The organism is Shinella sp., from assembly GCF_052438155.1.
Classification (GTDB): domain Bacteria; phylum Pseudomonadota; class Alphaproteobacteria; order Rhizobiales; family Rhizobiaceae; genus Shinella.
The window spans coordinates 170210-225387 of the sequence record NZ_JBQVPI010000002.1; the positions used below are offsets into that span (position 1 = coordinate 170210).

At 61.9% G+C, this 55178-nt stretch carries 55 protein-coding genes, 1 tRNA gene and 1 pseudogene (2 of these 57 running past the window's edge); 35 read left to right on the forward strand and 22 right to left on the reverse strand.

The genetic code is table 11. The annotated features are described in order from the left end of the window. The 4 genes from ACT6VE_RS05435 to ACT6VE_RS05450 form a co-directional block, all read right to left on the reverse strand. Positions 1-331, reverse strand: the beginning of a protein-coding gene (locus ACT6VE_RS05435; RefSeq protein WP_444797595.1) for a valine--tRNA ligase. Its footprint begins 2513 nt before the window's first position; only the first 331 of its 2844 coding nucleotides appear in the window; it begins with the start codon at positions 329-331; the stop codon falls past the left edge of the window. 137 nt (positions 332-468) lie between these two features. Beyond that, positions 469-1251, reverse strand: a complete 783-nt coding sequence (locus ACT6VE_RS05440) for a PopZ family protein (protein WP_444797596.1) — start codon at positions 1249-1251, stop codon at positions 469-471. 152 nt (positions 1252-1403) lie between these two features. Continuing rightward, complete coding sequence (locus ACT6VE_RS05445; RefSeq protein ID WP_444797597.1) at positions 1404-2804, reverse strand: TolC family outer membrane protein; 1401 nt, start codon at positions 2802-2804, stop codon at positions 1404-1406. Positions 2805-3064: 260 nt separating this feature from the next. Continuing rightward, a complete protein-coding gene (locus ACT6VE_RS05450) occupies positions 3065-3715 on the reverse strand; it encodes a protein-L-isoaspartate O-methyltransferase family protein (protein ID WP_444797893.1) in 651 nt (216 codons plus the stop codon). Between the two features lie 308 nt (positions 3716-4023). On the opposite strand from ACT6VE_RS05450, the gene exbB reads away from it, so the two are divergent. After that, positions 4024-5091, forward strand: a complete 1068-nt coding sequence (gene exbB, locus ACT6VE_RS05455; RefSeq protein WP_444797598.1) for a tonB-system energizer ExbB — start codon at positions 4024-4026, stop codon at positions 5089-5091. 4 nt (positions 5092-5095) lie between these two features. Continuing rightward, positions 5096-5524, forward strand: a complete 429-nt coding sequence (exbD, locus tag ACT6VE_RS05460; protein ID WP_444797599.1) for a TonB system transport protein ExbD — start codon at positions 5096-5098, stop codon at positions 5522-5524. A 72-nt stretch (positions 5525-5596) separates the two neighbouring features. On the opposite strand, the gene ACT6VE_RS05465 is transcribed toward exbD, so the two are convergent. Then, on the reverse strand, positions 5597-5863 hold the full coding sequence (locus tag ACT6VE_RS05465; RefSeq protein ID WP_444797600.1) for a hypothetical protein: 267 nt from the start codon (positions 5861-5863) through the stop codon (positions 5597-5599). A gap of 206 nt (positions 5864-6069) precedes the next feature. Between ACT6VE_RS05465 and ACT6VE_RS05470 the strand changes: the two genes are divergently transcribed. Together ACT6VE_RS05470 and ACT6VE_RS05475 are read left to right on the forward strand one after the other, a co-directional pair. Beyond that, positions 6070-6143: transfer RNA gene (locus tag ACT6VE_RS05470), tRNA-Cys, on the forward strand. Positions 6144-6844: 701 nt separating this feature from the next. Next, positions 6845-7150 (forward strand): hypothetical protein, encoded by a 306-nt coding sequence (locus ACT6VE_RS05475; RefSeq protein ID WP_444797601.1) that lies wholly within the window; start codon positions 6845-6847, stop codon positions 7148-7150. A 242-nt stretch (positions 7151-7392) separates the two neighbouring features. Here the strand turns inward: ACT6VE_RS05475 and ACT6VE_RS05480 are convergent, their stop codons facing one another. Beyond that, positions 7393-7641, reverse strand: a complete 249-nt coding sequence (locus ACT6VE_RS05480) for a hypothetical protein (RefSeq protein ID WP_444797602.1) — start codon at positions 7639-7641, stop codon at positions 7393-7395. Positions 7642-7786: 145 nt separating this feature from the next. Between ACT6VE_RS05480 and ACT6VE_RS05485 the strand changes: the two genes are divergently transcribed. Next, positions 7787-7930 carry a hypothetical protein gene (locus ACT6VE_RS05485; protein WP_444797603.1) on the forward strand — a complete coding sequence of 48 codons (144 nt, stop codon included), beginning with the start codon at positions 7787-7789 and terminating at the stop codon, positions 7928-7930. Positions 7931-8080: 150 nt separating this feature from the next. Here the strand turns inward: ACT6VE_RS05485 and rhuM are convergent. From rhuM to ACT6VE_RS05500, 3 genes and pseudogenes are all read right to left on the reverse strand, one after another. After that, positions 8081-9103: pseudogene (gene rhuM / locus ACT6VE_RS05490) on the reverse strand (RhuM family protein). A gap of 13 nt (positions 9104-9116) precedes the next feature. Next, positions 9117-9905, reverse strand: a complete 789-nt coding sequence (locus ACT6VE_RS05495) for a hypothetical protein (protein ID WP_444797604.1) — start codon at positions 9903-9905, stop codon at positions 9117-9119. A gap of 169 nt (positions 9906-10074) precedes the next feature. Further along, the gene (locus ACT6VE_RS05500) at positions 10075-10221 is read right to left on the reverse strand and encodes a hypothetical protein (RefSeq protein ID WP_444797605.1); all 147 of its coding nucleotides are present in this window, start codon (positions 10219-10221) and stop codon (positions 10075-10077) included. A 364-nt stretch (positions 10222-10585) separates the two neighbouring features. Here ACT6VE_RS05500 and ACT6VE_RS05505 point away from each other — a divergent pair, with 364 nt between their 5' ends. From ACT6VE_RS05505 to ACT6VE_RS05515, 3 genes are all read left to right on the forward strand, one after another. Then, positions 10586-11962: a calcium-binding protein gene (locus ACT6VE_RS05505; RefSeq protein WP_444797606.1), complete on the forward strand. Its 1377-nt coding sequence runs from the start codon at positions 10586-10588 to the stop codon at positions 11960-11962. Between the two features lie 361 nt (positions 11963-12323). Then, a complete protein-coding gene (locus tag ACT6VE_RS05510; RefSeq protein WP_444797607.1) occupies positions 12324-13676 on the forward strand; it encodes a calcium-binding protein in 1353 nt (450 codons plus the stop codon). 631 nt (positions 13677-14307) lie between these two features. Next, on the forward strand, positions 14308-15402 hold the full coding sequence (locus ACT6VE_RS05515) for a porin (RefSeq protein ID WP_444797608.1): 1095 nt from the start codon (positions 14308-14310) through the stop codon (positions 15400-15402). 112 nt (positions 15403-15514) lie between these two features. Here the strand turns inward: ACT6VE_RS05515 and ACT6VE_RS05520 are convergent, their stop codons facing one another. Together ACT6VE_RS05520 and ACT6VE_RS05525 are read right to left on the reverse strand one after the other, a co-directional pair. Then, positions 15515-16408, reverse strand: coding sequence for an alpha/beta fold hydrolase (locus ACT6VE_RS05520; protein WP_444797609.1), 894 nt, complete (start codon positions 16406-16408; stop codon positions 15515-15517). 112 nt (positions 16409-16520) lie between these two features. Beyond that, complete coding sequence (locus ACT6VE_RS05525) at positions 16521-18581, reverse strand: lytic transglycosylase domain-containing protein (protein ID WP_444797610.1); 2061 nt, start codon at positions 18579-18581, stop codon at positions 16521-16523. A 323-nt stretch (positions 18582-18904) separates the two neighbouring features. Between ACT6VE_RS05525 and dapA the strand changes: the two genes are divergently transcribed. Continuing rightward, positions 18905-19789 (forward strand): 4-hydroxy-tetrahydrodipicolinate synthase, encoded by an 885-nt coding sequence (gene dapA / locus ACT6VE_RS05530; protein ID WP_444797611.1) that lies wholly within the window; start codon positions 18905-18907, stop codon positions 19787-19789. A gap of 1 nt (position 19790) precedes the next feature. After that, a complete protein-coding gene (gene smpB / locus ACT6VE_RS05535) occupies positions 19791-20270 on the forward strand; it encodes an SsrA-binding protein SmpB (protein ID WP_444797612.1) in 480 nt (159 codons plus the stop codon). A gap of 24 nt (positions 20271-20294) precedes the next feature. On the opposite strand, the gene ACT6VE_RS05540 is transcribed toward smpB, so the two are convergent. Both ACT6VE_RS05540 and ACT6VE_RS05545 read right to left on the reverse strand, forming a co-directional pair. Continuing rightward, a complete protein-coding gene (locus tag ACT6VE_RS05540) occupies positions 20295-20741 on the reverse strand; it encodes a hypothetical protein (RefSeq protein WP_444797613.1) in 447 nt (148 codons plus the stop codon). Between the two features lie 202 nt (positions 20742-20943). Further along, positions 20944-21519, reverse strand: coding sequence for a LabA-like NYN domain-containing protein (locus tag ACT6VE_RS05545; RefSeq protein WP_444797614.1), 576 nt, complete (start codon positions 21517-21519; stop codon positions 20944-20946). 411 nt (positions 21520-21930) lie between these two features. On the opposite strand from ACT6VE_RS05545, the gene rpoZ reads away from it, so the two are divergent. From rpoZ to era, 8 genes are all read left to right on the forward strand, one after another. Beyond that, positions 21931-22335: a DNA-directed RNA polymerase subunit omega gene (gene rpoZ, locus ACT6VE_RS05550; protein ID WP_444797615.1), complete on the forward strand. Its 405-nt coding sequence runs from the start codon at positions 21931-21933 to the stop codon at positions 22333-22335. Between the two features lie 113 nt (positions 22336-22448). Continuing rightward, complete coding sequence (locus ACT6VE_RS05555; protein ID WP_444797616.1) at positions 22449-24683, forward strand: RelA/SpoT family protein; 2235 nt, start codon at positions 22449-22451, stop codon at positions 24681-24683. A gap of 170 nt (positions 24684-24853) precedes the next feature. After that, entirely contained in the window at positions 24854-25006 is a 153-nt protein-coding gene (locus ACT6VE_RS05560; RefSeq protein ID WP_069059331.1) for a DUF3563 family protein, read from the forward strand. Between the two features lie 108 nt (positions 25007-25114). Then, positions 25115-25708: a DUF2062 domain-containing protein gene (locus tag ACT6VE_RS05565; protein ID WP_444797617.1), complete on the forward strand. Its 594-nt coding sequence runs from the start codon at positions 25115-25117 to the stop codon at positions 25706-25708. Next, positions 25705-26115 (forward strand): holo-ACP synthase, encoded by a 411-nt coding sequence (gene acpS, locus ACT6VE_RS05570; protein WP_444797618.1) that lies wholly within the window; start codon positions 25705-25707, stop codon positions 26113-26115. The genes ACT6VE_RS05565 and acpS overlap by 4 nt, the downstream gene beginning before the upstream one ends. Positions 26116-26181: 66 nt before the next feature. Further along, the gene (lepB, locus tag ACT6VE_RS05575) at positions 26182-26952 is read left to right on the forward strand and encodes a signal peptidase I (protein ID WP_444797619.1); all 771 of its coding nucleotides are present in this window, start codon (positions 26182-26184) and stop codon (positions 26950-26952) included. Beyond that, on the forward strand, positions 26949-27662 hold the full coding sequence (gene rnc, locus ACT6VE_RS05580) for a ribonuclease III (protein ID WP_444797620.1): 714 nt from the start codon (positions 26949-26951) through the stop codon (positions 27660-27662). The genes lepB and rnc overlap by 4 nt, the downstream gene beginning before the upstream one ends. Positions 27663-27763: 101 nt before the next feature. Then, positions 27764-28708 (forward strand): GTPase Era, encoded by a 945-nt coding sequence (era, locus tag ACT6VE_RS05585; RefSeq protein WP_444797621.1) that lies wholly within the window; start codon positions 27764-27766, stop codon positions 28706-28708. Positions 28709-28769: 61 nt separating this feature from the next. On the opposite strand, the gene ACT6VE_RS05590 is transcribed toward era, so the two are convergent. Then, on the reverse strand, positions 28770-31133 hold the full coding sequence (locus ACT6VE_RS05590) for a putative bifunctional diguanylate cyclase/phosphodiesterase (RefSeq protein ID WP_444797622.1): 2364 nt from the start codon (positions 31131-31133) through the stop codon (positions 28770-28772). Beyond that, positions 31120-32169 carry a polyamine ABC transporter substrate-binding protein gene (locus tag ACT6VE_RS05595; protein ID WP_444797623.1) on the reverse strand — a complete coding sequence of 350 codons (1050 nt, stop codon included), beginning with the start codon at positions 32167-32169 and terminating at the stop codon, positions 31120-31122. Before ACT6VE_RS05595 ends, ACT6VE_RS05590 begins: the two co-directional genes overlap by 14 nt. A gap of 236 nt (positions 32170-32405) precedes the next feature. On the opposite strand from ACT6VE_RS05595, the gene ACT6VE_RS05600 reads away from it, so the two are divergent. Together ACT6VE_RS05600 and bla are read left to right on the forward strand one after the other, a co-directional pair. Beyond that, positions 32406-34715: a Tex family protein gene (locus ACT6VE_RS05600; protein ID WP_444797624.1), complete on the forward strand. Its 2310-nt coding sequence runs from the start codon at positions 32406-32408 to the stop codon at positions 34713-34715. Positions 34716-34855: 140 nt separating this feature from the next. Then, positions 34856-35749, forward strand: a complete 894-nt coding sequence (bla, locus tag ACT6VE_RS05605) for a BKC/GPC family carbapenem-hydrolyzing class A beta-lactamase (RefSeq protein ID WP_444797625.1) — start codon at positions 34856-34858, stop codon at positions 35747-35749. A gap of 31 nt (positions 35750-35780) precedes the next feature. Here bla and ACT6VE_RS05610 read toward each other — a convergent pair whose 3' ends face one another. After that, on the reverse strand, positions 35781-36104 hold the full coding sequence (locus tag ACT6VE_RS05610; protein WP_444797626.1) for an ArsR/SmtB family transcription factor: 324 nt from the start codon (positions 36102-36104) through the stop codon (positions 35781-35783). Between the two features lie 72 nt (positions 36105-36176). On the opposite strand from ACT6VE_RS05610, the gene ACT6VE_RS05615 reads away from it, so the two are divergent. Next, entirely contained in the window at positions 36177-36665 is a 489-nt protein-coding gene (locus ACT6VE_RS05615) for an SRPBCC domain-containing protein (protein WP_444797627.1), read from the forward strand. Between the two features lie 65 nt (positions 36666-36730). Further along, a complete protein-coding gene (locus ACT6VE_RS05620; RefSeq protein ID WP_444797628.1) occupies positions 36731-37093 on the forward strand; it encodes a hypothetical protein in 363 nt (120 codons plus the stop codon). A 54-nt stretch (positions 37094-37147) separates the two neighbouring features. Here the strand turns inward: ACT6VE_RS05620 and ACT6VE_RS05625 are convergent, their stop codons facing one another. Further along, positions 37148-37882 (reverse strand): L,D-transpeptidase, encoded by a 735-nt coding sequence (locus tag ACT6VE_RS05625; RefSeq protein WP_444797629.1) that lies wholly within the window; start codon positions 37880-37882, stop codon positions 37148-37150. Between the two features lie 351 nt (positions 37883-38233). Between ACT6VE_RS05625 and recO the strand changes: the two genes are divergently transcribed. From recO to vapC, 7 genes are all read left to right on the forward strand, one after another. After that, positions 38234-38998, forward strand: a complete 765-nt coding sequence (gene recO / locus ACT6VE_RS05630; protein WP_444797630.1) for a DNA repair protein RecO — start codon at positions 38234-38236, stop codon at positions 38996-38998. Beyond that, a complete protein-coding gene (locus tag ACT6VE_RS05635; RefSeq protein WP_444797631.1) occupies positions 38995-39504 on the forward strand; it encodes a PaaI family thioesterase in 510 nt (169 codons plus the stop codon). The genes recO and ACT6VE_RS05635 overlap by 4 nt, the downstream gene beginning before the upstream one ends. 97 nt (positions 39505-39601) lie before the next feature. Beyond that, positions 39602-42481: a DUF2339 domain-containing protein gene (locus tag ACT6VE_RS05640; RefSeq protein WP_444797632.1), complete on the forward strand. Its 2880-nt coding sequence runs from the start codon at positions 39602-39604 to the stop codon at positions 42479-42481. A gap of 36 nt (positions 42482-42517) precedes the next feature. Next, complete coding sequence (locus ACT6VE_RS05645; protein WP_444797633.1) at positions 42518-43171, forward strand: HD domain-containing protein; 654 nt, start codon at positions 42518-42520, stop codon at positions 43169-43171. A gap of 79 nt (positions 43172-43250) precedes the next feature. Beyond that, a complete protein-coding gene (locus ACT6VE_RS05650; RefSeq protein WP_444797634.1) occupies positions 43251-44096 on the forward strand; it encodes an MOSC domain-containing protein in 846 nt (281 codons plus the stop codon). Between the two features lie 81 nt (positions 44097-44177). Beyond that, the gene (gene vapB, locus ACT6VE_RS05655) at positions 44178-44411 is read left to right on the forward strand and encodes a type II toxin-antitoxin system VapB family antitoxin (protein WP_444797635.1); all 234 of its coding nucleotides are present in this window, start codon (positions 44178-44180) and stop codon (positions 44409-44411) included. Then, the gene (gene vapC / locus ACT6VE_RS05660) at positions 44411-44809 is read left to right on the forward strand and encodes a type II toxin-antitoxin system tRNA(fMet)-specific endonuclease VapC (RefSeq protein ID WP_444797636.1); all 399 of its coding nucleotides are present in this window, start codon (positions 44411-44413) and stop codon (positions 44807-44809) included. The genes vapB and vapC overlap by 1 nt, the downstream gene beginning before the upstream one ends. Positions 44810-44844: 35 nt before the next feature. On the opposite strand, the gene ACT6VE_RS05665 is transcribed toward vapC, so the two are convergent. After that, positions 44845-45837 (reverse strand): magnesium transporter CorA family protein, encoded by a 993-nt coding sequence (locus tag ACT6VE_RS05665; protein WP_444797637.1) that lies wholly within the window; start codon positions 45835-45837, stop codon positions 44845-44847. Positions 45838-46135: 298 nt separating this feature from the next. Here ACT6VE_RS05665 and ACT6VE_RS05670 point away from each other — a divergent pair, with 298 nt between their 5' ends. From ACT6VE_RS05670 to ACT6VE_RS05690, 5 genes are all read left to right on the forward strand, one after another. Continuing rightward, a complete protein-coding gene (locus tag ACT6VE_RS05670; RefSeq protein ID WP_444797638.1) occupies positions 46136-47371 on the forward strand; it encodes an MFS transporter in 1236 nt (411 codons plus the stop codon). A 168-nt stretch (positions 47372-47539) separates the two neighbouring features. Next, a complete protein-coding gene (gene nadA / locus ACT6VE_RS05675; protein ID WP_444797639.1) occupies positions 47540-48619 on the forward strand; it encodes a quinolinate synthase NadA in 1080 nt (359 codons plus the stop codon). 87 nt (positions 48620-48706) lie between these two features. Further along, positions 48707-50305 (forward strand): L-aspartate oxidase, encoded by a 1599-nt coding sequence (locus tag ACT6VE_RS05680; RefSeq protein WP_444797640.1) that lies wholly within the window; start codon positions 48707-48709, stop codon positions 50303-50305. A gap of 39 nt (positions 50306-50344) precedes the next feature. Continuing rightward, positions 50345-51250: a carboxylating nicotinate-nucleotide diphosphorylase gene (nadC, locus tag ACT6VE_RS05685; protein ID WP_444797641.1), complete on the forward strand. Its 906-nt coding sequence runs from the start codon at positions 50345-50347 to the stop codon at positions 51248-51250. 66 nt (positions 51251-51316) lie between these two features. Beyond that, the gene (locus ACT6VE_RS05690) at positions 51317-51838 is read left to right on the forward strand and encodes a superoxide dismutase family protein (RefSeq protein ID WP_444797642.1); all 522 of its coding nucleotides are present in this window, start codon (positions 51317-51319) and stop codon (positions 51836-51838) included. A 15-nt stretch (positions 51839-51853) separates the two neighbouring features. On the opposite strand, the gene ACT6VE_RS05695 is transcribed toward ACT6VE_RS05690, so the two are convergent. The 4 genes from ACT6VE_RS05695 to ygfZ are packed head-to-tail and all read right to left on the reverse strand — an operon-like array spanning position 51854 to position 54835. Beyond that, complete coding sequence (locus ACT6VE_RS05695) at positions 51854-52831, reverse strand: NUDIX hydrolase (protein ID WP_444797643.1); 978 nt, start codon at positions 52829-52831, stop codon at positions 51854-51856. Next, positions 52828-53361 carry a tyrosine phosphatase family protein gene (locus ACT6VE_RS05700; RefSeq protein ID WP_444797644.1) on the reverse strand — a complete coding sequence of 178 codons (534 nt, stop codon included), beginning with the start codon at positions 53359-53361 and terminating at the stop codon, positions 52828-52830. Before ACT6VE_RS05700 ends, ACT6VE_RS05695 begins: the two co-directional genes overlap by 4 nt. 2 nt (positions 53362-53363) lie before the next feature. Continuing rightward, complete coding sequence (locus tag ACT6VE_RS05705; protein ID WP_444797645.1) at positions 53364-53993, reverse strand: YfbR-like 5'-deoxynucleotidase; 630 nt, start codon at positions 53991-53993, stop codon at positions 53364-53366. Then, entirely contained in the window at positions 53990-54835 is an 846-nt protein-coding gene (ygfZ, locus tag ACT6VE_RS05710; protein ID WP_444797646.1) for a CAF17-like 4Fe-4S cluster assembly/insertion protein YgfZ, read from the reverse strand. Before ygfZ ends, ACT6VE_RS05705 begins: the two co-directional genes overlap by 4 nt. A gap of 217 nt (positions 54836-55052) precedes the next feature. On the opposite strand from ygfZ, the gene ACT6VE_RS05715 reads away from it, so the two are divergent. After that, on the forward strand, positions 55053-55178 hold the beginning of the coding sequence (locus tag ACT6VE_RS05715; protein ID WP_444797647.1) for a nucleotidyltransferase domain-containing protein. It continues 477 nt past the right edge of the window; 126 of the gene's 603 nt are visible here — the first part of the coding sequence; the start codon lies at positions 55053-55055; its stop codon lies off the right edge, out of view.

Below are 55178 nucleotides of genomic sequence, written 5' to 3' on the forward strand. Positions count from 1 at the left end.
CGCGGCCCATCTCACGCCGGCCGGGCAGCTTTTCGGCGGCCAGCTTGCGCTCGACGACCATCTGGGTCGCGATGCCGGCATGGTCCATGCCCGGCTGCCATAGAACGTCCTTGCCGCGCATGCGCTCGAAGCGGACCATGATGTCCTGCAGCGTGTTGTTGAGCGCATGCCCCATGTGCAGCGAGCCCGTGACGTTCGGCGGCGGGATCACGATGGAGAAGGTCTCGGCGCCGGGCTTTGCGCCCTCGCCCGCGCGGAATGCGTCCGCATCTTCCCACGCTTTGGCAATTCGCGGCTCGACCGCTGCGGAATCATAATTTTTTTCAAGCATTTTCGTCCGAAGCCTGCTGTTTGTCGTGGATTCTCTAAACCGGATGGCCGGCGTGAAGTCAACAATATCAGAGAAAAGCCGCACCGGGGGGCCGGCGCGGCTCAAACCATAATTTGATTAAGGAATGGCGACGTCGGTCAGCGGCGCGGGCCGCGCGCCACGCGCTCGATCTCTTCGCGCACCAGCCGCTCGACGAGCGTCGGCAGGTTGTCTTCGAGCCAGTCCTGCAGCATCGGGCGCAACATTTCCTCGGCGATCTCGTCGAAGGAGCGGCGCGGACCGGCATCGATTGCCTCAGCCAGCGCACCGAACGACTGCGCGACCCGCTCGCCGACGGCCGGCGAAACGAGAGTCGCGATGTCGCGGACCACGGCGGTCGGCTCGGCGACGCGAACCTCTTCCTGCCGGACCGGCTCCACGAACGGACGGGCTGCCTCGAACGTTTCCACAACAGGCTCGATTTTTTCAACCAGTTCGGCCATGGGCAGAAACCGATTGGCTGCCGGCGTCATAGGCACGACCGCCAACGGGCTTTCCCTCTCCGCGGCAACCTCCTGCGGATCCACCAAGACAGGCTCGCGCTCCATTGGCTCGCGGTTCGCAGCAATGTGGCGTTCCGAAGCAGCCCGAACGCGCGCGGCAACATCGGCCAGCGACAGCGCCGGCTGGCTGCTCGACAGGGGTTCCGTTCGCTGGATTGGCTGAACTCCCGCGGAGCGATGTTCTTCCGCGTGGAACCGCTCGACGACAGACGGGTGATCCAGCAAGTTGGAATGGCTCTCGGTCGTAATGTCGAAACCCTCGTCGTCCTGCGCATCGGCAGCAAAATCTGTCAGGGCTTCGTTGTTTTCGATGATCTTGCGAATGGACGCCAGGATTTCATCCATGGACGGTTCACGCGCTACATTTGGCTGAGCCATTTCTATCCCCGATCGCTGCGGCGTCCACGGCCTGCCGCATAAGGGCGTGCCGGACATCCGAAAACCCTAGGCGAGTTCCATAGCGAACTAAATCGCCGCGAATCATGTGTTACGAGTGATGCACAGATTTGTTTGTGCTGCCAAGGGCGAGGCTAGCGACCGTCGACGGTTCTCAGGCCGAACCACTTGTCCTTGACGGCCTCGTAGTGCACCTCGGAGCGATATTCCGCCACGTCCAGATCCTGGCTGCGAACCGTCAGGTTACCGGTGGCGGCGAGCACCGAATAGCTGGCGACAACCGCATTGCGCTGGGAAATCGCAAGGTCTTCCCGTGCATCGAGCACGTTTTGCTGCACGTTCAGCACGTCGAGCGTCGTGCGCTGGCCGACATTGCGCTCTTCGATCACGCCTTCAAGCGCCATGTTGGCCGCCTCGATCTGTGCCCCGATGGCCGAGATCGAGGCTACCGACGCTTCAAACTGCGCATAGGCCGAAACGACCGTGCGCTGCACGTCCATTCGGGCGGAATCGACAAGGATCTGCCGCTGGCCGAGTTGCTCCTTGGCCTGACGGATCTGGCCGTATTCCGCGCCCCCCTGGTACAGAGGTACGGTAAGACGGGCGGAAAGGGAGCTGCTGATATTGTCGGCAGGACCTTCCTCGCTGTTGACGGATTTGTAGACGTCGCCTTGCAGCGAGACACCCGGCAGCATGGTGCCTTCGGCAACCTTCACATTGTACCCGGCCGCATCGACGCTGCGCATGGCAGCCAGAATATTCGGGTTCTCCCGCATGCCGGTGGCGACCGCCTGGTCGAGCGAAGCCGGCATCGCCTTCTTCGCCGAGGCCGGTTGCTTGATGCCCTTCGGCATTTCCCCGACGATCTGCACATAGGCAGCTTCGCTCTGCTTGAGCTGCGAAACCGCTGCCGTCAGCAAAGCCTTGGCAGCAGCAAGATCCGCTTCCGCCAGGCTGACATCGGTGCGCGTCCCCTCGCCGACATCGAGGCGTGCGCCGGAAGCCTTGAGCTGTTCCTGCAAAAAGGCGATGTTCTGCTTGCGGATCACGAGGATCTGCTGATCGCGCGCAATGTTGGCGTAGGATTCGACGGCCGCCAGCAGGATCGAGATTTCGTTGGCGCGCAGCGACTCGCGGTTGGCCAGCACGTTCGCTTCAGCGACCTTGACGCGATAGAGTGTCTGGAAACCATCAAAAATCTGCTGTGTGATGGTGAGGCCGTAGCTCGACGTGAAGACTTCCTCGCGCCTCGCACCACGCCGTAGCGAAAAAGGAATTCTTTGCCCTACATCAAGGTTCGTGCGGTTCAGCTCCGACTGTGTCACCAGGTTGACCCGTGGCCGCATGCCCGCTTTGGCAATCGTGACATTCTCGTCGATGGCGCGCAGCGATGCCCGGGCGGCATTGAGATCGGGATTGTTCTGGTAGGCCTTGGCCATCGCACCCGCCAGCGTCTCAGCGGAGACGTTGCAAGGCATCACCAGCGCGGCGGAGGCTAAAGCGAGCGCAAGAGCGGTTCGACGAAGATTGGACACAGTACGAAACTCCGATCCTGGATCGGCCCGCCGCAGAGCCTCTCCCTACACAGTACGCACCGGCACACCCGCCGGCTAGACTTTTGGGTCGCGGGATACCGTTTTGGGACAGTGCCCGCGCCGCTCGCGATATTGCCTCTAAGTTCATCGGGGAATAGCCGACAGACAGGCAGCAAGCCGTTTGAACGCGACAATACGGCAGGCCCGTTGCCAAAGCGCAACAAATCAGGCCCGCCAATTCTCATTTCAACAGAGCGATCTCAGAAAACGAATTCTTTTGCCTTGCGGAAGCCGGGCAATGGCTTGACCGCCGTGTTGAAAACGTTGCGCTCGGAAACGTGGCCGCCCTCCTTGATATAGAGACGGGCCTGCGAGGCATTGCCGTAGCCCTCGACGACGACGAAACGGCCGCCGTCGCGCAGCTGCGCCAGGAGTGCATCCGGAACGAATTCCACGGCGCCATGCACGAAGACGACATCATAAGGCGCTTCAGGCGCGTAACCGGTCTCGAGATCACAGACGACCACGGCGACATTGTCATAGCCGAGACGGGACAGGGTTTCCGTAGCGGTCGCCGCGAGCGTTGCATCGCTCTCGATCGCCACGACCGAACTTCCAAGCTTCGAAAGTATCGCCGAGGCGTAGCCGGTGCCACAGCCGACTTCGAGCACCACATCCGTGGGCGCGACTTCCGCAAGCTGGATCAGTTTGGCAAGCGGCGACGGCTCCATGAGGTAGCGGCCGGGTGCAATCTGGATATCATCGTCGATATAGGCGAGCGGCTTTACGGCCGCGGGCACGAACTCTTCGCGCGCAACGGTGAGGAACGCGTCGAGCACCTCGTGCGACGTCACATCCGTCGTACGGATCTGGTTGTCCACCATCTTCGTGCGCGCTGCTTTGTAGTCAATCATCTCTAGCCCTGTGAGTAACGGCAGACCGCGGCACAAAGGCCCGGTTGCTATGCCGGATGCGTCGCGATTGTCTTAGTGCGGTTTCAGGCCGGGTGTCCATAGGCGGCGACGGCTTGCGCGCAAAAACCGCGCTGCCGTGAGGACGCAAACCAGGTATCTGGGCGCCCCAGGCATTATCATGAATAAATTACTCAACATATCATTGCCTGTCTTACGTATAATGTCGTATCAAGAACTCAGGTTTTAGGAGCGCCTCGCGCCCGTACCCTGCCCGCTCCAGCGAGCGGGCTTCGTTTAACTGAGACATGCAAGAGGAATACACCGTGCTGAAACGGTCTCGACTGCTACTCGCGATCCTCCTGATGGCGCTTACCACCCCGCATACCGTGTCGGCGCAGACCCAGGAGACCCCGTCGGTCCAGACGGACAACCAACCTGTAACATCGGGACAGGCGGCAGGCGCTGCAACGGACGGTGCCTCTACGACCGACACGACATCCCGCCCCGCGGCCGGTGAAAACACGGCCGAAAATCCGGTGAACCCGGCAGATACGGGCACGGCACCCGCCGGAGAGACGGCAACCGAGCTTGAAGCGCTCGCTGACGCAGAGCCGGCGGCCGGCGAACGCCAGTCCGGCCTGCCGCACGACCTCTCCCCCTGGGGCATGTTCATGGCCGCCGACATCGTCGTCAAAGGCGTGATGCTCGGCCTGACCTTTGCCTCCATCGTCACCTGGACCGTGCTTCTGGTAAAGATCGCCGAACTCGGCAGCGCCCAGCGCTCCGCCAGCCATGCGGTCCGCCGGCTCTCCGCCGCGCGCGGCCTGGAGGACGGCGAACAGGCACTCGGCCGCAATCGCGGCGTGGCTGCCCGCATGACCCGCGCCGCCCGGGAAGAGATGGAATTGTCCGAAGGTGTTCTCGACCACGTGTCGGATGGCGGCGTGAAGGAACGCATCGCCTCGCGCCTTTCGCGCATGGAAGCCCATGCCGGCCGCCGCATCGCCAAGGGCACGGGCCTGCTGGCCACGATCGGCTCGACCGGCCCGTTCGTCGGCCTTTTCGGTACCGTCTGGGGCATCATGAACTCGTTCATCGGCATCTCGAAAGCGCAGACCACCAACCTCGCCATCGTCGCGCCAGGCATTGCCGAAGCGCTTCTGGCGACCGCAATCGGCCTCGTCGCAGCCATCCCCGCCGTGGTGTTCTACAACTTCCTCGCCCGCGCCATCACGGGCTACCGCCAGAACCTCGCCGATGCGTCGGCTGCGATCGAACGGCTCGCCAGCCGCGACCTCGACGTGCGTCGCGCCATGCGCCACCCCGCGCAGCGCAGCGAACGTGCCGCCGGCTCCGTCGTGAAGATCGGGTGACGCCATGGTCAGCAAGATCAAGGATAGCGGCGACGACCTCGAGGAAAACAGCGAAATCAACGTGACGCCGTTCATCGACGTCATGCTGGTTCTGCTCATCATCTTCATGGTGGCAGCACCGCTCGCCACCGTCGACATCAATGTCGACCTGCCCTCCTCCGTCGCCCAGCCGACCCCGCGCGAGGACAGGCCGGTCTTCATGACGCTGAAGAAGGATCTGGCAGTGTCGATCGGCAACGGCGAGATCGCGCGCGACAATTTCGGGCCGGAACTCGATGCCGTGACGGAAGGCAACAAGCAGACGCGGATCCTGCTGCGCGCCGACAAGGCCGTCGACTATGGCAGCGTCATGGATGTGATGAACCTGCTACGCGCAGCAGGCTACGCCAAGATCGCCCTCGTCGGGCTGGAAGGCGCCGCACCGGCGCAATAGCAGCGAAATGTGAGGCGCGTTTGCGAACGCGCCTCCTCTCGAACCGCCCCGAAACGGCATCATTTGATCAGGCTACCGGGAATCGACGATTTCCAACTTGTAGCGGGACAGAAGCTCCAGCGAGCGATCCGGGGCTATGCGGTACGTTTCGATATATTGGTCGCCGGACTGGCCAATGAATTTGTGGTCAAACGTACTGCCGATCGGCGATTTCGTCAGCTTCGTCCGCGGCTGCCCATTGTAGATAATGCTGCCGCGTATGGGTTCCAGCGTGGAAGGCGCACAGCCCGATAGAGCGAATGCAATCGCCATCGCCGCAAGGGCTTTCGGATTGGGCATAAGATTCTCTCCCGTGTGTTGAGGCCCAGCGTGTTTCGTCACGAGCCACCACATACGATAAGTAGGGTTTTAAATGCCGTATCAAGCTCCGGGCGAGCAAAATGCATATGGCAGCGGAAAAAATCCACAATGCGCGGGAAGCCTCTTGCGCCCTTTCTAAATTCGTTCTAAACGCCCGGCACCACTCGCTTTATAGCAAGACGGACGGCCTCGTGGCGGAGTGGTTACGCAGAGGACTGCAAATCCTTGCACCCCGGTTCGATTCCGGGCGAGGCCTCCAAAATTTTCCTAAATGAAGCCAATAACATAATCCCCAGCAGGGTCCTTACCCTTTCGGTTTTCATGTTGCACTGTGTTGCAACTGGTTTCCTTTGATTTCCAGCGGTTTCCCGCCACCCTCGGCAAATCCATGCGACATGGATGCAACATGCAACACGGTCTGGCAGCCTTGGAATATGGGACGATCCAGCTTTCGGCAGAAAGACCTTGAACGCCTGATGAAAGCGGCGTCCGCCGCTAATTGCTTCCTGCGCATAGATCTGAGGACACTCGTTACAACGATGGTGACCTGCCCCTGAACTTTCATCCGGCAGCGATTAGAGCCTCGGCGGTTTTTGATACGCCAAATGGCGCGGTGTGAGCAACCGGCGGAGCCGCGATGCGGACCCAGCCATTGGAAAGTTCGGCCCGCCGACGATACTGTTTCAGGCTGGCGGGCTGCCGGAGATGGAATAAAACGGGGCAAGGGGAATAAGTGGCTGCGATCACGAATATGGACAAGCGGTCGCCCGGTATCCACTGAGCATTTTGGTTCCCCAATCAAATGCCTGCACGGAGCCGCTTCACGTCCCTAGAAGCGGCTGCTTACTTTTCAGTTCAAACGGACGCCCCGGCGTTGGCGCTGAACTCTTGCCCAAAGTATGAGTTGACCGTTCTACCTCGCGAGGTAACACTCCGACATCTTGTAAGAAGGAGCCAGCAATGGAAGAGCCAAACCGCTGGCGACCGATGCGAACCGCGCCGAGGGACGGCAGCCGCATCCTCGTTACGATACGCCCATCCGAACAAGGACCGGGAGCAGTTGATCTCGTTTACTGGTCGAATGGTGATCGATTCGGCGGAGATGCCTGGCGATCTTCTGACTCTGCGCCGGGCCGGATTATCGAGTATACGGAGCCAGAACTAAAATGCTGGATGTCCTTGCCCCCCGTCAGTGTCGATCAAATATCCCTGCCGCCCGCTTGGGAGGGTAAGGACGACAAGGAACTCGACGGGTCGGGGATTTGAGAATCCATAACGGATAGTCGCGTGAGCAAAGCGCGGGGAAAGTGCCACGCAGTAATCGAAGAGAAGGAAGAGCCCGCCGCGGCGCGGAAGGCTTTTCTGAAGACGGCGAAAGAGGCCGGGGGCTTATTCGGATATAGAAATCGAACCGCAGATCAGAGTGCCGGATATAAGCGGGTCGGCTTGGAGATCGCAGCGCCTATTGAACGTGATGGGGAATTAAGCGCTACCGCAGGCGCGCCCTCTTAGACCGGTTGCATATTGCTGACTTCCTCCGGCATTTCGTCACCATGGAAATAGATCAGCTTCGGCTCGCCAAAGTCGCCACTCTCTGGATCTCCTTCCATCACAGTCGCAAAGACCATGGGCTTGCTCAGCGCCAGGCGCTCCGCCACCCGCCTTGCATGCACGAGGCTATTGGCCTGGACTGCTATGTCTGGCTTCATGCCGCGCTTACCCGGGCTGAAGGACTGAACCACGAAATACGATGCCATGCTCATTCTCCTGTACGCTAAACTGCTTCTACCACGGTTCGGTTGATGGAATCGTGGTATCGTGCGAAAGGCGTTTTGGAAGGATCGATACCCAACAACCGAAACCTCAAAACCGCTTCGACATGCGCGAGGACGGAACCGGCATGTGGCGGTCTACGACATATTCACCGGATTGACGGCCGAGGTGAATGGCGTGCCGCAAGACGGGCTGGACATCGAGGTTGCCGACGACCTGGTCGAACTGTTGAACGCCGAAGACATAGCCAGACGCAAAGGGACGACGCATTGAGCCAATGAATTGGGCAGCTCACAAGCCGCCCATTGGGGCTATCACGCTTCTTCCATCAGGATGTCGTCGTACTCACCATAGGCCAACGCGCCCTCATCATAAACGATCCCCATCGCCTCGATCTTCACGCGCTTACGAAACAGTCCGAGCTCAGCGCGCGTGCTTTTCGGCTTCTATCTTTATGAAATCGTTGTATCCATCAAGAACAGGATATTCATTTAGCGTCAAAAGGCGATCGAGCTGGGAGTGAAGAGACTTCATTGTCATCTTCCGCTGAGCCAGCGCCGTCGATTCCGCATAGAGCAGGAATTGCTCGGAGAGCAAATGCAACCCGTATAGCTCCTCCGGCTTCAAGAAGTTCTTTCCCGTGGTCGCGTCATCGACTGTCGGCCTCTCGGCCTTCTTAGCCCTATCCATCAACAGCTTCGAGCTCGTCATGCCGGTCACCGCATGGTGAAACTTATCTTGAAGCAGAGCGTAGAACTTCCTAACCTCGCCTGAATCCTTATCATAATCGGAAGACGAGATTTTGAAGCATTCACGCACTTTGGCGTAAACATGCTTTTCCGAGAAACGAAGGGCGCGGACTTCTGCCGCCAGCTTGTTCAGCTTGTTCAGCTTATCCGGGGATTCCCAGAGAACTTTCTCGTTGATGACGTAGCCTTGCTCAAGGTACGCCCTCAATATTTTACTCTACCACTGCCTGAATCTGGTCGCTTCTTTCGAACTGACTCGATACCCGACCGCGATGATAGCATCAAGGTTGTAGACAGCAGTAAGGTAATTCTTGCCGTCAACGGCAGTAATAAAGGTTTTCTTTACGACTGAATTTTCATCGAGTTCGTCGGTGGCGAAAATGTTTTTTAGGTACTGACCGACATTCTGTTTGGTGACCTTGAAAAGGCTCGCAATCTGATCCCGCGTTGCCATTATCTCCTGCGAACCAGGGTCAAATGCAATATCGACGGCCACGGCGTCGTCGCGCTCATAGGTGATATTTGCCAGTGGCTGAGGCTTGTCCTCTCTCGGCACTTGAGGTCGGCTCCAACGAGCCTCGGCCGCCTTTTTGGCAATGCCCGTTCGCTGATCAGCAGAGAGCTTCCGAGCCCTCGCCCGCGCCCCGATTGCACGACCAACAGTTTCCTCGTCATCCGTCGCCATAACCGGGATCATGGTTTGCCGCCTTTCAGAAGGGTTGCGAGCTTGGAGATGAGAGCGGCGAGCCAGCCGCCGGACGGGACCGGGCCCTGCGTGAGGATCGCGGGCTTTTCGGGTTGCTTGGTATCGATGACACGCAAAGGCGCTTGAGTGTCGCGAACAGGCATTTCGTGAGAGACAACGGGCTTTGACTTGTACTCGGCCGCGACAAGCCCGTCTCGAACGCCTTGGCATAGGTAGCAATCATCGCGCCATTGCCCGCCGTGTCGCCGTTCACGATGGCGCGGGAGGCGTAGTACTTGAAGCCCGGCACATCGGGATTGCGGGTGACCAGATAGTCGTAATCGGAGAGTTTCCGGTCGGTGAACAGCCCCTGCTCCATTCCGTCGAAAGTGGCGCGGACGGAGGATGAAAGCACCAGCGCCGTATCCTTCGACAGCCCCAGCTTTCGATAGTTTGCCTCGTGTGTGATCTGAATCAGTCCCCTGCCAAACCAACCTTCCCGCCAATAGGGTTTCTTCACCCACGTCAGCTGCCCCTTTGCAAACGCGGTATCGAGCCGCTTGATCACGGCCGCGTCGGTCGGGTTCCGGTCCTTGCTGTTGGCGTAGACCGTCTCCTTTACCGGCTGCATCTGTCCGCCGGTCTCGTGGTAGACCTCGGACAGGATAGCGGCGAGGTGGAAGACAGACGTCCCTCGCCTCTCCGCCTCGTCGAGGATAGCCTTGCAGCCCTCTACCTGAGCCTGAGATAAAGACGTGCCGAAAACGCCGGACGCGCGTTGGCGCACCGACGCATAGAATGCGGAGCGGTTCATGATGCTTTCCTTATTTATGTTGAACCCAGTAGATTCTATGGGATAATTTCGGACGGCGAATCATTGGAGGAAGGGCGATGCTGGAACGGTTGCGAGTGCCGAACGACCTCGACGCAGCCATTCAGCAGCTACAGTTGGCGGAGCGAGCCCTAGCAGCTCAGCAGCTCGTTCAAATCGCCGGGCAGCTCGCAGAATTGGCGAAATCTGCCCAAAGCCTTGTTGGCCCCATTGAGCCGTCGAACCCAAACCACACGGGTGAACGGCCGTAATAGCCGAGCACAATCCAGCACTCCTGGATGGCCAGGGTCGGTATCATGGTGTTTTCCTTTTGGGTGAAGGCAGTGGCCGGGAACAAACTGGCCGGATGGGAATTCGAGCTTCCGATCACGCTGGCTGGGAGGCCGCTATGAAAGGCAGATCGCAAGCGCAGAAGGAGCAGGACAAAACGCTGTGGGCGGCAGGCGCGCTGGTCGTTGCCGGGCTGATGATGCTCGGCATTCCGCCGTGGATCCTGTTTGGCGTTTAGGCAGCTACTTTCGCCACATCCGCCGCCGCCGGCTCTTCGCCCGGCACTTCCGCCACATAGCCAGGCTCGTAGCCGTGCAGCCAGCCGGAATTGATTTGACGATCCTGTAAACGTTATGCGAGCATCCCGGGTTAAACGCGGAGGATGTAAGGCTATGGCCACTTTTTTTGGTTCAGGTGATACGAGAAGCACCGCGCTCAATTTTCTCACAATGTGGAAGGCCGCCGCCGAATGGGAGGCTGGCAAGACGGCCACGACTGAGATCCATTATGAAAAGCTAGGTTTTTACAGGATTGACCAATACAGGTTGACCGGATCCTTTGAGTATAGTGTGGACCCGGATACGCTGGAACTCACGTCCTTAACCGGAACGGTTACGCAGTTCGATTATCATATGGAAGACACTGCCAACGTCTTCGAGGAGGCGTCGTTCAGAATCTCCGACTTCAGCCTCGACGTGAGTAAATTCGACGGCTCACTAACCCCAGAGCAGCTCGCCGCACTTATTTTTGCCGGAAACGACAGAATCGAAGGCGTGAAACGCCCTGATTCAGACTTCGACGCTCCCTATACAAACACACTTTACGGTTACGGCGGTAACGATACGATTATTGGCGGCACTGGTCGCGATATTCTCAACGGAGGATCCGGCCGTGACATCATGACGGGCGAGGCGGGAGACGACACCTATTATGTCGACAACTACCGGGATGTTGTCTGGGAGTTTTACGACGAAGGGACGGATGCGGTCTTCAGTACGATTTCCTACAGACTACCGGAAAACGTTGAAACGCTGTACTTGACAGGAACCGGGGACGACACCGGCATCGGCAACGCCGTCAACAATGTTTTGGGTGGCAACGCGGGAGCGAACACTCTGGATGGCCGTAAAGGTCGAGACTCCATGTATGGCGGTGCAGGTGATGATACCTACTTCGTCGACAACGCATTTGATGTCGTACGGGAATTGAAAAATGAGGGCACAGACCTCGTATATGCCGCGAGAAGCTATACGCTGGGTTCCGATGTCGAAAATCTTACGCTTCAAGGCTCCGGTAACCTGAGCGGCACCGGCAACGCCCTCGACAACATCATTCGCGGCCATTTAGGCGCGAACACGCTTTCCGGGGAGTTGGGCAACGATACGCTCGACGGGTTTTTGGGCAATGACAGGTTGATCGGCGGTCTCGGCGCGGACAAGCTCTATGGCGGTCGCGGGGCTGACACCTTCATCCTGAAATCCTTCAGGGACAGCGTGCTGGCGTCGCGCGACACGATCTATGACTTCTCTCAATCGCAGAAGGACAAGATCGATCTGTCCATTCTTGACGCGCGCATAACGGCGGCAGGCAACCAAGCCTTCACCTTTATCGGCACCAAGCAGTTCAGCGACAAGGGCGGCGAGCTGCGTTATTTCAAGAAGGACGGCGAGACCTTCATCTATGGCGACCTCGACGGTGATACCGGTATCGATTTCTCGATCCGCCTCAACGGCGTATTCGATCTGAAAAGTTCCGATTTCATCCTCTGATGAACGGCGCCATTGTTTTTGGTTCAATCAAGGCCCCGCTATGCGCGGGGCTTTTTTGTGCGGGCCGGGCATAGCGGTCTGACGGCCGAACGGCCCCCCTCCCGCAATATCCGCCAGGTTTGCGCCGCTTCGGTGCTGCGCGATGGTCTTGTAGTCGCAAGCGCGCCGCTACCTCGGTGCAATGCGTTGCTGTTGATGTGCATCATCTGGCCCCGGAAAAGAAAAAAGAAATAGCGACGACGATTAGACTCCAGTTGGGGGGCGAGGTTTCGCTCGGTCTACGTTACTTCCCTCTTGGTTCGAATTGATTTTCGTGTAGCGGCATGCAGCATGAAGATCGGAATATGTGAGGGTTAGGGATATGGCTGTTTTTTACGGTTCCGGTGGTACGAAGGGCGTTGGTCTCAATTTTCTTGAAATGTGGAAAGCAGAGGCTCAATGGGAGCCGGGAACGACGACGACAGACGAACTGTATTATGGGGAAATCTGGAACGTCTATGAGAAATATTACTATACGCTCACCGGTGAATTCGAATATATTGTTGATCCAGATACGTTTGAACTGACATCTTTGACTGGAACAGTCACGCAGTTCGATTACCAATGGGAAACGTTTTACGACGATGAGGAGTTGGGTTCCTACAGAATATCGGGATTTAGTCTCGATTTAATCAATTTCGATGGGTCCTTGACTGCCGAGCAGATCGCCGCGCTTATTTTCGACGGCGACGACAGGATCAAGGGGGAGGGGCTTGGCGATTCCCTGTTCGGTTACAACGGCGACGACACAATCATCGGCGGACGTGGCAATGACGATCTCGATGGCGGCGCCGGGCGGGATATCCTGCTGGGCGAGGAAGGGAACGACATCTATCATGTCGATAATGCGCGCGATGTCGTCTGGGAATATGCCGGCGAAGGGCGCGACACGGTCTTTAGTTCCGTTTCCTACACGCTTTCGGAGAATGTCGAGGCCCTGACCCTCACGGGGTCGGAGGCGCTCAATGGCACAGGCAACGCCCTTAACAACACGTTGGTGGGGACAGATGCCGCAAACATTCTCAACGGGCGGGCGGGTGCCGACAGCATGTTCGGGGGGCTTGGCAACGACACGTTCTTTGTCGAGGACGCGCGGGATGTCGTTACGGAAAAGACAAACGAAGGCACAGACCTCGTCAACGCTCTGATAAGTTACGCCCTGGCTGCAAATGTCGAAAATCTCGTGCTGAAGACGGCGAGTGATTTGAATGGCACGGGCAATGCGCTCAACAACGTTATCGCCGGTAATTCCGGTCGCAATACGCTTTCAGGCGCTGCCGGCAACGACACGCTCAAAGGCGGCGGGGGCAATGACAAGCTGGTCGGCGGCCTGGGAGCCGATAAGCTCTATGGCGGTAGCGGCGCGGATACGTTCATCCTGAAGTCCTATAAGGACAGCCTGGTGATCTCGCGTGACACGATCTTCGATTTCTCGCGAACTGAGAAAGACAAGGTCGACCTGTCCGCAATCGATGCGCGTTCGACGGTTTCAGGCAATCAGGCCTTCACGTTTGTCGGAACGAAGGACTTCAGTGAGAAGGCGGGGGAGCTTCGCTATTTCAAGAAGGGCGGCGATACCTTTATATATGGCGACTTGAACGGTGACGCGGGTATCGACTTTTCAATCCGGCTTGACGGTGTGATCGATCTAAAGGGCACTGATTTTATTTTGTAGTGCCGGATGGCGCCATCGAGGCGCCTGCTCCTCATTCAGACGGCCCCGCTTCGTGCGGGGCCGTTGCCGTTTCGGCGCGCTGTGTCGGAAGCGGCGGCGTGACCGACGGCCATGGGCCCCTTGGAGCTATCCTTTCGAGTCGGTTGTCAGGTTCTTCGTGGCCCTCCGCCTAACGACTCGGCTCGAATCGCTTCGCCGAGTCGCGCCTTCCGATTCTCGGTTCCCGCTGGCTTTCGGGCGACGATAGGAAGGGGCGAGCGCGCCAAAACCGCCTGGCCGCCACCTTATAGCGCGGGGTTTGCCCACTTCCTGCCTTGGTTATGGCATTTCCCTCGGCGAGGGTAAGGTCGCTAAGTGCCCGCTTCATAAGGCATTTTGTTAATAATCCATAAACTTTTAGCGATCCGGTTCGCCATTTTGTGTCCTTTCCGCAACAGCGTTGGGCGAAGGCTGACACAAACCCCGCCTCCTTTCAGTTTGGAGATTGCTTACGGAACCGCGTCTTGTATTTTCAACCTCGGAAGAAGGGGCGGTTGATCGTCCGCTTCCTGAACTTGGGTATGGGGCAGGGAACGCTGTCCTTCAGCAAAAAACCCAGACCCGTTTGAAACTTTTTGACTGGAGGTCAGAAATGAACATTAAGAGCCTTCTTATCGGCTCCGCTGCAGCTCTCGCAGCAGTATCCGGCGCCCAGGCTGCCGACGCTATCGTCGCTGCCGAGCCGGAGCCCATGGAATACGTTCGCGTTTGCGACGCATTCGGCACGGGTTACTTCTACATCCCGGGCACGGAAACCTGCCTGCAGATCAGCGGTTACGTTCGTTTCCAGATGAACCTGGCGCAGGATTCTGTTCGGGGCGTTCGTCCGGATGGTAGCATCGTACTGGAAGACGGTTACAACTATAACAGCCGTGGTTACATCTCGCTCGACGCCAAGAGCGACACCGAACTCGGCACGCTGACCGGCCATATCGACCTTCAGGCTGACTCCAACGATGGCGTCACGAAGCTCGACGGCGCCTGGATCCAGCTCGGCGGTTTCAAGGCCGGTTACTTCTACGGCTACTGGGATAAGGGCATCAACGGCGAAACCGACTACAACGACTCCGGTTTCTCGGCGATCTACAATGCCGTTTCCTACACGTATGAAGCTGGTTCGTTCTCGGCTTCGGCTGCGATCGAAAGCTTCAACGACCACGAAGCAAAGAACAACGCCATCGGCATCTTCCCTGCTGTAGACGGTGACTCCAAGTTCTCCGACGACTGGGGCGTTTCGGCTCAGGTCTCGGGTGCCTTCGGTGCCGTTTCCGCTGACCTCCTCGCTTCCTACGACTTCGACGCTGAAGAAGGCGCTATCCGCGGCCTGATCTCGGCCGATCTCGGCCCGGGCCAGCTGCAGGCATTCGCTGTCTGGGCTTCTGGTGCGAACCGTTACTGGAACGCGTCCGAGTGGTCGGTTGCTGCCTCCTACAAGGCACAGATCAACGAGAAGTTCTCGATCACCCCCGGCGTTCAGTACTTCGGTAGCCTGAACCCGACTGGCTTCGGCGGCGCTGGCACGGTTAGCGGTGACTTCTCCGACGAAGACGGCTGGAGAACTGGCGTGACGCTCGATTACGAAATCGTCAAGGACCTGACCACCAAGGTCAGCGTTCAGTATGAAGATTTCGACACGCGCGCAGACTCCAACTTCAGCGGCTTCGTCCGTCTTCAGCGCTCGTTCTAATCTGATCTGACTTCTGTCAGTGATGGGAGACCCGGCTTTCGAGCCGGGTCTTTTTCGTTTGGGCGAGGGGAATGTCAAACCACGCTGTGTGAGCATCGCGTTTCGTCTGCGTTCAGTTGCCGAGCCCTGCCAGAAAGTCCCGGACAGACGAAAAGACGTCCGGATGATGCAGGAGCGGTGCATGACCCTGTCCCGGCGCGGTCACAGTTTTGACGCGCGAGGAGTGTGCGGCCATGCGGGCGAGAGCTTCCTGCGAAAGCAGGCGCGAATGGTCACCGCGCACGACGAGTAGCGGCGCCTTTGCCAGCAGCTCGAATTGCGGCCATAGGGTCGGCAGCGGTTTTGAGAAATCGATCGTCTGCAATTGGTCCGTCAGTTTCGGATCGTAGTCCGTGACAAGATGCCCTTCCTTTTCGGTGTAAAGCGCTTCGGCCATATCGAGCCAGTCCGTACGGGAGAGGGCGGGGAAGGCCGCGCCATGGATGCGCGCCAGCCCGTCAGCCGCTTCCTCGAAATTGGCAGGCGATGACCGTTTGGAGAGATAGTCCCGGATATCCCGCAAGCCCTCGGCCTCGATTTCCGGTCCGATATCGTTGAGGATCGCTCCGGCGATCAGCTCCGGCTTCAGCGCGGCCATGATGTGCAGGATGAACCCGCCTCGCGAGGTCCCCACGAAAATGGCGCGGGAGATGCCGAGTGCGGTGCAGACGGTGATGACGTCGAGGCACTCAATCTTGATATTATAGTTTACCGGGTTTGGATCGTAATCCGAAAGCCCCCGGCCGCGGTAGTCGAGCGCGATGACGCGACGCGGTGCACGGGGGTCTTGCGCGGCGCGCAGCGCAAATTGGTGAAAGTCGCGCACATTGCGGCTGAGACCGGGCAGGCAGATGACGGGAAGGCGGTCCTCGGGCGTGCCCGACCGGTTGCCGGCAGGGTCGTAGACCCGGGCGTGAAGCCTCAGACCGTCTTCAGCGGTGAAGAAGCGGCTTTCAAATAAATCCATGTTTCGATTCCTGTCATGCGCTGCCTATGATGTCGGGGTAGCGTAGAGAGGCCATCTCTTCAGGACAAGGTGTGTGTGGTCATCGCATGGCGAGGAAAGGCTTCCGGCCGAATCAGCGCCCGACGCTGAGATCGTGCACGATATCGGCCGTCTGGCCGAGCCGTGTCTTGTAGACCTGATAGTTCTCCATGACACGCTGCACATAGCCGCGGGTCTCCGAGAAGGGGATGCGCTCGATCCAGTCGACGACCTCATCGATCGGCTTGCCGCGCGGATCGCCGTAGCGGGCGATCCATTGCGGCACGCGGCGCGGGCCGGCATTGTAGGCAATGAAGGTCAGGACGTAAGAGCCGCCGAAATCGCTGATCTGCTCGCCGAGATAGTGCGCGCCGAGCGTTGCGTTATAGGCGGCGTCAGTGGTCAGCCGTTCCTTGGAATAGGCGAGGCCGTAGCGTTTCGCCACACCCTGCGCGGTGCCCGGCATCAGTTGCAGGAGGCCCTGCGCGTTGGCGGGTGAGACGGCGGCGGGGTTGAAGGCGCTTTCCTGGCGGGCGATGGCATAGGCAAGCGCCTTGCCGGAGCCGGCAATATCGGCGCCATCGGGAATGACGCCGATGGGGAAGGCGAGGGCGGCTACGTCGATTCCGCGCCCGAAGGCGATCTTGCCGACCTGCAGCGAGAGCTGGTGATTGGCCCCCTTTTCCGCCTGCGCGGCAAGGAGGGCAAGTTCACCGGGGTTCATCAACTCACCGGCGAGTGCGCGATAAAGGCTTTCGGCACGCCAGCCGTGGCCGGCGGCTTGCAGGCGGGCGATCGCCTTTACGGCCTCGCGCTGGTTAAAGCGTGCGCGCTCTTCCGCCGACGGGGTGGGATAGGAAACGTTGAGTGCCTTGTGACCAAGCCGGGCTCCGGCGAGCTGCCCGTAGAACGTGCCCGGATAGTTGGCAGCCTTGGTGAAATACTCCTTCGCATCACCCGGTCCGCCCTTTTCCGCCGCGCGCCCGAGCCAGTACCAGGCGCGGGATACGGAGAGCGGGCGGTCGGAGGTCTGCAGGATGCGCTGGAAATGGCCAGCCGCGGCCTTTGCATCGCCGAGGTCGCGCAGGGCATACCAGCCGGCGTGGAATTCTGCCTCGACGATGTCCGTCGGGTCATTCGCACCGTGGCGGGCCGCCACCCGGTAGGCATCGCGGTAGTCGCCGAGATCGGCAAGGCCGCGGCTAACGATGCGCTGTTCGTTCCACCATGCACCCGGATTGACGAGGCGCGCCGGATCCTCCGGCATCGCGGCAAAGAGCTTGCCGGCAGCGCGGTATTCTTCCTTGTTGCGAAGGTAGCGTATGCGCAGGAACGTATAGGCCGGATCCTTCTGCCAGTCCGCAGCAACGGCCTTGATCAGTTCGCCGGCGGTCTTGTTTTTGCGGATGACGGCCGCCCAGGCGCGATAGAGCGACTGTGCCTTGCCGAGATCGCCAAAGCGCTGTGCCCGGTCGGCCTGGTCGCGATAGAGCAGCATTTCCATGCGGGCCTTGTGATCCGCGACGGTCAACAGGGGCCCGAATTCATCGAGAACCTTGCTTTCGAGGTCCTTGGAAAGCGTCTCCTTCTGCCAGAAGGACCGCAGGAGTTCGCCGGCGCGCGCCGTATTGCCTGTCGCCACCAGGGCTCGGCAGAGAACGAGAGTGCCTTCTGCCGTTTCGGGGCGTGTTGTGCCAAAGGCCGCGAGAGTGTCGTTGGCCGATGCATTTTCGCGGGCGAGCGCCCGTTCCGAGTTGGCGCGCAGCGCCTTCAGGCCGGGCCAGCCTTTTAGCTCGCGCTGGGCAGCGGCGATTTCCCAGGAGGGCACGCCGCGCTGGCCGGACACGGCAATCGCCCAGGTCAGGATATGGCGGTCGAGGCTGCCGGAGGGCAGGCGGTCTCGTGCGGCCATGGCCGCGGCCGCATCCCGGTTGGAAAGGGCATCGAGGCCTTCGCGCAGTTCAGCGCTCGCCAGCTCCGGAGTATCCAGCCGCGGAATGGCATTGGTGATGACGTCCTTCGACGGCATGTCGGCCGCAAAACCGAGCGGCTTTATCGCGGTGTTTTCCGCCTCCACGGGCGAAGAGCGCAGGGCGAGACCGGCAATTCCGGCAAGCAGCAGGGCGCAGAGGGCAAAACTGTTCGTCGAGATCATATCATATCCCGGATGCCTGGCAGGCGGCGCGTCTGACGGTCACTTTCCACCTGATCTTTGACAATCATTAACCCTTTGTTGCCTTAACGAAACCTTAATGGCAGCCCTCACTAAGCCGTGAAGGTCGCTGCTTTTCAGACGACGGATCACACGAAGCGAATATTCGCGCGTCCAACGTCATTTCCGCCTTGATTGTGCATGAAAAACGCCCGTCGCGGCGCTTGCCGCATGCCTGTCACCCGACTATTGTGCCAGCGTTTTTAACCACGGAATACGGCCAAAGCATGTAAGCCTAACGGCGGCTCTGGCCCCAGGAGTTCTCGATGTTCAAGGGATCCTTTCCCGCTCTCGTCACCCCGTTTACCGATACCGGCGCCATCGACGAAGACGCATTTGCCGCGCATGTCGAATGGCAAATCGGCGAAGGCAGCCACGGCCTCGTACCGGTCGGCACCACCGGCGAATCGCCGACGCTGTCGCATGACGAGCACAAACGGGTGGTGGAGCTCTGCATCAAGATCGCTGCCGGCCGCGTTCCGGTGATCGCGGGTGCCGGTTCGAACAACACGAAGGAAGCGATCGACCTCGCCCAGCACGCCGAAAAGGCCGGTGCTGACGCGATCCTCGTCGTGACGCCCTATTATAACAAGCCGACGCAGAAGGGGCTTTTTGCCCACTTTGCGGCGATTGCCGGGAGCGTGAAGCTGCCGATCATCATCTACAACATCCCCGGCCGCTCGGTCGTCGACATGACGCCGGAGACGATGGGCGCGCTCCACAAGGCACATCCGTCGATCCTGGGCGTCAAGGATGCGACGGGCAAGATCGAACGTGTCTCGGAACAGCGCATCACCTGCGGCAAGGATTTCGTCCAGCTCTCCGGCGAGGACGCAACCGCGCTCGGCTTCAACGCCCATGGCGGCGTCGGCTGCATTTCAGTCACGGCCAATGTCGCGCCGCGTCTTTGCGCGGAATTCCAGAACGCGACGCTTGCCGGGGACTATGCCGGGGCCTTGGAATACCAGGACAAGCTGATGCCGTTGCACAAGGCGATCTTCCTGGAGCCGGGGGTTTGCGGTGCGAAATACGCGCTGAACCGCAGCCGCGGCATGAGCCGCTCCGTGCGCTCGCCGCTGCTGCCGACATTGGAACCGGGCACGGAGGCAGCCATCGACGCCGCCCTTCGCCATGCCGGCCTGCTCAACTGATATGATAACGAAAGCACGCCCGACGACGATCAAGAAGATTGTAGCGGAGAACCGCAAGGCCCGCTTCAACTACGAGATCATGGATACCTACGAGGCCGGTCTGGTTCTGACCGGCACGGAGGTCAAGTCTCTGCGCGAGGGCAAGGCGAACATCGCGGAATCCTACGCCTCGGACGAGGGCGGTGAGATCTGGCTGATCAACTCCTACGTGCCGGAATATCTCCAGGCGAATCGCTTCAACCACGAGACCCGCCGCCGGCGCAAGCTTCTGCTCTCCAAGCGCGAGATCCATCGCCTGCGTATCGCCATCAACCGGGAAGGCATGACGCTCGTGCCGCTGAAGGTCTACTTCAACGATGTCGGGCGAGCCAAGATCGAGCTCGCGCTCGCCAAGGGCAAGAAGCTGCACGACAAGCGCGAGACGGAGAAGGAACGCGACTGGAATCGCCAGAAGGGGCGTCTGCTGCGCGACCGCGGCTAATCCCCCTTCTTCGGCTTTTTTCTTTTAGAACTGGCTGTAGAGCTGTGCGATCACCGACTGCTGGGCGGCGCGCGCTGCCTGCGCGCCGTTGGTCTCGGCAGGCACGTCCGGCGACGGAGCGGGGTTGGCGCTCGGGGTCCGCGTGAGGAACGACGACATCAGGCTGTTGAATTCGGTGCTCTCGATGGCGAGGCGTGCGGTCGGGTTGCGCTCGGCAGTAACACGCGCGTCCGTCGTCGCCTGCGAGGGCGGGACTGCGTAGGCGGGCAGAGTGGAGATGCCAGGCAGGCCATTCGGCGCATAGAGGAAGCTCAAATCGCCAGCGTCTTCCGCCGTTTCCGAAGGAGTCGAAACCTGGGTGACCGGCTGCGGCAGGGCAAGCGCGGCAAGGGCCGCGACGGCCGGCCGGGTTTCGAGCGCGCTCGATGCGGCCCGGTAGCTGTTTGCCGAGAAGGATACTGCGTCCACCATAGTTCTGATGTTCCAATGCGAAATGACTGTCCGGTATTGGGAATATCAGGGGAGTCTTGAGGAACCTTAATGCAGGGCGGTGGCAATTGATTCGATGTTTAACGAAGCCTTGAAGTGGCTGGTTTTCAGGCCGTTGGAATGAAAAAAGAAAACCCCGGCTGTTTCCAGCCGAGGTTGCATGTTCTTTTCTGGAGCTCCCGGCTCACTCAGTGGCGGTTTCCACCGGCTCGACAACCCGTTGCGGGCGTTCGGACGGGTCGCGGCCGATTTCCGCCTTGAGCGTGCCGAGATCGATGAAGTAGTCGGCCTGGCGACGAAGGTCGTCGGCAATCATCGGCGGCTGGGTCTGCATGGTCGAGACGACGGAGACCTTGCGGCCCCTGCGCTGCAACGCTTCAACGAGCGAGGTGAAATCGCCGTCGCCGGAGAAGATGACGAAGTGGTCGACCGTCTCCGACTGCTCCATCGCATCGATGGCAAGCTCGATATCCATATTGCCCTTGATCTTGCGGCGGCCGAGCGAGTCGGTGAATTCCTTGGCGGGCTTGGTGACGACCTTGTAGCCGTTATAGTCCAGCCAATCGATCAGCGGGCGGATCGACGAGTACTCCTGGTCCTCGATGAGCGCGGTATAATAGTAGGCGCGCAGGAGATAGCCGCGTTTCTGGAAAGCCTTCAGGAGTTTCCTGTAGTCGATATCGAAACCGAGTGTTCTGGATGCCGCATAGAGATTTGCGCCATCGATGAAGAGGGCGATTTTCTCGCGAGGATCGAACATGTCAGGCAATCCTTGAAATGGATGTTGAGGTAAATGGGCGGGTTTCGACAAAGTGTTATCCGCTCCGGATGCAATATCCAGTTGAATTAACTCTTTTTCATATAATCTTCATTTAGGGCAGTGCAGCGCGCTTTCCAAGCAAACTTAAGTTGCGCCAGTGATTTTTCCCACCGATTTCGTGTCGGCAAAACCGGGGCGTGCCAAAATGAAGAATAGTTCCCGCGTCTTAACGTATTTATCGTATATTTCCGTTTTCGACCTCCCGTAACGTCAGTGTTCAACCGGAAATTACATGGGCAACCTTACGACACCCATTGCCGGACGTGCGGGCAAGGAAAAACTTGAATTTTGCGCCCGATGCCTGTATCGGGCATGCAAACTCCTGAAATTCTCGATCACAAAGGACAGGCAATGGCCCGTGTCACCGTTGAAGATTGCATTGACAAGGTAGACAACCGCTTCGAGCTGGTTCTTCTTGCAAGCCATCGCGCCCGCCTCATCTCGCAGGGCGCTGCCATCACCATCGATCGCGATAACGACAAGAATCCCGTCGTGGCGCTGCGTGAGATCGCTGACGAAACCCTTTCGCCCGACGACCTCAAGGAAGACCTGATCCACTCCCTGCAGAAGCATGTTGAAGTGGATGAGCCCGAGCCCGATCCGGCAAGCCTGGTTGCTGACGCCGATTCCGCGACGGCCACGTCCAGCGAGGACGAGGACCAGCCGGAAACGATCACCTTCGACCGCATGTCGGAAGAAGAGCTGCTCGCCGGTATCGAAGGTCTTGTTCCGCCGGAAAAGAGTGACGATTACTGATTTCGGTCTCTTTACCGAAACCTTTGATATTGCGAATGTCGGTGCGCCCCTCATAGGATCGGGGCGCACTTTTTGTTTGCCCCCGCGAGTGCGGGGAAGGGAGCCGACCGAGGATGATGCGTCAATATGAACTCGTCGAACGGGTTCAGAAGTACAAGCCGGACGCCAATGACGCCTTGCTGAACAAGGCCTATGTCTATGCGATGCAGAAGCATGGTCAGCAGAAGCGGGCGAGCGGCGACCCCTATATTTCGCATCCTCTCGAAGTCGCCGCCATTCTCACCGACATGCGTCTCGACGAATCGACCATCGCGGTGGCGTTGCTGCACGATACGATCGAAGACACCAGCGCGACCCGCGCCGAGATCGACGAGCTGTTTGGCGAGGATATCGGCGCGCTCGTCGAAGGCCTCACCAAGATCAAGAAGCTCGATCTTGTTTCCAAGAAGGCCAAGCAGGCTGAAAACCTGCGCAAGCTGCTGCTCGCCATTTCCGACGATGTGCGCGTGCTGCTGGTCAAGCTCGCCGACCGGCTGCACAACATGCGCACGCTGGACCATATGTCGCCGGAAAAGCGTGCCCGCATCTCGGAAGAGACGATGGACATCTATGCGCCGCTCGCCGGCCGCATGGGCATGCAGGATATGCGCGAGGAACTGGAAGACCTCTCCTTCCGCCATATCAATCCCGAAGCGTTCGAGACCGTCACGCGCAAGCTGCAAGAGCTCTCCCAGCGCAACGAAGGCCTGATCCGCAAGATCGAGGACGAGTTGCGCGAGCTGCTCGTCACCAACGGTCTCGAGGATGCGCTGGTCAGGGGCCGCCAGAAGACGGCCTACTCGGTCTTCCGCAAGATGCAGTCGAAGTCGCTCTCCTTCGAGCAGCTCTCCGACGTCTACGCTTTCCGCATCCTGGTCGATGACATTCCCGGCTGCTACGCGGCACTCGGTATCGTGCACACGCGCTGGCGCGTCGTGCCGGGCCGGTTCAAGGATTACATCTCGACGCCGAAGCAGAACGACTACCAGTCGATCCACACGACCATTGTCGGTCCTTCGCGCCAGCGTATCGAGCTGCAGATCCGCACCAAGCGCATGCACGAGATCGCCGAATACGGTATCGCCGCGCATTCGCTCTATAAAGACAAAGACAAGGACGCGGCGAACGGCGAGGTCGTCCGGTCGCCCCGCTCCAACGCCTATACGATGCTGCGCCGGACGATCGAGGCACTGGCGGAAGGCGATAACCCGGAGGAGTTTCTGGAGCATACAAAGCTCGAACTTTTTCAGGATCAGGTTTTCACCTTCACCCCGAAGGGCCAGCTCATCACCTTGCCGCGCGGCGCAACGCCCATCGACTTTGCCTATGCCGTCCACACCAATATCGGCGACACCTGCGTCGGCGCGAAGATCAACGGCCGAATCATGCCGCTCGTCACGCGCCTCAGCAATGGCGACGAGGTGGAAATCATTCGCTCCGGCATCCAGGTGCCGCCGCCGGCCTGGGAAGAAATCGTTGTCACGGGCAAGGCGCGCGCCGCCATCCGCCGTGCCACCCGCGCTGCCGTGCGCAAGCAATATTCCGGCCTCGGCTACCGCATTCTTGAACGCACCTTCGAGCGGGCGGGAAAATCCTTCTCCCGCGATGGCCTAAAACCCGTGCTGCACCGCCTTGGCCAGAAGGAGGTCGAAGATGCGATCGCCTCGGTCGGCCGTGGTGAACTCTCCTCGCTCGACGTGCTGCGCGCCGTTTTCCCGGACTATCAGGACGAGCGCGTAACGGTGAAGCCCAGCTCGGACGACGGCTGGTTCAACATGCGCAGCGCCGCCGGCATGGTGTTCAAGCTGCCGGGCAAGACAAAGGCGGCCCTCGACGCGGCTGCGTCGGAAACCGGTCCCGAGGCGCTGCCGATTCGCGGCCTTTCCGGCAATGCCGAAGTGCATTTCTCCGCGGGCGGCGCCGTGCCGGGGGACCGTATCGTCGGCATCATGGAGAAGGACAAGGGTATCACCATCTACCCGATCCAGTCGCCGGCGCTGCAAAAGTTCGATGATGAGCCTGAGCGCTGGATCGACATACGGTGGGATCTCGACGAGGCGAACAACACCCGCTTCATGGCGCGCATCGTGATCAACGCGCTGAACGAGCCGGGCACGCTCGCCGAAGTCACCCAGACGATCGCCACCAGCGACGTCAACATCCGCTCCATGTCGATGACGCGCGTGGCGACGGACTTCACCGAGGTGCATATCGATCTCGAGGTCTGGGATCTCCGCCAGCTGAACCAGTTGATGGGCCAGCTCAAGGAGCTTCAGTGCGTCTCGACGATCAGCCGCGTCTTCACATGACAGTTTCTATGCAAAATTGTGGCAGCCTGCCTTGAATAAGGCAGGTTTGCCCAAGATTTGACCAGTCGATATGCGCGAGTTGCATGGCTGTGTTGGCATAGTGGCGCTGGTGCCTTTGGGGTGTTGATCCTATCTTCTGTCTCGGGAGGTCAACCTTAAGAGGTTTACCAATGTTGAAGCAGATCAAGAACTTTGCCCGCGCCCTGCGCGTACCGAATGCCGACGACCGCGAAATGGCCTATCTCAACGGCGCCATCGACCGGATCGACCTGGAATACCGCCAGCGTCAGATCGACCGCGGCCTCTTCCGCAAGTCCTACTAAAATCCACGGACCCGTGTGGCGCACCGCAAATGCGCCACGGCGACCGCCGCTGCTGGCGCCATGAAGGCGCCATTGAAATGCCACTAACGGATCGGCTATGTCTGCATCATGTTGTTCAGACGCCGAAAAAAGGCCACATGGGCCGCCCGGTTGCGGGAATTCTTCTGGCCGCGCAAGGGGTTGACGCGTCCGGCGCGCTACCTCTCCAAGCGAATCCTGCGCCTTTCAGCCTCGCCGCATGCGGTGGCTGCGGGTGTCGCGGCCGGCATCTTTTCAGCCTTCACGCCGCTTCTCGGTTTCCACGTCTTGCTGGCGCTTGCGCTCGCCTACCTGATGGCGGGCAACCTGCTCGCGGCTGCACTTGCGACGACCATCGCCAATCCACTGACCATCCCGCTCATCGCACTGGCGACTTTCCGGCTGGGTGAGGTGCTGCTCGGCATCTCGACCGCCGAGGCCGTCACGGCTGGCGAGCTTTTCCATCGGTTGGAACATCTCGAACTTTCCGAACTCTGGCAGCCGGTGCTGAAGCCGATGCTCATGGGCGCCGGCATTCTCGGTACCCTGGCGGCTGTGCTTGCCTATGGCGCCACGCGTTTCGTCGTGCGCTCCTTCAGGGCGCGCCGTCATGCCCGCCTTCTGGAGCGCGCCGGCATTGCAGCGGCCACGCCCGTCCTTTCCCGTGGAGACAACACCCTATGATCATCGGCATCGGCAGCGACCTCATCGACATCCGCCGGGTGGAGAAGTCGCTGGAGCGTTTCGGCACGCGCTTCACGGAGCGCTGCTTCACCGACATAGAACGGGCGAAGTCCGACGGGCGCAAGAACCGAGCGGCCTCCTATGCCAAGCGGTTCGCCGCCAAGGAGGCCTGTTCCAAGGCGCTTGGCACCGGGTTGGCGCAAGGCGTGTTCTGGAAGGACATGGGCGTCGTCAACCTGCCGGGCGGCAAGCCGACCATGCGGTTGACCGGGGGCGCTCTGGAGAGACTGGCGCAAATGCTTCCCGCGGGCCATGAGGCGCGCATCCATATCACCATCACGGACGACTTTCCGCTGGCGCAAGCTTTCGTGATCATCGAGGCTCTGCCGGCCGCAACGCCCGGATAACCGGCTTTCGCGTCTTTTTGACCGATGCGATTTCCAACCGACAACCTTTCCTCTATAGAGGGCCTCATGTTTGCAGATAAGGACAGATCCGGCGTGGCAGAGAAGACTGAAAAGGCCCAGAGTGGCCTGTGGGAAAACGTCAAGGTCATCATTCAGGCGCTGCTGCTTGCCGTGGTGATCCGCACCGTGCTTTTCCAGCCCTTCACCATTCCGTCGGGCTCGATGATGCCGACGCTGCTCGTCGGCGACTATCTCTTCGTCAACAAGTTCTCCTACGGCTATTCGAAGTACTCGCTGCCGTTCTCGCCGAACCTGTTTTCCGGCCGCATTTTCGCAAGCGAACCGACGCGCGGCGACATCGTCGTCTTCCGCTTCCCGCCGAACCCCGACATCGACTACATCAAGCGTCTCGTCGGCCTGCCGGGCGACCGCATCCAGGTGCGCGACAGCGAGCTCTTTGTGAACGGCGTGGCGGTCAAGCGCGAGCACAATGGCTTCTTCCGCGCCGACGACCAGTACGACACGGGCGAAGACGTGCCGGTGTTCCGCGAAACCATGGACAACGGCGTGACCTATGACACGCTGGACACCCGTCCGGGCACTGTCGGCGACAACACGCGCGAATTCATCGTGCCCGAAGGCCATTACTTCATGATGGGCGACAACCGCGACAACTCGGCCGACAGCCGCTTCGACGTCGGTTTCGTTCCGGCGGAAAACCTGATCGGCCGCGCAAGCCTGATCTTCTTCTCGCTCGGCAACGACACGTCCTTCAGCGAAATCTGGAAGTGGCCGACGAACCTGCGGTGGGACCGCCTCTTCAAGGCTGTTGAATGAAAGGCGCTATCCCGCTGAACGCAATGAACCGCAACGTCCTCGAAGACCTGATCGGCTACGTCTTCACCGACAAGGATCGGCTTGATCGCGCGATCACGCATGCGAGCGCGCGTCCGGGCAAGGGCAGCAATTATGAGCGGCTGGAATTCCTGGGCGACCGTGTGCTCGGGCTCTGCATCGCCGAGATGCTGTTTCGGACGTTTCGCGATGCAAAGGAGGGTGAGCTTTCGGTTCGCCTGAACCAGCTCGTCAGCGCCGAAAGCTGTGCTGCCGTCGCGGATGACCTCGAGTTGCATCGCTTCATTCGCACCGGCGCGGACGTCAAGAAACTCACCGGAAAAGCCATGCTGAATGTGCGGGCCGATGTGGTAGAGTCGCTGATCGCCGCGATCTATCTCGACGGCGGGCTGGAAGCGGCGCGGGGCTTCATCCTGCGCAACTGGCAGGGCAGGGCGGCGCGCGCGGAAGGTGCGCGGCGCGATGCCAAGACCGAATTGCAGGAATGGGCGCATGCCCGCTTCGGCCTGACGCCGAACTACCGCGTGGACGAGCGGGCAGGGCCGGATCACGACCCGCGCTTCACCGTGACGGTGGATATCAAGGGCGTCGCGCCGGAAACCGGCATCGACCGCTCGAAACGGGCCGCCGAGCAGGCGGCCGCGACGAAGATTTTGGAACGCGAAGGCGTCTGGCCGAAGGGCAGCGCCTAGAGCAATTCCAGCAAAAGTGCTGTGCGGTTTTGCTTGTCGAGAATTGCTAGAAAACAAGGGATGGAGCATTTCGCGGAAATGCCCCAGGATTGACGGATATCATGACCGAAGAAAACACAAACCCCGCTGAAAGCAGCACGACCGACGCTGGCCCGACCCATTCCGGCTTCGTGGCGCTCATCGGCGCCACGAATGCCGGCAAGTCGACGCTCGTCAACCGCCTCGTCGGCGCGAAAGTGTCGATCGTCAGCCACAAGGTGCAGACGACGCGCGCCATCGTGCGCGGCATCGCCATCCACAACAACGCGCAGATCGTGTTCATGGACACGCCCGGCATCTTCAAGCCGCGCCGCCGGCTCGATCGCGCGATGGTGACGACCGCCTGGGGCGGTGCCAAGGATGCGGACTTCATCATGTTCCTGATCGACAGCGAGCGTGGCCTCAAGGGTGACGCCACGGCGATCCTGGAGGGCCTCAAGGAGGTCCACCAGCCGAAGATTCTTGCCCTGAACAAGGTCGATCGGGTGAAGCCGGAAGACTTGCTGAAGTTGGCCGCCGCCGCAAACGAGGTGGTCAAGTTCGAGCGCACCTTCATGATTTCGGCGACCACCGGCTCAGGCTGCGAGGACGTCATGGATTACCTCGCCGCCGAGCTGCCGGAAGGGCCGTGGTACTATCCGGAAGACCAGATTTCCGACCTGCCGATGCGCCAGCTCGCCGCCGAAATCACCCGCGAAAAGCTGTTCCTGCGCCTGCATCAGGAGCTTCCCTATTCCTCGCATGTCGAGACGGAGAAGTGGGAAGAGCGCAAGGACGGCTCGGTGCGTATCGAGCAGGTGATCTATGTCGAGCGCGACAGCCAGAAGAAGATCGCGCTTGGCAAGAATGGCGACGCCATCAAGGCGATCTCCACGGCCTCGCGCAAGGAACTGTCGGAAATCCTCGAACAGACCGTGCACCTCTTCCTCTTCGTGAAGGTGCGCGAGAACTGGGGCGACGACCCGGCCCGCTTCCGCGAGATGGGCCTCGAATTCCCCAGGTCCTGACGGACCTTCTATAGCGGTAAAGGGACAGAGATTCGCGGGAAGCCGCGAGTCGTGAAAATGGTCAGGCGCGGAAGCGCCTGTCCGGGCTGTGGGCGGCCTCGCGGGCCTTTTCCACGAGCCGCTGCATCGCCCAGATCCCGATCTCCTCGAGGGAGAGGGGGCGGCTGATCAGGTAGCCCTGGTAGAGATCGCAGCCCGCAGCGGCAAGCAGCGCCATCTTCTCCGTCGTATCGACGCCTTCCGCGATCACCGACATGTCCTGCGCGTGGCAGAGCGCGATGAGCGCGCGTAGTGTTGGCAGGGCGGCAGAGCGGGAGAGGCTTTCGACGAGCTCCCGGTCGAGCTTGATGGTCTCCGCCGGATATTCGATGATCTGCTGCACGGAGGTGTAGCCCGCGCCGAAATCATCGATCGAGATGCGGAAGCCACGGGCGCGCAGGATTTCGATATTGCGGCGCGACTGTTCGCCGAGTTTCACGGCAAAGGTTTCCGTCAACTCGATCTCGATCAGGCGGGTATCGATGCCGTGCCGGTCTGCGCATTCGCAAAAATGGGTGCTGATCGACTTGGTATAGAGCTCTGCCGACGAGATGTTGATGCAGAGGATCGTCTCAGCGCCGAAGAGCTTCTTGAGCTGGGCATGCTGGCTCATCGCCTGGTTGATCACCCACCAGTCGATCTTGCTGAACAGGCCGGTGGTTTCGGCGATCGGGATGAATTCGTCCGGCGTCACGCTGCCGAGCACAGGAGAATTCCAGCGCAGCAGCGCCTCGCAGCCCGTCACCTTGCCGTGGCCATCGACGATCGGCATGTAGACGAGATGGAACTCGTTGTCCGGCTCGAGGAGGCGCAGCTCTTCCTCGATACGGGTTTGGCGGTTGCGTTTCTCGTGCAGCGAGCGGGAGTAGCGCGCCGACCCGTTCTTGCCCTGGGATTTGGCCTGGTACATGGCCGCGTCTGCATTGGCGACGAGTTCGGGCAGCGTCAAGGCATCTTCCGGATAGACGGCGATACCGATGCTGGCGGTGACCGGATAGGCCTTTTCCAGCACCTCGAAACCCTCGGCGAAGAGCGCAAGAATGGCGCTCGATATTTCCGTGATCGTACCGCCGCCCGGCTGGCAGCGCAGCATGATGGCAAACTCGTCGCCGGATAGCCGGGCGAAGAGGCCGTTCGGCAGGCCGCGTTCGAAAACGATGCGGTCAACGATGGTCGAGACGCGGTCGGCCAGCGTCTTCAGCAGTTCGTCGCCGATCTTGTGGCCGTGTTTGTCGTTGACGAACTTGAAATTGTCCACGTCGATGAACAGCAGCGTGCAGCCGATATCTTCGGCTTCCGCCTCTTCGAGGATCTGCGTGGAGCGGATGTTGAAATATTCGCGGTTGGAAATGCCGGTCAACGTGTCCGTCCAGGAGGCGTTCTGCACGAGGTCGAAGGACTGTATGGATTGGTCGTGCAGCCGCTTGACGTTTGCCGAGAGGCGGCCGATTTCTCCAATTTCGTTCATCTCCGGCAGCGCGCTGCGGTTGCCGGTCATGACATCTGTCAGCTGCCGGTCGAGCCGGGCGATCGGATTGGTGATGTAGCGGCGCACCAGGCCGAGCACGAGAGCGATCGTGCAGAGGCTCAGTGCCACGGCGCCGAGGGCGAGCAGGGATTTCAATGTCGAGAGGCGGCTTTCCAGGAAGGCTGCGTCGGGCGTCAGGCGGGCGAAGAGCGAGGGGCTCAACGACGCCGTTGCCGAGAGCGCGCCCTGCGCCAGGAATTGATGCTGGCCGATTTCGATCGTCGCGCCATATTCCTTTTCAAGCGCCCGCTTCATGTCGAGAAAGGCCTTCGGCCGCACGGCAGTCTGCACGAGGATCGCGCCACGCTTGGCGCTCGCCACGGGCCGATTGAAGGTCAGCGGGTCGATGAATTCCGAATGCACGATCAGCGGCTCGATTTCGGGCACATTGACATAGGCCCAGGCGGAGAGCCGCGGGCTATCGATCATCTGGCGGGCATGATCGAGCTGCTGCTGTGTGATTTCGGCAAACGGATCGTCGCTGTCTTCGAAATAGTAGTCGACGGTCAGCGGCGGGCGGATGATCGCGACCGAGATGAAGCGCTTGCGGTCGTCGGAGAGCGAGGTGATGCTTTGCTGTAGTCGTACGCCGAGCGCGGTGTTGCGATAGGCGGCATCCGGCTCGTTGACGAAGAGGCGCACCGCGCCGCCTTCGACGAGCGAGTAGATGAAGCTGCGGTTCTGCGTCACGTCGTTCTGGAAGACGGCGGTGAGCAAACCCATCTGCTGCCAGAGGCGAGCCCGCTCGAGCCCGAGGATCGATGAACTCTGGAAATAGTAGATAAGCGAGGCCGCGAGCACATAGCCCGCCAGGACGACCGGAAAAATGAGGGAGAGGGCGCGTTTACCGAGCGTCACTGAATTGAGCCAGACTGCTGATGATGCGGCGGCGGGCCTGAACCGACTGAACGGTCAGCTCCTCCTGAAACTGGCTCTTCGCCAGGATTTCCGGTGCGGCATAGATTTCGGGATTGGATCGCATGTCTTCCGGCAGCAGAGCGAGGGCCGTCGTACTTGCGGTCGGCATGTTGAGTTTGACGGCGTTGCGCGCGCCGTTTTTGGCGTTGCTGATGTAATCGACGAGCTTCAGCGCCAGGTCCTTGTTCTTCGAGCGCTCGCTGACGGAAATGCAGTCGAGCCAGGAAAGCGTACCTTCCTTCGGCACGACATAACGCCAGAGGCCGGGCGTGTTGACCTTCTCGTTCAGCGTATACTGGTCGCCGCTGTAGCCGAGCGCCATATGGATGTTCGGCCCCTTGTCGGCACTCTGAATCGAGGTGACGACGTAGTCGTAGGTCAGCACATAGGGCGCCTGCGCCTTCATCAGTTCGTAGGCGGCCTTCAGCGTTTCGTTGTCGTTGGCGTTCACCGACTTTCCAAGCAGAACGAGCGGTGCGACGAACGCCTCGGCATGGTCGTCATACATAGCGATGTGGCCGCGCAGGCTTTCGTCTGGCGCCATCATCTCGCCCCAGGAGGCCGGCGGCGTGGTGATCTTGTCGGAACGATAGAGGATGCCCATCGTGCCCCAGAGGTAGGGCACGCCGTAACCGCCGCAGCGTTTCGTCCAGTCTTCGGTATAGTCTTTCAGGGATGGAACATTCTGGGTGTTCAGCGTCGCGATGATACCGCGGTTGCCGTAAAGCTTCGCGCCGTTCTCGTTGGTCACGACAACATCGACATTGCTGTTCGGATCGGCGAGGATTTCATCGCGCACATCGCCGCTGTCGTAGAAGGTCTGGCGGACCTCGACGCCAGTCTCGGCCGCAAAGTCGGCGAGGATCTTCTCGTCGATATATGTTTCCCAGATCAACAGGTTAAGCGTTGCCGCGCCTGCGGGACCTGCTGCCGCAAGGGTCGTCATTGAGACTGCTGCAAGACATATTCCGCGCATGTCGAAGGCCCCTTTGCCGCTACGTCGGGCAGGATAGTCGGCAAGACTTTATGAAGGGTTACAACCCAAGAGCCGGTCGTGCCCTATGTTCAACCATGGCATGGTTCTAGCGAGGGCCACCGGACGTGATATATTGTGGACGTGCCCGCCTGTGAGCAGCCTTTCGGTTGGCCTGTCGGAAGCCGCGCACTATGTTCGCCCCCCGCCGTCCGCGCGTCACCCCAGAGGAGTTCCCCATGGCCCCGACCCCGCTCAAGATCGCGAACCTGATCGCCGCCGAGATCAAGGCGACCTCCGCGCAAGTGATCGCCGCTGTCGGCCTCATCGACGAGGGCGCGACCGTGCCTTTCATTGCGCGTTACCGCAAGGAAGTGACGGGCGGGCTTGACGATACGCAGCTGCGCAACCTTGCCGAACGGCTGACCTATCTGCGCGAGCTGGAAGCCCGGCGCGCCTCGATCCTCGACTCGATTTCGGGGCAGGGCAAGCTGACGGACGAACTCACCGCCAAGATCGCCGCCGTCACGACGAAGGCCGAGCTCGAAGATATCTACCTGCCCTACAAGACGAAGCGCCGCACCAAGGCGGAAATCGCCCGTGAACGCGGTCTTGGTCCACTCGCCGAGCAGATTCTGGCCGACCGCGGGCTGGTGCCGTCGGAACTTGCCGGAAAATTCCTCTCCGCCGAGGTGCCGGACGTGAAGACGGCACTTGAAGGCGCGCGTGACATCGTTGCCGAACAGTTGACCGAAAACGCCGACCTGCTGAAGCGCCTGCGCGAATACATGAAGGGCAGCGCGTTCCTGCGCTCCCGCGTGGTCGAGGGCAAGAAAGAGGCCGGCGCAAAGTTCTCCGACTATTTCGACCAAACCGAGCGCTGGGCGACGGTGCCGGGCCATCGCGCACTCGCCATGCTACGCGGCTGGAACGAGGAGTTCCTGTCCGTCGATATCATCGTCGACCAGGACAATGTCGATCCGGTCAAGCCCGTCGAGCGCATCATCGCCTCGTTCTATGCGGTCGGCACGAAGCCGGGCGACAAGTGGCTCGCCGAAGTCATCGGCTGGACGTGGCGCGTGAAACTCTCCATGTCGCTCTCGCTCGACCTGATGCGGGAGATGCGCGAGCGTTCGGAAGAGGAGGCGATTCGTGTCTTCGCCCGCAATCTCAAGGACCTGCTGCTTGCAGCACCCGCCGGCACGCGCGCCACGATGGGCCTCGACCCGGGCATCCGCACCGGCGTCAAGGTCGCGGTGGTCGACAACACCGGCAAGGTGATCGAGACGACGACGGTCTATCCCTTCCCGCCGAAGAACGACGTGCGCGGCACGCAGGCCGAGCTGGCCAGCCTCATCCGCAAGCACAAGGTGGAGCTGATCTCGATCGGCAATGGCACCGGCAGCCGCGAGACCGAAAAATTGGTGGCGGACATGCTGGCTCAGCTTCCAGCGCCGAAGCCGACAAAAGTCATCGTTTCGGAAGCCGGCGCTTCGGTCTACTCCGCCTCGGAAACGGCGGCGGCCGAATTCCCGAACCTTGACGTGTCGCTGCGCGGCGCCGTCTCCATCGCGCGCCGCCTTCAGGACCCACTGGCCGAACTCGTCAAGATCGAGCCGAAGTCGATCGGCGTCGGCCAGTACCAGCACGATGTGGATCAGGGCAAACTCTCCCGTTCGCTCGATGCCGTGGTGGAAGACGCGGTGAATGCGGTCGGCGTCGATCTCAACACGGCGTCCGCACCGCTGCTCGCCCGCGTTTCCGGTCTCGGTAAATCCTCGGCGGAGGCGATCGTTTCGCATCGCGACGCCAATGGGCCGTTTGGAAGCCGCAAGGAACTGATGAAGGTCGCCCGCCTCGGCGCCCGCACCTTCGAACAGTGCGCCGGCTTCCTGCGGATCCCGAACGGCAAGGAGCCGCTCGACGCCTCGTCAGTGCACCCGGAAGCCTATGGCGTCGCCAAGAAGATCGTTGCCGCCTGCGGCCGCGACGTGCGCACCCTGATGGGCGACAGCGCCGCCCTCAAGCAACTGGATCCGAAAGTCTTCGTCGACGAGCGATTCGGCCTGCCGACGGTGAAGGACATTCTGGCGGAACTCGAAAAACCAGGCCGCGATCCGCGCCCGGAATTCAAGACCGCGACCTTTGCCGATGGCGTCGATGACATCAAGGACCTGAAGGTCGGCATGCTGCTCGAAGGCACGGTGACGAATGTCGCCGCCTTCGGCGCTTTCGTCGATATCGGCGTGCATCAGGATGGTCTCGTGCATGTCTCACAACTCGCCGACCGGTTCATCAAGGACCCGCACGAGGTGGTGAAGGCCGGCGACGTGGTGAAGGTGCGCGTCACCGAAATCGATGTGCCTCGCAAGCGCATCGCGCTGACCATGCGCAAGGAGGGTGGTGCGCCCGTTGTCCGCGACAACGCCCCGCGCAACGACAAGAACGCGCAGATGAATCCAAAATTCAGCCAGGCGGCGCCAAAGCAGCCGGCACCGTCACAAGGAGCATTCGGCGCGGCGCTGGCTGAGGCGATGAAGCGGAAGTAAGCCCAAATTTTCCTAATGGCTGCCGGCAGAAATCGTCGTTTGTTTTGGGCCGCTGGCTTTTGCATAGTCGTGACATGGGCGGGCTCGAACGGGCCGGAACGGCGCGACGCGCATCCGGTGTTGACAGACAGGAAAATGACATGACGATCACGATTTCACGCCGGCAGGCGATTGCCGGCGCCTTGCTTGCCGTTCCGGCGGTTTCCGCATTGACCGGCGCCGCCGCCGTTGCAGCGGATGGCGCCCTGGAAAAGCGGCTTGCGGCGCTGGATGCGCCTCACAAGGGCCGCATCGGCGTTGCCATACTAAATCTCGCGACGGGCGCGCGGCTCGGCCACCGCACCGACGAGCGCTTCTTGATGTGCAGCACCTTCAAGGCGCTGCTTGCCGGGCACATTCTGGCCCGTGTGGACCGAGGAGAAGAAACCCTCGACCGGCGCATCGTCGTCAAGACGTCCGACCTCGTTGAGTGGGCGCCGGTGGTGGAAAAGCGCGTCGGTGGCGATGGCATTTCGATTGCCGAACTCTGCGAGGCGACGATCACGCTGAGCGACAATGCCGCCGCCAACCTGTTGCTGGAAGCCTCCGGCGGGCCGAAGGCCGTCACTGCGTTCCTGCGCGGCTTCGGAGACGACATTACGCGCCTCGACCGCACGGAGCCGACGCTCAACTACCACGAAACGCCGGACGACGAACGCGACACGACGACCCCGGTCGCCATGGTCGACACACTGCACAAGCTGGTCTTCGGCAATGTGCTGTCGCCGCGCTCGAAGGCGCAGCTCGCCGCCTGGCTCGTCATGAACAAGACGGGCGACACGCGGCTTCGCGCCGGCTTCCCCGCCGACTGGATGACCGGCGACAAGACCGGCACCAACGGCGACAAGGCCGGCAATGCCAATGACGTCGCCATCGGCTGGTCGCCGAACCGTGGCGCGATCATCGTCAGTGCCTTCGTCGAAATACCGGGCATTTCCGGCGACGAGCGCAACACCATCATCGCCGAGATCGGCCGCATCGCCGCCGAAGTCTGATATTGCTGAGGCGCTGCCGATGGGCGGCGCCTCAGCCCTCCAGTTCGCCCTTCAGCGCCGACAGCACATTCATCGCATGGCCGGCATATTGGCTGATCCAGCGATCGTGGATCGCCTGGATCGGCATGGCGTTGAGGTGGTTCCAGCGCTCGCGACCCTCGCGGCGCGGAATGACCAATTCGGCGTCTTCCAGCACCTTCAGGTGCAGCATGACCGTGCAGCGGTCCATCTCCGGAAACTTTTCGCACAGTGCGCCCGTCGTCAGCGGCGCGTGCTTGATCGCGTCCAGCATTTGCCGCCGCTTCCCATTGGCGAGCGCCTTGAAGATGGCGTCTTCTTTCGATTCGCTTGACATGTTATGTTTTTATAACATATTTTGTCCGGGTACAAGATGGAGGAGGGCGCAATCGCCCCGAAGGAGGACGGCATGACGCTGGAATTTCGTGTGAACGGGCGGATCGGCAAGCCGGTCGCCGAGGTTTTCGACGCGGTGGTCAATCCGCAAAAGCTGAGCGGCTACTTCACCACGATCGGCGGCGCGAGCGGTCCGCTCGTCGAAGGCACCACGGTCACCTGGTGGAACATGGCGCCGGTCATCGTCGACAAGGTCGAGGAGAACGCGCTCATCGCCTTTCGATGGGACGCCATGATCGAGGAGAGCGAGGAGCCCTACAAGACGCGCGTCGAGATGCGCTTCAAGGAGCTCGATGACGGCGGCACGATAGTGACCATCGCCGAAGCGGGCTGGCGCGAAAACGAACGCGGCCAGAAATCCTCGTACATGAACTGCGAGGGCTGGTCGCAGATGCTCGCCTGTATGAAGGCCTATGTCGAATACGGCATCAACCTGCGCGACGGCTACTACCCGAGCGAGCTCAAGGGCGTAGTCGCCGCAGAACAGCAGGATTTCACCTAGGGCAATTCCAGCGAAAGTGTGCAGCGGTTTCGCGTCCGGAATTGCGCAAGAACAAGGAGAACGTCATGACAACTGAAATCAAAGGCGGCATCAACATCGCCATGAAGGTGCCGTCACACCAGTACGAGGCGACCATCGCTTTCTACCGCGACGTCGTGGGCCTGAAGCCATTCGACGAGAAAACGCCGGCCACGGGTTTCGAACTGGGACCGAACCGGCTGTGGATCGACGAGGCGCCGAACTACAGCCAGGCGGAAGTCTGGCTCGAACTCTTCACACCGGATCACGCGGTGGCGCTCGGCCACCTCGAGCAAAACGGCGCCGTGCGCTGCGACGCCGTCGAAGATCTCGGCGAGGGCTTTCGCGGCGGCTGGATCATGAACCCGGCCAACATCGTGCACATGGTGCGCGAGCCAGACGCCTGGTGACGAAGCAATTCCAGGAGAGGTGTGAAGCAGCTTTCCTGGAATTGCGCCAAAAGACTAAATCGCCGCCGGTGGCACCAGGCCGTCGGCGGCAGCCATCGGCACGGGCTCATGGGCCGGCGTCTGATGCTGGAGCACCACGACGCGGCTGCCGGTCGGCACGCGGCCATAGAGGTCGATGATATCCTGATTGAACAGCCGGATGCAGCCGCTCGATACCGCCTTGCCGATCGACCACGGCTCGGATGTGCCGTGGATGCGGAAGAGTGTGTCCTTGCCGTCCTTGTGCAGATAGAGCGCACGCGGCCCGAGCGGGTTGGTGAGACCCGGCTCCACGCCGCCCGCAAATTTCAGGTTCCGCTCGGGCTCGCGCTCGATCATGTTCTGCGTCGGCGTCCAGCGCGGCCATTCCGCCTTGCGGCCGATGCGCGCGCCACCCTCGAATTCCAGCCCCGATTTTCCGACGCCGATGCCGTAGCGCATCGCCATGCCGCCATCCTGCACGAGATAGAGGAAACGGTCCTGCGTATCGATGACGATCGTGCCGACCGGTTCCACCGTCTGGTAGGCCACCAGCTGGCGGAAATATTGCGGGTCCACCCGGCTGATGTCCATTGCCGGCAGCGGGAAGCGCTCCTCCGGATGCGGCCCGTACATCGCGACATGCATCGGATCCGGCCCCTTCTTCTTCACCGGTTTGGCGGTGGTGACGCAGCTTGCCAGCGTGGCGGCAAGCGCGAGGAGGGCGACGGAACGGAGAGCCGCGCAAGCGCGGATGCGGGACACACACATGAGTTGGGCACCTGTCATTTCGATTTCAGTTTCGGCCTTGGCAGCCTTTGGGCGGTTCTTCGAAGGCAAAGCGGGCATCGGCAGGGCGAGAAGAAAGCGAAACTGTGGCAAGGGCTTAGGTGTGGCGATCGGGCCACGCGTCGTTCCGCCGCATGAGGCGCCTGTTAGTTCGTCCCCCCCCACATCCGCCTGCCGGCACCTTCTCTTCGCGAGGAGAAGGGGAAAATGGGAGGTCGGACCCCTCCCTTCTCCCCTCGGGGAAAAGACGGCCCGAAGGGGCGGTTGAGGGTGTGTGCTCGGACAAGAGGGCTCCCGCTTGCGGCCAACCAGCCGAGGGCGTAAGGCTTGGCCATGCAGTGGAGTGATGAAGCCATCGTTCTGGGCGTTCGGCGCCATGGCGAGACGTCGGTGATCGTCGAGGTGATGACGCGCGACCGCGGCCGGCATCTTGGCATGGTGCGCGGCGGGCGCTCGCGGACCATGCAGCCGGTGCTCCAGCCGGGCAATTCCGTGGACGTCACCTGGCGGGCGCGGCTCGACGAACATCTAGGCGAATTCCGCATCGAACCCCTGGAACTGCGCGCCGGCCGGCTGATGGAAACGGCAACCGCCGTCTACGGCGTGCAGGCCATGGCGGCACTGCTACGCTTCCTGCCCGAGCGTGATCCGCATCCCCATCTCTACAATACGCTGGCCGTCATCCTCGACCACCTGCACGAGCCCGTGGATGCCGGCGAACTCTTCGTGCGCTTTGAGCTTGCCGTGCTGAACGACCTCGGCTTCGGCCTCGGCCTGCTCGAATGCGCCGCCACCGGCACGCGGGAAAACCTCTGTTACGTCTCGCCGAAATCCGGCCGTGCCGTCTCGCGCGAGGCCGGTGCGCCCTGGGCCGACAAGATGCTGGCACTGCCCGCCTTCCTCGGTGACGAGAGCCGGCACGCCGCCGATGCCGCAGCCCTTGCCGAAGGGTTCCGTCTGACGGCCTTCTTCCTCAACCGGCATGTCTGCGAACCGCGCGGGCTGGAGCTTGCCAGCGCCCGCGACGGCTTCGTGCAGGCGGCACTGAAGGCGCTCAGCATGCCAAGACACGACCAACCGAAAGAGGCGAGTGCATGACGGTCGAAATCTATCCCGGCCTGACGGTCGGCGGCATCGGCACGCTGCCGTTTGACGTGGTGAAGCGTGACGGTGGGCTCAAGGTGTTGCAGGCGATGCTTGCCGGCGATCTGCCGGCGCCGCCGATGGCCAAGACGCTCGCCTTCAGCATGACCGAGGTGGAAGATGGCCGCGTCGTTTTTGCCGGCATGCCATCGGTCGATCACCTCAATCCGCTCGGCACGGTGCATGGCGGCTGGACGGCGACGGTGATGGATTCGGCACTTGGCTGCGCGGTCTTTTCCGTCATCAAGCCGGGCGAGGCCTACACGACCATCGAATTCAAGCTGAACCTCGTGCGGCCCGTTCTGCCCGGCATGGGCGAGGTGTTCTGCGAAGGCAAGATTATCCATCGCGGCCGCACCATCGCGACCTCCGAAGCGTGGCTGCGTGACGGCAATGGCAAACTGCTCGCGCACGGCACGGAAACCTGCGCCATCTTCCCGATCGAGAATCTCACACGCTGACAAGCGAAGAGAATGCCGGCCTGAAACGTAACCCCATTTGGCGTTTGGAAAAAACCGGGTAGTCTCGCCGCCCGGATACTGCCGTGCTGGAGTCGCAATGCTGGAAATCCTCTCCCTGGTCGCCATCGGCCTGGCCCTCTACACCCTCAATGCATCGCGCAACAGCGCGCAGAAGATCGGCGAAGAGGTGATGCGCCTGAAGCGCGAGGTCGAGGCGTTGAAGGCGGGTGGCGTTGCTGTTCCGGCCGAGGCAGCCGCAGCGGCGGCGACGGTGGCAATCGAGGCCGCGCCTGACGAGACGTCGGAGGCAGCGCGAGAAGAGGTGACCGAAGCGCCGGCACAAACCGAGTTTACGAGCCCCTGGAGCGGCGCGCGGGACGAGGTGGAAAAAGGCCGGTCGATCTTCGGCGGCACGACGCCGGCGGATGCCGTTGTGGCAAACGAAACGGCCGAAGACGTCGTTGTTCCTGCTGCTGCCGCTGTCGCAGCTAAGCCGAAGGAAAGCTTCGAAAGCCGCATCGGTGCGCGCTGGGCTGTCTGGGTGGGCGGCATCGCGCTGGCGCTCGGCGGCATCTTCATGGTCAAGTATTCCATCGAAGCCGGCCTGCTCAGCCCGGCCGTGCGGCTGTCGCTTGCGGCGATCTTCGGCCTCGTGTTGATGGCGATCGGCGAGTTCGTGCGCCGCCGCACCCAGCCGCTCATCGCCAACGCCTTCCAGAACGCCATGATCCCCGGCGTGCTGACGGCGGCCGGTGCCATCACGCTCTTTGCCGTCACCTATGTCTCCTACGAATTCTATGGCTATGTCGGCCCGGTGGCGGCGTTCGTCCTTCTCGCCGCCGTTTCTTTCGCGACCATCGGCCTGTCACTGCTGCACGGGCAGGCGCTTGCCGGCCTCGGCCTGCTCGCCTCCATGCTGACGCCCGCGCTGGTCTCCACCGAGGAGCCGAGCGCCTGGAGCCTGTTCGGTTTCCTGAGCGTCGCCTGGCTCGCGACCTTTGCCGCCTCCCGCATTCGCCATTGGCAGGTCGTGCCGGCGCTCGCCAATGCCGGCATGGCGCTCTGGGCCGTGCTCTACCTGTCCGCAGCGGACAAGGTCGAGGTCCTGCCGGTGCTGGTCGCGCTGCTGGTGCTGGCCGTTGGCCATGGCCTGCTCTGGCCGGGCAATATTGCGGAGGAAGACGTGCCGGTGCCGACTGATGCCGCCTCTGCCGGTCCGCTGGACCGCCTGTTCACCCCACCCGCCGTCGCCGTGTCGCTGACCGGTGCGCTCGCCCTGGTCTTCCCGGCACTGCTGCTGGCAAGTGCCGTGCCGGCACTGTCGCGCGCGGATTACGGTTTCGCCATCGTCGTGATGGCGTTGGCTGTGCTCGGCGCCCTGCGCTTCTGGGCGATCTATCCGGCGCTCCTTTCCGCGGTCGGTGCCGTCGCCGGCGTGGTGGCGATGGCAAACCCGCCGGGTGGCATGCTGATCGACGGTTTCGGCAGCCTCGCGCTGCCGGCGCTGGACGGCGTCATTCCCGCGCCGCCGATGGCGGAAGGCACCATCCCCATGGCGGCTCTCGGTTCGGTGCCGGTCAACCTGCTGCTGGTTCTCGCGGTCGCCTATGCCGCCGTCGCTCTTGCGGCGGTACGGCTGCGCATGGCCGGCTCAAGCCCTTTCGCGGCGCTCTGGAGCCTGCTGGCACCCGCCGTGCCCTTTGCGATCCTCGCCATCAGCTTCCTCAATTTCGGAAATCTCTCCTTCGACCTGAAGCATGGCCTGCTGGCCACTGTGCTCGGCCTCGTCTTCTTCGCCGCAGCGGAGGTTTTTTCGCGCGAACGAAGGGAGGAGGGCGGTCTCTTCATTCCGCAATGGGCGCTGGCCGCCGGCGGATTCGCCTTCCTCGTCCTGGCGCTGCATGCGCTGACGGATGGTCTTGCCACGACACTCGGCCTCATGGTGCTTGGCACGGCAGCCGTCTTCGCAACGCGTGTGCGTGCCTGGCCGGTGCTGCCCTGGCTGTTGGCTGGTGCAGCGGCCGTCGTCGCCGGTCGTATCGCTTGGGAACCAACCATCGTCGGTGCGGCGAACCTGTCGAAGACGCCGGTCTTCAACCAGCTTCTCGCCGGCTACGGCATTCCCGCAGTGCTTCTCGCAATCTCTGCCTTCGAGCTTCGTCGCTGGCCGGGAGAGCGCATCCGCAACCTCATCCAGGCACTCGCCAGCCTCTTCGTGCTGCTGACCGCAGCGATCCTCGTGCGCCATGGCATGAACGGCGGTGTGCTCGACAGTTCCGTGCCGACGCTCGGCGAACAGGCGACCTATACGTTGCTCGTCATCGGCGCCTCGGCGATCATGATGTCGCTCGATCTGAAGTCGCCGAGCCCCGTCTTCCGCTACGGCTCGATGGTCGTCGGCGGGCTGTCGGTCCTGTCGGTGCTGAGCGCCCATTTCATCGGCCTCAATCCGTATTTCACCGGCGAACTGCTCGGCAAATGGCCGGTCCTCGATCTCCTGCTGATCGGCTACCTGCTGCCCGGCGTGGCCTATGGCGGCCTTGCCTGGTATGCGCGCAATCGCCGCCCGATGCCCTATGTCATCATGCTGGCGCTGACCGGCGTTGCGCTCGTCTTCGCCTGGGTCACGCTCTGCGTCCGCCGCTACTGGCACGGCGAGGGTATTGCCGACTGGAAGGGGTTCCTCCAGCCGGAGACCTACACCTATTCCGTCATCTGGCTGCTGCTCGGCGTGCTGCTGCTGGTGGTCGGGTCTAAGGTCGATTCCAAGAGCATCCGCCTGGCCTCCGCCGGCCTCGTGCTGATCGCCGTGATCAAGGTCTTCCTCATCGACATGGCGAACCTCGAAGGCATCCTGCGGGCTTTGTCGTTCATCGGCCTCGGCGCGGTGCTGATCGGCATCGGCCTGTTCTATCAAAAGATCCTCTCCGGAAAGTCCGGGACGGACGAAAAGGCGGAATTGAACGCAGAGACGTGACGGGTTAGGTCATGGGCAACCACATCTGGATTGCCCATGTCCTTCACCTGCCTCGCCGCCGCCTTCCAGCCTCTCGGGGGCCTTGCCGAACGCCTTCTGCCACAGGCCTTTGCCCCCGATGACGGCTCGCACGATGCCGCCCATCTCATCCGCGTGTGGAAGAACGCCCGCCGCATCCAGGCCGAGGAGGGCGGCGACCTGCGTCTGCTCGCGGCCGCCGTGCTGCTGCATGATTGCGTGGCGGTCGAAAAGAACTCGCCGCACCGGGCCGAGGCCTCGCGCCTCGCCGCCGAAAAGGCCTCCGGCCTGCTGGCCGCCGAAGGCTGGAGCGAGGCGGACGTGGCAGCCGTCGCCCACGCCATCCTCACGCACAGTTTTTCCGCCAACATCGCGCCGGAAACGCTGGAAGCGAAGATCGTGCAGGATGCCGACCGGCTCGATGCCATCGGCATGGTGGGCGCTGCACGCTGCTTCTACATTGCCGGACGCATGGGCAGCGGTCTGTACGATCCCATGGATCCGCTTGCCGAAAACCGCCCGCTCGACGACAAGGCCTTCGCCATCGATCATTTCGAAGTGAAGCTGTTCAAGCTGGCGGATGGCTTCCAGACGGCGACAGGCGCGCGCATGGCCGGGGAGCGCACGCAGCGCCTGCGGGCGATCCGCGATATGCTGCTGGATGAAATCTGAAGAAAAACATGCTTTTGTTCCGCCGGATTGAATCGGTTCGGCAGCGTGTTGAATCGAAATTTCAGGAAAGGTCGCTGCAATGAAGGTCGAAGGCCTCAACATCCATCCGCTGAAGAGCGGCCGCGCAATACCGGTCGAAAGCGCGAGCGTCCGCCTCGACGGTCTTGCCGGCGACCGGCGCTACATGATCGTCGAGCCCGACGGCCGCTTCATCACCCAGCGCGAACTCCAGGCGCTTGCCCGCGTCGAGGCGACGGCGGTGGGGGAGAGCCTGCATCTCGAAATGGAGGGCCGCCAGCTCTTTGCCAGCTTCGAGCCGGACGACCGCCTCGACGTGACCATCTGGGACAGCCCGGTGAGTGCTGCCGTCGCCGACGAGGCCATTAACGAGACGCTCTCTGAATGGTTCGTTCGTCCCGTCAAACTCGTGCACATGGATGCGGCGGCCAAGCGTGCCGAGGGCGAGGACTGGGCAGGCGAGCCGGCGCCGGTCGGTTTTGCCGATGGTTTTCCCGTCCTCGTCACCACGACCGGCTCGCTCGCCGATCTCAACAGGACGCTCGCCGCCAAGGGCCAGGAGCCCGTCGGCATGGACCGCTTCCGCACCAACATTCTCGTCACCTGCGATGAGCCCTGGGCGGAAGATCTTTGGGAGGCGATCGAGATCAACGGCATCGTCTTCGACTTCGTCAAACCCTGCGCCCGCTGCGTCATGACCACGCAGGACCAGCTGACCGGCGAACGCATCGGCGGCAACCCCATCCAGGGCCTCGCCGAAAAGCGCATGTCCGGCGACCGCCGCGTGCCCGGCGTGCTCTTCGGCTGGAACGCCGTGCCGCGCGGTGAAGGCGAAATCCGGCTCGGCGATGCGGTGCGCGTGACGAAGACGCGCACCGAGCGTTGGCCGATGAAGATCAGGGCTTAACTTCCAGAGGGCGTCTATTCTTGCGTTTTTCGCCTCCGGCTCCTATGTATATCCCAATGGGATATCACAGGGAGAGGGCGCATGGCCAATTCGACCGTTTTCACCAGCAATCGCAGCCAGGCCGTGCGGCTTCCCAAGGCCGTGGCCTTTCCGGAAGATGTGCATCTGGTTGACGTCCTCAAGATCGGCCGCAGCCGCGTTATCGTTCCGCAGGGCCAGAGGTGGGACGACCTCTTCCTGAATGGGCCGCGCGTCAGCGACGATTTCATGAGCGAACGGGAGCAGCCAGCAGCGGAAGAGCGCGACGCCTTCTGATGCTGACCTATATGCTCGACACCAACATCTGCATCTACGTGATGAAGACCTACCCGCCGGCGGTGCGCGAAAAATTCAACGCGCTCGCCGAGCAGCTCTGCATATCGAGCATTACGCTTGGAGAACTGCACTACGGCGCAGAGAAGTCCGCCCGCCGCGCTGAAAACCTTGTGGCGATCGAGCACTTCGTGGCGCGGCTGGAGATCCTGCCGTTTGCCGACAAGGCTGCGGCACATTACGGCCAGGTTCGTGCCGAACTGGAACGAGCGGGCACGCCCTGCGGTCCCCACGACATGCAGATCTGTGGCCACGCCCGCAGCGAGGGGTTGATCGTCGTCACCAACAATCTGCGGGAATTTGTCCGTATGCCGGGTGTCAGAGTCGAAAACTGGCTGTAATCGACCCTGACACGCAGGACATGCTCTTTAAGGCGCTAAACCCAGCCGCGCCGTTTGAAATAGAGGAACGGGATCAGCGCGGAGACGATCATCAGGCCGACCGCGTAGGGGTAGCCGAAGTGCCATTGCAGTTCCGGCATCAGCTCGAAATTCATGCCGTAGGCTGACGCGACCAGCGTTGGCGGCAGGAAGATCACCGAGGCGACGGTGAAGATCTTGATGATCTGGTTCTGCTCGAGATTGATCAGGCCGAGCGTCGCGTCGAGCAGGAAGTTGATCTTGCCTGACAGGAACGCGGCGTGGTCGCCGAGCGAGACGGCATCACGCTGCACGAGCTTGACGACCTGCCGGATTTCCTTGGAAGGCCGGCGTGTCGGGGTTTCCAGCGCAGCGTGATAGGCGACGAGGCGCGAGATGCTGACGAGGCTTTCGCGCACGCCGCTCAAAAAATCGCCCTTGCGGCCGAGCTGTTCGATCAGCGCTTCGAGGTCCCGCGTCTTCTTGCGGGACGGCCCCTTCTTGCTGCGGAAAACCTCGCGCGAAATGCCGTCGATCTCGTTGCCGAGCCGTTCCAGCACGTCCGCCATGCGATCGATCACAGCTTCGATGACGCCGAGCATGACGTCTTCGCCGGTCTCGTAGGAATGGCCGTTGCCGCGCAGCGCGCGGTTGCAGAAGGTGACGAAGGGTTTTGCCTCCGCATGGCGCACCGTCACCAGCGTCGGTCCGCGCAGGATGAAGGTCACCGGCGTCTTGGCCGGCTCGTCGCCGTCGAGATTGGTGAGTGCGGTCATCGTCATGAAGGCCGCGCCGTCCTCCTGATAGAGGCGGGCGGACAATTCGATGTCCTCCATCTCCTCGCGCGTCGGCATGGAAATGTGCAGGGCCGCCTCAACGGCCTTCACTTCCTCGACGGTCGGGGTGAGCAGATCATACCAGAGGGCAGGGGCGATCGCCTGCTCGATGGCGGGGTTGGAAATTTCGCGCAGGCAAAAGCGGTCAGCCTTGCGGGCATAGATTTGCAGCATGTTTCGCTCCTCTGAGGGCATTCTCGCCATCCGGAGCAGGCCGTAGCCTTTTACCGGAAAGGTCGCTCGATCGCTCTCGATAGTCGACTGTCGGGGTCCATTGATCTTATCCGGGTTCCATTGGCGTCCTGTGACACCTGCGGTGCACATGCGCCCAAAATGCATTCGCGTCAAGCACATCGGGCCATCGGCGGAATCGGATTGTTTCATCAATCCGGCTGATCGCTCGGTCAATTAAATTCGCTTTTGTTAATTCATGGCTGGACATAGGTTTCGGATCCATATTTCGGAGAAGCCTATGCCCGCCCCATCCATCGCTGCGGCCCCCGCCGCAAGCCGGCCCATGCCCTGGCCCATCATCATTGCCGGCTCGCTGATCGCCGTGCTGACCTTCGGCCCACGCTCGGCGATGGGTTTTTTCCAGTTGCCCATGTTGCAGGATACCGGCTGGGACCGCACCACGTTCGGCCTCGCCATGGCGTTCCAGAACCTCGCCTGGGGTGTCAGCCAGCCGTTCTTCGGCGCCATCGCCGACAAGTTCGGCACCTGGCGCGTGCTGCTGGTCTCCGGCCTCGTCTATGCGCTCGGGCTCTTCCTGATGTCGCTCGGCACCTCGACGCTCTGGCTGCATATCGGCGGCGGCGTGCTGGTCGGCCTCGGCGTCGGTTCCGGTTCCTTCGGCATCCTGCTGTCCGCCTTCGCGCGTAACGTCACGCCCGAGCAGCGCTCCATGGCCTTTGGCATCTGCACGGCGGCGGGTTCCGCCGGCATGTTCCTGTTTGCCCCCCTGTCGCAGGGCCTGATCAGCGCCTATGGCTGGTCGGACAGCCTCGTCTATCTCGGCATCCTGATGCTGCTCGTGCCGCTGATCGCCATTCCGCTGCGCGGCAATTCCTCCTCCGGCATTACGTCTGCCACGGAATACAAGCAGACGATCGGCGAGGCGCTGAAGGAAGCGCTCGGCCATCGCAGCTACTTGCTCCTCGTCGCCGGCTTCTTCGTCTGCGGCTACCAGGTCGCCTTCATCACCGCGCATTTCCCCGCCTATCTCGGCGATCTCGGCATCGATGCGCGTTATGCGGTGATTGCGCTGGCGCTCATCGGCTTCTTCAACATCATCGGCTCGCTTGCCGCCGGCGTCATCGGCCAGCGCTATTCGAAACCGTATTTCCTGGCCTATATTTACATCGCCCGCTCGGTGGCGGTGTCGGCCTTCATCCTCCTGCCGAAGTCGCCGGCTTCGGTCATCATCTTCGCCATCGTCATGGGCTTGCTCTGGCTCTCCACCGTGCCGCCGACCAATGCGCTGGTCGCCATCATGTTTGGCACCAAGCATCTCGGCCTGCTCGGCGGCATCGTCTTCCTGTCGCACCAGGTCGGCTCGTTCCTCGGCGTCTGGATGGGCGGCTACCTCTACGACCATTTCGGCACCTATGATCCGGTGTGGTGGCTCGGCGTGGCGCTCGGCATCTTTGCCGCGATCGTGCATTGGCCGATCGAGGAAAAAAGCGTCCTGCGCCCGGCAACGGCCTGAAAAAATGATGCCGCCGCCCGAAAGGAATTCGGGCGGCGCTTCTTGCAAACCGTCATAAAAGTTTCTAAATCTGAACCATCGGCCCATGCCGGTTTTGTTTTACAGCCGTTATGCTCAGATTGAGCAAAATGGCGAGGCCGCGGGAAGGCGGCGGAAAGGGAGGGTTTCATGACCACTCTGGCCCGGAATGCGGCAGGAGCCGAAGTCGTTCGTCCGCTGACCGCTGCGGAGCGCTTCGGTGTGCTTGAAAAGCCGGACCTCACCTTCACGCCGGAAATCGCCCGCGAGACCGAGCACCTTTACGAGAAGGTGAAGCAGTTCATCCCCGCCTTCGAATGGCCGGTCTATGCGCCCTATATCGCCGCCATCAACCGGCTGAAGCGCGAGCGCGGCGCGGTCATTCTCGCGCACAATTACCAGACACCGGAAATCTTCCACTGCGTCGCCGATATCGTCGGCGATTCGCTGCAGCTTGCCCGCGACGCGGGCAAGGTCGACGCCGAGATCATCATCCAATGCGGCGTGCACTTCATGGCCGAGACCTCGAAGCTGCTGAACCCGGAGAAGACCGTGCTCATCCCGGATTCGCGCGCCGGCTGCTCGCTGTCGGAATCGATTACCGGTGAGGACGTTCGCCTGCTGAAACAGCGTTACCCGGGCGTGCCTGTGGTGACCTACGTCAACACGTCGGCAGACGTGAAGGCGGAGACGGACATCTGCTGCACCTCGTCCAACGTGCTCGCCGTCATCGAGAGCCTGGAGAGCGACACCGTGCTCTGCATTCCCGACGAATATCTGGCGATGAACGTCGCCAAGCAGACCAACAAGAAGATCCTGACCTGGAAGGGCCATTGCGAGGTGCATGAGCGCTTCACGGCGGCCGAACTGCTGTCCTACAAGGAAGCTCATCCCGGCATCGAGATCATCGGCCATCCGGAATGCCACCCGGACGTCATCGCCGTCTGCGATTTCGCAGGCTCCACTTCGGGCATGATCAACTACGTGAAGAACAACCGCCCTTCGCGCGTGCTGCTCGTCACCGAATGCTCGATGGCCTCCAACATCCAGGCGGAGCTGCCGGGTGTCGATTTCATCAAGCCGTGCAATCTCTGTCCGCACATGAAGCGCATCACGCTGCCGAAGATCCTCGACAGCCTGGTGAACATGACGGAAGAGGTTCTGGTCGACCCGGCAATCGCCGATCGCGCCCGCCTCGCCGTCGAGCGGATGGTGAACCTGAAGCAGTAGGCCGCCCTCCATCTGGAGGAGGGGCCTCAATGCCCCACGGCCAGTCTCTCGGCAGGGAGACTGAGCGGCGCGTCGGAGGAGTAAGACATGCCCATTGATAGTTTCCGCCCGCAATCCTGGAACGGCATCGATGACATCGTCATCGTCGGTGGCGGCCTTGCCGGCCTGTTCTGCGCGCTCAAACTCGCGCCGCGTCCCGTTACCATTCTCGCCGCGGCGCCGATCGGGCAGGGAGCGTCCTCCGCCTGGGCGCAGGGCGGCATTGCCGCGGCGATGAGCCCCGGCGATACCTTCGACAAACACGTCGCCGACACGCTGGAAGCCGGCGCCGGCATCGTCGATGAGAAGATGGCGCGCTTCATGGTCTCCGAAGGCCCGGCGCGCATCCATGACCTGCTCGATTATGGCGTGCCCTTCGATCGCGATCTTGAAGGCAAGCTCATGCTCTCCCGCGAGGCCGCCCATTCCGAGCGCCGCATCGTGCGCGTCAAGGGAGACATGGCCGGCAAGGCCATCATGGAGGCGCTCATCGCCGCCGTGCGCAACACGCCGTCGATCCGCGTGCTGGAAGGCTATGTCGTCGAGGAGCTGGTGCGCGAGGGCCGATTCATCTCGGGTGTCGTGGCGCGGCCGGATGCCGGCCAGGCGAAGAACCGCGTGCATTTCCCGGCGCGTGCCGTGGTGCTGTGCTCGGGCGGCGTCGGCCATCTTTTTGCGGTGACGACAAACCCGTGGGAAGCCTGCGGCCAGGGCGTCGGCATGGCGGCGCGCGCCGGCGCCATCATCGCCGACCCGGAATTCGTGCAGTTCCACCCGACCGCCATCAATATCGGCCGCGACCCCGCACCGCTCGCCACCGAGGCCTTGCGCGGCGATGGCGCCCATCTCATCAATTCCGCCGGCCACCGCTTCATGCTGGATATACACGAGGACGCCGAACTCGCCCCGCGCGACATCGTCTCCCGCGGCGTCTTCGCCGAAGTCCAGGCCGGTCGCGGTGCGTTCCTCGATTGCACCAAGGCGGTGGGCAGCCATTTCCCCGACATGTTCCCGACGGTCTACGCCTCCTGCAAGGCCGCCGGCATCGACCCGGTGACGCAGCCGATCCCCGTCGTACCCGCCGTGCACTACCACATGGGCGGCGTTCTGACGGATGCGGAGGGTCGCACCTCGATCGATGGCCTGTGGGCGGCAGGCGAGGTCACCTCGACCGGCGTGCACGGCGCAAATCGCCTCGCCTCGAACTCGCTGCTCGAAGCCGTCGTCTTCGCCGCGCGCATCGCGGAAAACATCAAGGGCATGCTGCCGGAGCCGAAGATCAACGATTGGGGCAAGAACGCCGGCGAAAGCGATGACCTCGTGACCATCGAGGACAGCCCGGCGCTGACGCGCCTGCGCCGCATCATGAGCGATCATGTCGGCGTCATCCGCACCCGTGACGGTCTCAGGGCGGCGATCCGCGAGATCGCGACGCTGGAGCGCGAAAACAGCCGCATGCGCTTCCACAACATCGTCACCACGGCAAAACTCATCACGACCGGTGCCTATCTGCGTGAAGAAAGCCGCGGCGGCCATTTCCGCTCCGATTTCCCCGAGCAGAAGGCAAACTGGAAGCACCGCACCTTCCTCACGCTTGCAGAGGCGGAAAAGGTGGTTGCGGAGCTTTCGGAAACGGCGGCGGCGTAACGGCGCCATCGCGATCAAACAACGAAGCAGGATAAGCCCATGACCACCCCCTATCTTCCCGTCCTCTCGCCGCTGATGGTGGAGGATCAGGTGCGTGCCGCTTTGTCGGAAGATCTCGGCCGGGCGGGTGACATCACCAGCCAGGCGACGATTGCGCCGGATGTCGTGGCGAGGGCGGAATTGAATGCGCGCGAGGATGGCGTCGTTGCGGGACTCGATCTTGCCCGTGCGGCTTTCCGGCTGATGGATCCCGCGATCCACTTCGAGGCCTTTGTGAAGGATGGTGACAGGCTTGCTCCCGGCGCGGTGATCGCCCGGGTTTCCGGGCCGGCCCGCGCCGTGCTTTCGGCCGAGCGCGTGGCACTCAATTTCCTCATGCATCTCTGCGGTGTCGCCACGCACACGGCACGGTTTGCTGACGAGATCGCGCATACGGCGGCGAAGGTCTGCTGCACGCGCAAGACCATTCCGGGCCTGCGGGCGCTGGAGAAATATGCCGTCCGCATGGGCGGCGGCTCGTCGCATCGTTATGGCCTCGATGATGCGATCCTGATCAAGGACAACCACATCGCGGTCTCCCATGGGGTTGCCGGTGCTATCCGCGCCGCCCGCGCCTTTGCCGGCCACCTCGTCAAGGTCGAGGTCGAGGTGACGACGCTGGAAGAGCTGGAGGAGGCGCTGGAGGCACAGCCGGACGTCATCCTGCTCGACAATATGGGGCCGGAGCTGCTGCGTCGTGCCGTTGAGATCAACCGCGATTGCGCCGGCCTGACCGACGCGACCTATGCCGCCGATCCGCGTCGCGTGAAGCTTGAAGCCTCGGGCAATGTGAACCTGAAGACGATCCGCGCCATTGCCGAAACGGGTGTCGACTATATTTCGACCTCCAAGATCACCATGGCCGCGCCGACGCTCGACATCGGCCTTGACGTCGTTGTGAGCTGATCGGGCGGAACACGCCACGGCACGATGCGTTCCCGCTCCGTAGGAAATCAATCGGAAGGACGCATCATGTTGAAGATCGTTGCGCTCGCCGCCGCGGCGGGCACCTTTGCGGCACTCGGCGCGCCCGCTTTCGCCCAGCAGGCGAAGAACACGGCGCAGGCCAATTTCGTGGACCAGTCCGGCAAGGAAACCGGCCGCGCGCACCTGACCGCCGGAAATGACGGCGTCCTGTTCGAGGTGGAGGTTTCCGGCCTGACGCCGCGCAAATGGGTGGCGCTGCACGTCCATGAGACCGGCACCTGCGATCATGCCGATGGCCACAAATCGGCCGGCGGCCACTTCAATCCGGATAAGAAGGACCACGGCTTTGCGTCCGCAACCGGGCCGCATGCCGGTGACCTGCCAAACCAGTATGTTTCGGAAGACGGCGTGATGCGCGCGCAGATCTACACCACCATGGTGCGCCTCGACGATGCCGAGCGCGGGATCCGCGGTCGCGCGCTGATCGTTCACGCCGGTTCGGATGATTATCGCACCAATCCGGCGGGCGGCGCAGGCGATCGGCTCGCCTGCGCGGTGATCGAATAGGCACAGGCAACCGGTTTAGCGCATGCCGACCTTGAGGCCGGGGGCCGGGCGCTCTTCGAAAATCCGGCGCCGGAAGCGGAAGAGGGCGGCGGGGCGGCCGCCCGTGGCGGCGGTGGAGCAGCCGGTGGGCTCGACGAGTTCGGCGCCCTCCACCAGGCGGCGGAAGTTCTGCTTGTGCAGATGCCGGCCGGAGATCGCCTCCACGGTCGCCTGCAACTCGGTCAACGTGAATTCCGGGGCCATCAATTCGAAGATCACCGGGCGGTATTTGATCTTGCCGCGCAGGCGCGCCATGGCGGTCGCGAGAATGCGGCGGTGGTCGTGCCGCATGGCAATGCCGGGGGACGTACCGCACGATTGGGCACGGCCGTCCGTCACGGCCTCTTCGGCAAGGCCAGCCTCGTAGAGCAATTCATACCGTTCCAGCACGCGTTCTTCATCCCAGGGGAAATCATCGAGGCCGAAGGCAAGGCGGATGCGTGTGAACGGCAGGGGCGTGGTCGCCACGCGCTGTTCAAGGTTCCCATCCGCGACCCACCTTTTCAAGGCGGGCAGGATCAACTGGTCGATGACCGCAGGCCGCCCCTGCCGCCAGTCCTCCCAGGGAAGATACGTGTACCAGTCGCGCCACGCCGCGCCGGCTTCGGCCAACCGTTCGTTCGCCTCGGCGTCGGTGCGGGTGAGCGCGAGATAACCGACCGAGACCATGTGCGTGCCGGCTTCGTCCGGCAGTTTCTGGCGGCCGCGGTCGCCGAATGTGTAAAGCTGCTCGATATAGCCGAGCTTCAGCGCCGTCTGCGCCTCCACGCTTGCGCGCAGGCTCGTCTCGAAGGTGCGGTGCTGCTGCGGGTCGAAGGGGCCGAAGGGCAGGGCGTCGCGACCATCCGTGCCGTCACGGCCGATCGCAAGGATGCAGGGGCTGCGACCGGAAATCGCGACGACTGCCGCATTGAGGCCGATTTCGACCGGGGGGCGAGCGCTGGTTTCCGTCATCGCACGACCGCCTCCGGCACGACCGAGAAGGTGAACGGGCTGTCGCCGACATAGTTTGCACCACGGCCGATCGCCTTGACGGCGGCAATCAGCCGGCCGCCGCGGGAAAGCACATGGTCGCCGATCTCGATCAGCCGCGCATTCGGCGTCGCCTGAACGGAGGCGCGGCGCAGGCGCTGTGCCAGTTCATGCTCGTCCTGATCCGGCTCAACGGCCAGCGCGGCGAGCAGGGCTGCGGCCGGCGAACGGGAGACCCCCATCATGCAATGGACGAGCAGCGGTGCCTGCCGATCCCAGCCGCGGGCAAAGCCGACGATCGCGGTGACATGCTCCTCGCCAGGCGCGACGAGATTTCCCGTGCCGGCAAAGGCAATGTCGTTGACGCCAAGGATCATGTGACGCTCGGCGGCGATAACGGCCGGCCGATGAAAGCCCTGCTTCGGAGCGACGAGGCTCAGCATTTCGCGACAGCGATGGCGGACGGCAAGTTCGGCGATTTTTCCAAGCGGCGCGACGACGATCATGTCCATCGTCACACCGTCGCGGCGAGAGGGCCGCGCCCACGGTCCAGGGCTTCGAAGCGCTCGACAAAACGGCGCTGCGCCTCGATGGCGGGAAGGGGCGCAACGTCGATCATATCGAGCGTTATGCCGCGTGGCGCGCCGAAGAATTTGACAGCCTCAGCATGGGAAAAGCCGGCCAGTTCTGTTGCCTCGAAGAAGGCGGCGACCTGATCGGCCTTCTTGATCTTTGCCTTCAGCGCGGCTGGCGTCGTCGATGGCAGGCCGAAGCGCAAATGCACGGCTGCCTCCAACCGTTTTTCCACCGTCTTGTAGCCGCCGCCGACAACGGCCTTGAACGGTGAAATCATGTCGCCGATGACATATTCCGGCGCATCGTGCAGCAGCGCAATCAGGCATTCGCCGGCATCGCAGCGGTTCTGCTGGCGGAAGATCGTTTCCACGACAAGCGAATGCTGCGCCACGGAAAAGGCATGGTCGCCGTTGGTCTGGCCGTTCCAGCGCGCGACGCGGGCGAGACCATGCGCGATGTCGGACAATTCTATGTCGAGCGGCGAGGGATTGAGCAGGTCGAGGCGGCGGCCGGACAGCATGCGCTGCCAGGCGCGCGGCTCTTTCTTCACGCGCGTCGCTCCGCTCATTGCGCCGGCACCTCCGAAGCCTCTTGCGGGAAGGCAAGGCCGGTCCAGGCGGGGAGTTCGAGGGTCACGGGCGCACCGTCGGCGGTGATCGGCGTACCGCTCTGCATGGCGTCGGCCGCGCGGTCGATTCGCACGATGGCAAGGCCGAGCGCGCCGGAGACGCTGCCGAGCGTGCCGATCGGCTTGCCGCCGGCGAAAAGTTCGGTGCCGGTTTCGGGAAGGGCGACATCACCCTTGACGATGACGGGCCGGCGACGGGCGGTGCCGCGATGCTGCATGCGGGAGACAACCTCCTGCCCGACATAGCAGCCCTTACGGAAGGAGAGGCCGCCGGTGAGATCCAGGATGATATCGTGCGGGAAGGCATCGGAAAGCGCATAGTCGCGGCCAGATTCCACAATGCCGGCGCTGATGCGCAGCGTGTCGAAAAGTGTCGGATCGTCGCTGCCGCCGGCGCCCGGGCGGCGCGAGACATCGCGGCCGGCCCCGGCGAACCGGGCGTCGCGCGGTGCATCGGCTTCAACGTCGTCCCAGGCGATCGTCGCGTTGCCATCGCCGACGATGGCGAGATCGACCGCGGCGCGCAGCTTGTACATGGTGAGCCGCTTCAAAAGCGCATCCCGCTGGTCTTCGGTCGTCTCGATCAGCAAGGCGTCCGCGCCGTCGCGGCGGATCAGGAAATCGAACAGGATCTTTCCCTGTGGCGTCAGCAGCGCGCCGGGGCGGACCTCGCCGTCGGGCAGGTCGGGCAGGTTGGTGGTGATGAGTGCTTGCAGGAAGGTCTCGGCATCCTTGCCGGAAAGGCGGAGAAAGGCGCGGCCGGAAAGCGTGACGGAAGGCATGATTCGATCCAGATTTTTCGCGCACCGGCGCCAGCCGGCGGCAGGCGGTGCACCATCGCACCCGTTGAGACAGAAGTAGAATGGCCGGGCCGCTTTCGCAAGGTCACGGCGCTCTTGCCACAGCGACCGGTGCCCTGTTGGTCATCTGCCCTGATCTCTTGTCCGGAGCCCTGGGATGGTTATGAAGGGAGCTCCACCAGAGCGAGGCAGAGACATCATGACACCAGCGCCCCTGCCACATGACGCCTGGTCCGCCTGGCATCCGGTGGAACTCGCGCGCCGGCTTGCCGGTAGCGCGCGGCCGTGGTGCGTCGTCGGCGGCTGGGCTTTGGATCTCTGGCAT

Coding starts and splice junctions, on each gene's coding strand:
- ACT6VE_RS05610 (WP_444797626.1), bottom strand. CDS start 36,104: ATGTCAAGCGAATCGAAAGAAGACGCCATCTTCAAGGCGCTCGCCAAT.
- ACT6VE_RS05505 (WP_444797606.1), top strand. CDS start 10,586: ATGGCCACTTTTTTTGGTTCAGGTGATACGAGAAGCACCGCGCTCAAT.
- rnc (WP_444797620.1), top strand. CDS start 26,949: ATGAAAGGCGCTATCCCGCTGAACGCAATGAACCGCAACGTCCTCGAA.
- ACT6VE_RS05500 (WP_444797605.1), bottom strand. CDS start 10,221: ATGATACCGACCCTGGCCATCCAGGAGTGCTGGATTGTGCTCGGCTAT.
- ACT6VE_RS05640 (WP_444797632.1), top strand. CDS start 39,602: ATGCTGGAAATCCTCTCCCTGGTCGCCATCGGCCTGGCCCTCTACACC.
- ACT6VE_RS05635 (WP_444797631.1), top strand. CDS start 38,995: ATGACGGTCGAAATCTATCCCGGCCTGACGGTCGGCGGCATCGGCACG.
- ACT6VE_RS05495 (WP_444797604.1), bottom strand. CDS start 9,905: ATGAACCGCTCCGCATTCTATGCGTCGGTGCGCCAACGCGCGTCCGGC.
- era (WP_444797621.1), top strand. CDS start 27,764: ATGACCGAAGAAAACACAAACCCCGCTGAAAGCAGCACGACCGACGCT.
- acpS (WP_444797618.1), top strand. CDS start 25,705: ATGATCATCGGCATCGGCAGCGACCTCATCGACATCCGCCGGGTGGAG.
- ACT6VE_RS05510 (WP_444797607.1), top strand. CDS start 12,324: ATGGCTGTTTTTTACGGTTCCGGTGGTACGAAGGGCGTTGGTCTCAAT.
- ACT6VE_RS05465 (WP_444797600.1), bottom strand. CDS start 5,863: ATGCCCAATCCGAAAGCCCTTGCGGCGATGGCGATTGCATTCGCTCTA.
- ACT6VE_RS05650 (WP_444797634.1), top strand. CDS start 43,251: ATGAAGGTCGAAGGCCTCAACATCCATCCGCTGAAGAGCGGCCGCGCA.
- rpoZ (WP_444797615.1), top strand. CDS start 21,931: ATGGCCCGTGTCACCGTTGAAGATTGCATTGACAAGGTAGACAACCGC.
- nadA (WP_444797639.1), top strand. CDS start 47,540: ATGACCACTCTGGCCCGGAATGCGGCAGGAGCCGAAGTCGTTCGTCCG.
- nadC (WP_444797641.1), top strand. CDS start 50,345: ATGACCACCCCCTATCTTCCCGTCCTCTCGCCGCTGATGGTGGAGGAT.
- ACT6VE_RS05695 (WP_444797643.1), bottom strand. CDS start 52,831: ATGACGGAAACCAGCGCTCGCCCCCCGGTCGAAATCGGCCTCAATGCG.
- dapA (WP_444797611.1), top strand. CDS start 18,905: ATGTTCAAGGGATCCTTTCCCGCTCTCGTCACCCCGTTTACCGATACC.
- ACT6VE_RS05645 (WP_444797633.1), top strand. CDS start 42,518: ATGTCCTTCACCTGCCTCGCCGCCGCCTTCCAGCCTCTCGGGGGCCTT.
- recO (WP_444797630.1), top strand. CDS start 38,234: ATGCAGTGGAGTGATGAAGCCATCGTTCTGGGCGTTCGGCGCCATGGC.
- ACT6VE_RS05545 (WP_444797614.1), bottom strand. CDS start 21,519: ATGTTCGATCCTCGCGAGAAAATCGCCCTCTTCATCGATGGCGCAAAT.
- ACT6VE_RS05690 (WP_444797642.1), top strand. CDS start 51,317: ATGTTGAAGATCGTTGCGCTCGCCGCCGCGGCGGGCACCTTTGCGGCA.
- ACT6VE_RS05560 (WP_069059331.1), top strand. CDS start 24,854: ATGTTGAAGCAGATCAAGAACTTTGCCCGCGCCCTGCGCGTACCGAAT.
- vapB (WP_444797635.1), top strand. CDS start 44,178: ATGGCCAATTCGACCGTTTTCACCAGCAATCGCAGCCAGGCCGTGCGG.
- ACT6VE_RS05525 (WP_444797610.1), bottom strand. CDS start 18,581: ATGATCTCGACGAACAGTTTTGCCCTCTGCGCCCTGCTGCTTGCCGGA.
- ACT6VE_RS05595 (WP_444797623.1), bottom strand. CDS start 32,169: ATGCGCGGAATATGTCTTGCAGCAGTCTCAATGACGACCCTTGCGGCA.
- smpB (WP_444797612.1), top strand. CDS start 19,791: ATGATAACGAAAGCACGCCCGACGACGATCAAGAAGATTGTAGCGGAG.
- ACT6VE_RS05555 (WP_444797616.1), top strand. CDS start 22,449: ATGATGCGTCAATATGAACTCGTCGAACGGGTTCAGAAGTACAAGCCG.
- ACT6VE_RS05475 (WP_444797601.1), top strand. CDS start 6,845: ATGGAAGAGCCAAACCGCTGGCGACCGATGCGAACCGCGCCGAGGGAC.
- ACT6VE_RS05700 (WP_444797644.1), bottom strand. CDS start 53,361: ATGGACATGATCGTCGTCGCGCCGCTTGGAAAAATCGCCGAACTTGCC.
- ACT6VE_RS05680 (WP_444797640.1), top strand. CDS start 48,707: ATGCCCATTGATAGTTTCCGCCCGCAATCCTGGAACGGCATCGATGAC.
- bla (WP_444797625.1), top strand. CDS start 34,856: ATGACGATCACGATTTCACGCCGGCAGGCGATTGCCGGCGCCTTGCTT.
- ACT6VE_RS05620 (WP_444797628.1), top strand. CDS start 36,731: ATGACAACTGAAATCAAAGGCGGCATCAACATCGCCATGAAGGTGCCG.
- ACT6VE_RS05665 (WP_444797637.1), bottom strand. CDS start 45,837: ATGCTGCAAATCTATGCCCGCAAGGCTGACCGCTTTTGCCTGCGCGAA.
- ACT6VE_RS05600 (WP_444797624.1), top strand. CDS start 32,406: ATGGCCCCGACCCCGCTCAAGATCGCGAACCTGATCGCCGCCGAGATC.
- ACT6VE_RS05625 (WP_444797629.1), bottom strand. CDS start 37,882: ATGTGTGTGTCCCGCATCCGCGCTTGCGCGGCTCTCCGTTCCGTCGCC.
- exbD (WP_444797599.1), top strand. CDS start 5,096: ATGGTCAGCAAGATCAAGGATAGCGGCGACGACCTCGAGGAAAACAGC.
- lepB (WP_444797619.1), top strand. CDS start 26,182: ATGTTTGCAGATAAGGACAGATCCGGCGTGGCAGAGAAGACTGAAAAG.
- ygfZ (WP_444797646.1), bottom strand. CDS start 54,835: ATGCCTTCCGTCACGCTTTCCGGCCGCGCCTTTCTCCGCCTTTCCGGC.
- ACT6VE_RS05480 (WP_444797602.1), bottom strand. CDS start 7,641: ATGGCATCGTATTTCGTGGTTCAGTCCTTCAGCCCGGGTAAGCGCGGC.
- ACT6VE_RS05705 (WP_444797645.1), bottom strand. CDS start 53,993: ATGAGCGGAGCGACGCGCGTGAAGAAAGAGCCGCGCGCCTGGCAGCGC.
- ACT6VE_RS05670 (WP_444797638.1), top strand. CDS start 46,136: ATGCCCGCCCCATCCATCGCTGCGGCCCCCGCCGCAAGCCGGCCCATG.
- ACT6VE_RS05540 (WP_444797613.1), bottom strand. CDS start 20,741: ATGGTGGACGCAGTATCCTTCTCGGCAAACAGCTACCGGGCCGCATCG.
- ACT6VE_RS05515 (WP_444797608.1), top strand. CDS start 14,308: ATGAACATTAAGAGCCTTCTTATCGGCTCCGCTGCAGCTCTCGCAGCA.
- vapC (WP_444797636.1), top strand. CDS start 44,411: ATGCTGACCTATATGCTCGACACCAACATCTGCATCTACGTGATGAAG.
- ACT6VE_RS05615 (WP_444797627.1), top strand. CDS start 36,177: ATGACGCTGGAATTTCGTGTGAACGGGCGGATCGGCAAGCCGGTCGCC.
- exbB (WP_444797598.1), top strand. CDS start 4,024: ATGCAAGAGGAATACACCGTGCTGAAACGGTCTCGACTGCTACTCGCG.
- ACT6VE_RS05520 (WP_444797609.1), bottom strand. CDS start 16,408: ATGGATTTATTTGAAAGCCGCTTCTTCACCGCTGAAGACGGTCTGAGG.
- ACT6VE_RS05440 (WP_444797596.1), bottom strand. CDS start 1,251: ATGGCTCAGCCAAATGTAGCGCGTGAACCGTCCATGGATGAAATCCTG.
- ACT6VE_RS05565 (WP_444797617.1), top strand. CDS start 25,115: ATGTTGTTCAGACGCCGAAAAAAGGCCACATGGGCCGCCCGGTTGCGG.